The following is a 55,367-nucleotide window of genomic DNA, read 5'->3' as shown; positions in this document are numbered from 1 at the left end:
GGTCGGCAAGGACTCCCCCTACAAGACCATCGGTGACCTGGTGAAGGCTTGGAAGGCCAACCCCGGGTCGATCAGCGTAGGCGGCGGCTCCTCCCCCGGCGGCCCCGACCACCTTCTGCCCATGCAGCTCGCGGGAGCCGTCGGCATTGACGCCACGAAGGTCAACTTCGTCTCTTACGACGGCGGCGGCGATCTCCTTCCGGCGATCCTCGGAAACAAGCTGGGCTTCGCCGCCTCGGGCGCCGGCGAATACCTGAAGCAGATCGAATCCGGAGAGGTCCGCGTGCTGGCAACCAGCGGCGACAAGCGCCTCGAAGGCGTCGACGCCCCCACGCTGAAGGAATCCGGCATCGACCTGGTCTTCAGCAACTGGCGCGGTGTGGTTGCCCCTCCCGGCATCAGCGACGCAGACAAGGCTTCCCTGATCGCCGCCCTGGAGAAGATGCACGGCTCGGCCTCCTGGCAGGAAGCCCTCAAGCTGCACAGCTGGACTGATGCCTTCCTCACCGGTGACGAATTCAAGTCCTTCCTCACCGAGCAGGACAAGCGGGTGGCAGACGTTCTGACCAAGCTTGGGCTGGCGTGACGTCTCTGGCTTCCAGGCTCAAAGGCCGCTCCGAGCTGGGGGTCGCCCTCCTGCTCGGGGCGGTTGGCGTGCTGGTCCTGTGGGACGCCGTCGGCCTGGTGACCCCCTACTCCAAATCGGACCCCGTCGGGCCGAAAACGGTCCCCTACATCGTGGCCGGCCTCCTGATCGTCTGCGCAGTGATGCTGGCCATCAACGTGATGCGCGGCGGACACGGCGAGATTGAAGGCGGCGAAGACGTCGACCTGTCCTATCCTGCCGACTGGAAGACCGTGCTCCCCCTCGCCGGCGCTTTCGTTGTCAACATCCTGCTCATCGACTGGGCCGGCTGGGTCATCTCCGGAACCATCCTCTTTTGGGGCAGCGTCTGGGCGCTTGGCAGCCGGCACTATGTCCGAGACGGCCTCGTCGCCGTCGCGCTGTCACTGCTGACCTTCTACGGTTTCTACCTCGGCCTGGGAATTTCGCTCCCCGCCGGGCTGCTGGAAGGGATCCTCTAAATGGACGTCTTTAGCTCCCTCATGGACGGCTTTGCCACCGCCCTGACCCCCATGAATTTCCTCTACGCCGTGATCGGCGTGATCCTGGGCACCGCCGTCGGCGTCCTGCCGGGACTGGGCCCGGCGATGACCGTGGCACTCCTGCTGCCCGTAACCTCCGTGCTGGAGCCCACGAGCGCTTTCATCATGTTCGCCGGCATCTACTATGGCGGCATGTACGGCGGGTCCACCACTTCCATTCTGCTCAACACCCCGGGTGAATCTTCTTCGGTGGTCACGGCCATCGAAGGCCACAAGATGGCAAAGGCCGGCAGGGCCGCCCAGGCACTGGCGACGGCAGCCATCGGCTCGTTCATTGCCGGCACCATCGGCACCACACTGCTCGCCGTCTGTGCACCTGTGGTGGTCAAATTCGCTGTCAGCCTGGGTTCTCCCAGCTACTTCGCCATCATGGTCCTTTCACTCCTTGCCGTCACCGCCGTGCTGGGCTCCTCCCGGCTCCGCGGCTTTGCCTCACTGGGCCTGGGCCTGGCGATCGGCTTGGTCGGCATGGACTCGGTCACAGGGCAGCGGCGGCTCACCTTTGGCCAGCCGCTGCTCACCGACGGCTTGGACATCGTGGTGGTGGCCGTCGCCATCTTCGCCGTCGGTGAAGCCCTCTGGGTGGCCGCCCACCTGCGCCGGACCCCGCTTAACGTCATCCCCGTGGGGCAGCCCTGGATGGGCAAACAGGACTGGAAGCGGTCCTGGAAACCCTGGCTGCGTGGAACCGTGTTCGGGTTCCCGTTCGGTGCGCTCCCCGCCGGCGGCGCCGAGATCCCGACCTTCCTGTCCTACGTGACGGAGAAGCGCCTCAGCAAGCGCCCGGAGGAGTTCGGAAAGGGCGCCATCGAAGGCGTCGCCGGGCCGGAGGCCGCGAACAACGCAGCCGCGGCCGGCACCCTGACCCCGTTGCTGGCGATGGGGCTGCCGACCAACGCCACCGCCGCCGTGATGCTGGCAGCGTTCACCTCGTACGGCATCCAGCCGGGACCCCAGCTGTTCGAGAGTGAGGGACCGCTGGTGTGGGCGCTGATTGCCAGCCTCTTCATCGGCAACTTCCTGCTCCTGGTCATCAACCTGCCGCTGGCACCCCTGTGGGCCAAACTCCTGCAGCTGCCGCGTCCGTACCTTTATGCGGGCATCCTGTTCTTCGCGACGCTGGGCGCCTACTCGGTGAACCTGCAGGCGTTCGACCTGGTAATCCTGCTGGTGCTCGGTGCGCTCGGGTTCATGATGCGGCGGTTCGGGCTCCCCGTCCTGCCGCTTATCCTCGGCGTGATTCTGGGCCCGCGGGTCGAAGGCCAGCTGCGCAAGACCCTCCAGCTCTTCGGCGGCGACCCGGCCGGCCTCGTGAGTGAGCCGATCGCCGTCGGCATCTACATCATCGTGGCCATCATCCTGGTCTGGCCGCTGCTGCTGAAGCTTTGGCGCAGGTCGCGCCCGCGGGCGGTACCGGCGCAGGCGGTTGCGGCAGGCGCCGCAGGTCCGCTGCTGCAGGACGTCGAGGCCGAGGCCGGCAGCAGCGCTCGGCTGGCCGAGGCTGACGGCGGCGACGCCGGCGGCGAGATGGCCGAGGCAACAGGAAGCACCAACCAATCCGCCCACGCACGACGGCGACAGGAGGAACCGTGAGCATCATTGTCGGATACGTTCCCAGCTCCGAGGGGGTGGCCGCGCTTGAAACGGCGATCACCGAGGCCCGGAAGAGCCAGAAGCTTCTGGTGGTGGTCAACTCGTCCCGGGGCGATGCCCTCGTCGACCGGCGCTACGTCCAGGGCGACGACATCGCCGCGGTCGAGGACCGGCTCAAGGCGGAAGGCGTTGAGCACCTGATCCTGCAGCCGGTCCGCGGCAACGACGCGGCCAGCGAGGTCCTGCAGGCGGCCGACGAGCACCGGGCCGACCTGATCGTGATCGGCCTGCGGAAACGCACTCCCGTGGGGAAGCTGATCATGGGAAGCACGGCCCAGCAGATCCTGCTCGAAGCGGACTGCCCCATCCTCGCCGTCAAGGCGGCGCCAGGAAACTAGGGGCACAGGAAGCCAGTGGCACAGTGAGCTGGCGCCGGAATACCGGCGGAACAGTGAGCTAGCGGCGCGGGGAACCCCAAGGAACCGCCCGCCGGGAAGGCACTTCGCGGCAATGTTGACGAGACATTGCCGCGAAGTGCCTTTTTCGCGTGCCGGCGGAAGCGCCCTAGGGCATGCTGCTCAAGCAGTCAGCCAAGTGCGCTCATGAGGCTTCTTTTTCGAAGAACAGCGCCATGACGTCGGCCGGCCAGTCCGTCGCGCGACTCGTTTCCTTGTCGACGTAGGCAACGGTCATGACGCAGCGCGACACGTTATTTCCGCCGGAATCGACCATGGCGCACTCGATAAGCGCATCGGGCCCCCGGAACTCGCGCACGAACGACGTGATGGTGATTTCCTGATCGCCCCGAGCGGGCCGCAGAAAGTCGATCTCCATCCTCCGGACCCAGACCATGAACGGCAATGTGCCCAGGGTCTCCAGATCCCAACCGACGTTGTCCCGCAGGCCCTCCATCCGGTGATCCGTGTAATAGGTCGCGTATTTCCCCGTGCTCACGTGGTTATAGGGGTCGAGCTCGGAGAACTTGACCCGGTGCGTGCTCTTGTAAACGATCGGTACCTTCGCCATTCAGCGCTCTTCGCCGCCCTAGCGGCCCGCGCGGCGCAGTGTGGACTCGGCGTGCTTGAGGATTGGACCGTCGATCATCTTGCCTTGGAACTGGAAGACGCCGGTGCCCGCGGCTGCGGCGGCGTCGAGCAGTTCGGCGGCCGCTGTGACGTCGGCCTCGGAGGGTGCATAGGCTTCCCGGACCGCGGCCACCTGGTCCGGGTGGATGCAGGCCTTCGCCGCGAATCCGGATGCCACGGCGTCCCGTGCCTCGGCGGCCAGGCCGTTCAGGTCCGGGATGTTGACGTAGACGGCGTCGATAGCGTCCTTGCCGAAGGCGCCGGCGGCGAGAAGCACGCTGGAGCGGGCGTGGAGGGCCACGGCCCGGTAGTCGCCGCTCTCCGTCCGGCTGGAGGTGCCGCCGAGCGACGCCAGCAGGTCCTCGGCTCCCCACATGAGGGCCACGACGTTGGGTTCGGCGGCAATGGCGGGGGCGTTGAGGACACCCGCGGCCGTCTCGCAGAGGGCGATGACGCTGTAGCCCCCCAGCTCCTTGAGCTGGGCGGCGTTCTCGGCCTTGGCCAGCATGATGTGCCGGTAGGGCGTGTGCTTAAGGCAGTGCAGGTCCTTCTCGAACTCGTCTGTGCCGGCCGGGTTGACCCGGATGATGGTCCGGCTCGGATCCAGCTCCGGGACGTCGCCGGTAGCGCCCATCTGGGCGAGGATGGCGCCGCGGGCCCGCTGTTTGTCCCCGGGGGCCACAGCGTCCTCAAGGTCCACGATCACGGTGTCGGAACGTCCGGCAGCTTTTTGGTACCGCTCGGGGCGGTCGGCGGGGCAGAACAGCATCGCGGGACCCATCAGGAAACTCATGTCTCTATTGTCCCCTTTTGCGCCGCTTCCAGCCCGGTAGCGGCGTGGGCCTCGCGTGTCCACATCAGGCAGCTGCGGGCGGCGAGCGCCACGACGTCGCCGTGTTGGTTCCGGCCGGTGTGCTGCATGGTCACGATGCCCTGGCCGGCCCGGGAGGAGGAGAGCCGCTTCCCGGTGACCACAGTCTCGGTGTACAGGGTGTCCCCGTGGTAGAGCGGGTGCGGAAAGGACACATCCGTCAGGCCCAGCTGGGCGATGATGGTGCCTTGGGTCAGCTGGGGCACGGACTGGCCCACCACGGTGGCAAGGGTGAACATCGAATTCATCAGCCGCTGGCCGAACGGCTGCCCGGCGCTCCAGGCCGCGTCCAGGTGCAGGGCCTGGGTGTTCATGGTCATGGTGGTGAAAAGAACGTTGTCCGTTTCCGTGACGGTCCGGCCGGGCCGGTGGGCGTACACCACGCCCTCTTCGAGCTCGTCGAAATAAAGGCCGCGCTGTTCAATCACGCGGGGGCCGCCCGCACTGGCGCCGGGCGATGTCCGGTCTGTCTCACTCATACGGTCAATTCCTGGTCTTCCTCGAAGAGCTCGGCTCCGGTGGCCGCCACCACGTCTTCCACGGTCACGTCGGGGGCAAGTTCGCGCAGCACCAGCCGGGAGCGGCCGCCCTCGGTCACGACGTCGATCACGGCGAGGTCGGTGATGATCCGGTCCACACAGCCTTTGCCGGTCAGCGGCAGCGTGCAGGCATCCACGATTTTCGGCTTGCCGTTGCGGTCCACGTGCTCCATCATCACGATGACCTTCTTGGCGCCAAAGACGAGGTCCATCGCGCCGCCCATGCCCTTGACCATCTTGCCGGGAATCATCCAGTTGGCGAGGTCCCCGTTCTGCGCCACTTCCATGGCGCCGAGCACGGCCACATCGACGTGGCCGCCCCGGATCATGCCGAAGGAAGCGGCGGAGTCAAAGAACGCGGCGCCATTGTTGACCGTGACGGTTTCCTTGCCGGCGTTGATCAGGTCGGGATCGACCTCGTCCTCGGCCGGGTACGGCCCGACGCCGAGGATCCCGTTTTCCGAATGCAGGACCACCTCGACGCCGGCCGGGATGTAGTTCGGGATCAGCGTCGGCATCCCGATCCCCAGGTTCACGTACTGCCCGTTGTGCAGTTCCTGCGCCACCCGGGCGGCAAGTTCGTTCCGGGTCCAGCCCTTGCCCTGGCTGCCGTCGGGATGCACGACGGCGGAGCGCCGGTACTCGTGGCGCACGGCTTCGGGACGGGGCGGCGCGCTCTGGGCGTTGCTTTTTTCCACGGCACGGTTCGTTTCCACGGTTATGCTCCTGCCTGCGCTGCTGTCTTTGCATCCGGCGCTTCTGAATCCTTCGGCACTGCGGCCGGTGCCTTTGAAGGCGCGGCGGACACCGCAATCGTCCGCTTCTCAATTCGCTTCTCGCCCGGCGGGGCCAGCACCACGCGCTGGACGAAGATCCCCGGAACGTGGACGTGCTCGGGGTCCAGCTCCCCCGGCTCGACCAGTTCCTCGACCTCGGCGATGGTGATCTTCCCGGCCATGGCGCACAACGGGTTGAAGTTCATGGCGGTGGCGTGGAAGACCAGGTTGCCGTGGCGGTCACCCTTCCAGGCGTGCACGAGGCCGAAGTCCGGGGTGAGCGATTCTTCGAGCACGTAGTCGGCGCCGGCAAAACTGCGGACTTCCTTGGCGGCGGAGGCGATCGCAATGTTGCCGTCGGCGTCGTACTTTTGCGGCAGGCCGCCGTCGGATACCTGGGTTCCGACGCCGGCCGGCGTGTAGAAGGCGGGGATGCCGGCGCCGCCGGCGCGCAGTTTTTCGGCCAGGGTGCCCTGCGGGGTGAGGACCACCTCGAGCTCGCCGGCGAGGTATTGCCGGGCGAACTCCTTGTTCTCCCCCACGTAGGAGCTGATGGTGCGGCGGATCCGGCCGTCCTTGAGCAGGATGCCAAGGCCCCAGTCGTCGACTCCGCAGTTGTTGCTGACTGTCTCCAGGTTCGTGGCGCCGCCCTGGTGCAGGGCCTCGATCAGGGCCACCGGGATGCCGCACAGTCCGAAGCCGCCGACGGCGAGCGAGGCGCCGTCGTGGATGTCCGCGACAGCAGCGGCTGCGCTGGCAGCAACTTTGTTGATCATCAGTGATCCTTCCGGCCGGCTACAGTCCCAGTTCGCGGGCGATCAGCATCAGCTGGACCTCCGTGGTGCCCTCCCCGACCTCAAGGATCTTGGAGTCGCGGTAGTGGCGTGCCACGGTGAAGTCGTTGATGAAGCCATAGCCGCCGAACACCTGGGTGGCGTCCCGTGCGTTGTCCATGGCTGCCTCGCCTGCGACCATCTTAGCGATGGCCGCTTCGGTCTTGAATGGCTTGCCGGCGAGCATCCGGGCCGCGGCGTCGTAGTAGGCCAGACGGGCGGTGTGGGCGCGGGCCTGCATGCGGGCGATCTTGAAACTGACGGCCTGGTATTTGCCGATGCTCTGCCCGAAGGCGCTGCGTTCCTTGGCGTATTTCACGGACTGGTCCACGCAGCCCTGCGCGGCGCCCACGGCGAGGGCTGCGATCGCGATCCTGCCCTCGTCAAGGATGGAGAGGAAGTTCGCGTAGCCGCGGCCGCGGGTGCCGAGCAGGTTCTCCTCGGGGACGTGGACGTTGTTCAGCGTCAGCGGGTGGGTGTCCGAGGCGTTCCAGCCGACCTTGTTGTAGGCCTTCTCGGCCTTGAAGCCCGGGGTGTCGGTGGGCACGAGGATGGTGGAAATCTCCTTCTTGGTGCTGCCGTCCGGGCGCTCCTGCTCGCCGGTCACCGCAGTGACGGTCACAAGCCTGGTGATGTCGGTGCCGGAGTTGGTGATGAATTCCTTGTTGCCGTTGATCACCCATTCCCCACCGCCGAGCTTGGCCGTGGTCTTGGTGCCGCCGGCGTCCGAGCCTGCCTCCGGTTCGGTGAGGCCAAAGCCGGCGAGCGCCTTGCCGGAGGCCAGCAGCGGCAGCCATTCCTCCTTTTGCGCGGCGTTACCGAAGCGGTGGACCGGCATGGCGCCGAGGGAGACGCCGGCCTCCAGCGTGATAGCGACGGACTGGTCCACCCGGCCGAGCTGTTCCAGGGCCAGGGCCAGGGCGAAGTAGTCCCCGCCCATGCCGCCGAACTCTTCGGGGAAGGGCAGGCCGAACAGGCCCATGTCCGCCATCTGGGAGACGATCTCGTAGGGGAAGCTGTGTTCCTCGTCGTGTTTCGTGGAGACCGGGGCGACCACTTCGTCGGCGAATTCGCGGACGGTGTCGCTGAGTTCCTGGTATTCGTCGCTGAGTTCAAAACTTGCCATGGGGGTGACTCCTGTGTCTGGGTAGAGCGATGATCTGGCGATGTGCGGTGCGGGTTGCGCTGGGAAGGGGCGGGTCAGTGAGGCGTGCTTAGATAAGGGGCGGTCATTCGGCCGCGCCCATCGCGATGACAGCCTCCTCGATCGTGTCCTCGGCTGCGTCCCCGGCAGTGGAGGGTTCCGGCGCGTGGACGGCGGGGTGGATCGTCGCCAGCACCTGGTCCCCTTTGACGAGGTCCCCGGATCCGACGCTGATGTGGACCGTGCCGTCGAGGGGTGCCACGAGCTGGTGCTCCATCTTCATGGCCTCCACCGAGAGCAGCACCTGGCCGGCCTCCACGGTGTCGCCGTTGTGAACGGACACGGACACTACGGTGCCGGGCATCGGCGAGCGCACCGCCGGGTCAGCGGCGCCTTCCTCACGTTCGATCGCCCCCAGCACCCGGGCGAGCCGGGCTTCGCGGTCCAGGACCTCGAGCCGGCAGGACCAGCCCTCGTTGCCGAGGAACATTTCCGTGGGCGCCACGGGCCTGGGTCCCCCGCTCGGCGCAACGGGGCCGCAGTGGACCGGCGCCATCGCATACTCATGGGCTTCGCCGTCGAGGGTCAGCCCTGCGTGGTTGCGTCTCGTGAGGCGCAGGGACGCGGCGCGCCGCGGACCGCCGTCGATGCGCACCGCCACCCCGCCGAGCGCCACGCTGCCGGACACCTCGACTGTGGCGACCCCGCCGTCCGGCGTCCCGAGGCTGATCCGCCGCGGTGCACGGTCACCGAGCCGCCACCCGTCGCGGCGGTTCCACGGCCCCGCTACCGGAGCTTGCGGGCCAGGCTCTTCCGACGCCGCTGCGTACAGGGCCGCGACCACCAGTTCAGCGCCGCCCGGGCGGCGGAACGAGAACTCGGGCATCTTGCGTTCGATCAGGCCGGTGTCGAGACGCCCGGCGCGGACGTCGGCGTCGTTGATCAGCAGCCGCAGGTATTCGACGTTGGTGTCGATGCCCAGTGCGGTGTAGCCGGCGAGCGCCCGGTCCAGGGTGTCGAGTGCCTCGGTGCGGTCCTCGCCCCACGCGATGACCTTGGAAATCATCGGGTCGTAGCTGCTGGAGATTTGGAGGCCCTCCAGCAGGGCCGAGTCGACACGGACCTTGCCTTCTGCGTCTCCGGGCAGTTCGTTCAGCAGCACGACCCGTCCGATGGAGGGCAGGAAGTTCTTCTCCGGTACCTCGGCGTAGACGCGGGCCTCCACCGAGTGTCCGGTGAGCACGACGTCGTCCTGGCGGAGGCTTAGTTCCTCGCCGGCGGCGATCCGGACCTGCCATTCGACGAGGTCGATGCCGGTGACCATCTCGGTGACGGGGTGCTCGACCTGCAGTCGGGTGTTCATTTCCATGAAGAAGAACTCGCCGGGGGCGTTGTCCGAGACCAGGAATTCCACGGTGCCGGCGCCGGAGTAGTGGACGCTGCGGGCGGCGTTGCAGGCTGCCTCGCCAAGGCGCGCGCGGATGGCTGCGCCGTCGGACAGTGATTCCAGCAGCGGGGACGGGGCTTCCTCGATGACCTTCTGGTGCCTGCGCTGCAGCGAACACTCGCGTTCACCCAGGTGGATGACGTTGCCGTGGTTGTCAGCCAGGACTTGGACCTCGATGTGGCGAGGGGTGGTGACGAGCCGTTCCAGGAAAAGTGTGTCGTCGCCGAAGGCGCTTGCCGCGACCCGGCGTGCGGTGGCCAGGGTGGCCGCCAGGTCCTCGGGGCGTTCGACAACGTGCATGCCCTTCCCGCCGCCGCCGGCGGAGGGCTTGATCAGCAGGGGGAAGCCGACGCCGGAGGCGGCCTCGATGAGCTGTGCGTCACTCATCCCGGGTTCGGCGATCCCCGGGACCACCGGGACGCCGTGGCCGGTGACGTGGTTCTTGGAGCGGATCTTGTCGCCCATGACATCGAGGGCTTCGACGCCGGGGCCGATGAACGTGATCCCGGCCGCCGCGAGGGCCCGCGCGAAGTCGGCATTCTCGCTCAGGAAGCCGTAGCCGGGGTGCACGGCCTCGGCGCCGGTGTCGCGGCAGGCCTGGAGGATGGCCTCGATTTTCAGGTAGCTCTCGGTCGCGGCGGCCGGGCCGATCCGGACTGCGACGTCGGCTTCCCGCACGTGCCGGGCGTCGGCGTCGGCGTCGGAATAGACGGCGACCGAGCGGATCCCCAAGGCGCGCAAGGTCCGGATGACGCGGCAGGCGATCTCGCCGCGGTTGGCGACCAACACGGTGCCGAACAAGGGCTTCTGGTGTGTCGAAGGTTCAGTCGACAAAGAAATGGTCACAGCTGACTCACATCCGGAACAGGCCGAAGGAGGTCTCCGGCAGCGGGGTGCGGGAGACGACGTCGAGCGCGAGTCCCAGGACAGTGCGGGTGTCCGCGGGGTCGATCACGCCGTCGTCCCAGAGGCGGGCGGTGGAGTAGTAGGGGCTGCCCTGGTCCTCGTACTGGGCCTTGATCGGGGCTTTGAAGGCTTCCTCGTCCGCGGCGGACCATTCCTCGCCGCGGGCCTCGTACTGGTCCCGTTTCACGGTGGCGAGCACGCTGGAGGCCTGGTTGCCGCCCATCACGGAGATCCGGGACGCCGGCCACATCCACAGGAAGCGCGGCGAGTAGGCCCGCCCGCACATCGAGTAGTTGCCGGCGCCAAAGGATCCGCCGATCACCACCGTGAGCTTGGGGACCCGGGCGGTCGCGACGGCGGTGACCATCTTGGCGCCGTTCTTGGCGATGCCGCCCTGCTCGTAGTCCTTGCCGACCATGAAGCCGGACAGGTTCTGCAGGAAGATCAGCGGGATGCCGCGCTGGTCGCAGAGTTCGATGAAGTGCGCGCCCTTGAGCGAGGACTCGCTGAACAGCACGCCGTTATTTGCCACGATGCCCACCGGGTGGCCGTGCAGCTTCGCGAAGCCCGTGACCAGGGTGGTGCCGTAGTTCTTCTTGAACTCGTGGAACTTGCTGCCGTCAACCAGCCGGGCGATGACCTCGCGGACGTCGTACTGGGCGTTGACGTCCGTGGGAACGGCGCCGTAGAGCTCGTCCGGGTCGGCAACGGGTTCGACGACGGCGTCGACGTCCCAGGCCGGGGCGGCCGGCTTCGGCAGGGTGGCGACGATGTCCCGGACGAGTTGGAGGGCGTGCTCGTCGTTCTCGGCCAGGTGGTCCGTGACTCCGGAGATCTTCGAGTGCACGTCGCCGCCGCCGAGTTCCTCCGCTGTGACGATCTCGCCGATTGCGGCCTTCACGAGCGGCGGGCCGCCGAGGAAGATGGTGCCTTGGTTGCGGACAATGACAGTTTCATCGCTCATCGCCGGGACGTAAGCGCCGCCGGCCGTGCAGGAGCCCATTACCGAGGCGATCTGGGGGATCTTGGCGGCAGACATCTTTGCCTGGTTGAAAAAGATCCTGCCGAAATGCTCCCTGTCCGGGAAGACCTCGTCCTGTTTGGGCAGGAACGCCCCGCCCGAGTCCACGAGGTAGATGCAGGGCAACCGGTTCTCCAGGGCGATTTCCTGCGCCCGGAGGTGCTTTTTCACCGTCATTGGATAGTAGGTGCCGCCCTTGACTGTCGCGTCGTTGGAAATGACCAGGACCTGGCGTCCGTGGACCAGGCCGATCCCGGCAATCAGCCCCGCGCCCGGAGAGTCATCGTCGTACATGCCGTTGGCGGCCAGGGGCGCGATCTCCAGGAAGGGGCTGCCGTCGTCGAGCAGCTGGTCGATGCGCTCCCGCGGGAGCAGCTTGCCGCGGGCCACGTGGCGTTCCCGGGATTTTTCCGGCCCGCCCAGAGCGGCGGCGGCAAGCCGTTCCCGCAGCTCGCAGGCGAGTCCACGCTGGGCCTCGCGGTTCGCGGCATAGGCGGCGCTGGTCGCGTCCACCCGGCTGGCGATTGTCTCCATTGACTGTTTCCGTCCCCTGACCTGCACCGGACCGGCCCATTCCGCCGCCCGGCAATTTCGGTTAGTACCGCATAACTGAGATTTAGGTTAGTCTCTATTAACTGTGATGTCCAACACAGGGACCATCTGCAACGAGGGGATGCGCCGGTGACCGAGCCCAGCCTGACCACCCAGACACCGCCAACCCCGGCCCCCGCCGCGCCGGCCCCCGCCGCCCCGGCCCCCGCCACCCAGCGGAGCCGGGCCAAGGCAAACCGCCGGCAGGCCCTCTTGTCCGCCGCCGCCACGCTGTTCGCGCTCCAAGGCTTCAACCGTGTCTCACTGGAGGATCTGGGGGCCGCGGCCGGAGTCAGCGGGCCCGCCGTCTACCGCCACTTCGCCGGCAAACAGGCGGTCCTGGGTGCCCTGCTGCTCAGCGTCAGCCAGGACCTGCTCGACGGCGGCCGGCGGGTTGTGGCCGATTCCGACGGCGCCCTGGCGGCACTGGCCGGCCTCGTGACGTTCCATGTGGACTTTGCCTTGAGCAACCCGGATGTCATCCGGGTTCAGGACCAGGATTTCAGCAACCTTGCCGACGAGGACCAGGACGAGGTCCGCACACTCCAGCGCAGCTACGTTGAACTGTGGGTGGAGGTGCTGGCCGGGCTGCACGAGGGCACCGAGGCCGCCGAGCTGCGGATGCGGGCACATGCCACCTTCGGCCTGATTAACTCCACTCCGCATTCGGTGCGCAGCCACGGCCGCCGGATCGGCGTCCGGCGCGCCCGGCCGCTGCTGGAGAGCATGGCAATGGCCGCGCTCCTGGCGCCGGCTGCCTCCGAGCACTGACGCCGCCGTCGTCACTCCGAACCCGAGGCACCCCGCACACCGCACCCCACCGCCCGGCGCCCCGCACCCTCTCCCCGCTGCCCCTCCTCCGCCATCCGGGGCGACTTTGGCGCCGACACGCCGCCAAATCAGGCCGCCGACGTCGAAATCCCCCTCAAAGTGCCCCCGGACGGAAAACCCGGAGAGAACAAAGCAGCCGACCGCTCCCCTTTCGAGGAACGGCCGGCAGCACAGAGCCCGGGTTAGACCATTGCGAGGACCATGCCCGGGTCGGCCAGCATGGTGCCGAGGTCCTGGAGGAACCGCGATCCCTGTTCGCCGTCCACCAGGCGGTGGTCGAAGGAGAGGCTGAGGGTCATGACCTGGCGCAGCGCGACCTCGTCCTGGTACTCCCACGGCATCTTCCGGACCGCGCCGAGGGCCAGGATGGCAGCCTCACCAGGATTCAGGATGGGCGTGCCGGCATCAATGCCGAAGACACCGATGTTCGTGATGGAGATCGTGCCGCCGGAGAGGGACTCCGGGCTCGTCTTGCCCGCCCGGGCGGTGTCCGTCAGTTCCGTTAGCGCGGAGGACAGCTCCCGAAGCGACAGCCGGTCCGCGTCCTTGATGTTAGGAACCGTCAGGCCCCGCGGGGTTGCCGCCGCGATGCCCAGGTTGACGTAGTTGAACTGGACGATCTCCTGGCTGGCCTCGTCCCAGCGGGCGTTGAGGGTCGGGTGATTGCGCAGGGCGATCAGCACGGCCTTGGACACCAACGTCAGCGGCGTGAGCTTGTACCCGGCAAATGCCCGGCTGTCCTTCAGCCGGCCCAGCAGCTCCATCGTGGGCGTGACGTCAATGGTCAGGAACTCCGTCACGTGCGGCGCGGTGAAGGCGCTCGCCACCATGGCGGCGGCCGTAAACTTGCGCACCCCCTTGATCGGAATGCGGGTCTCCCGCGCACCCTGGGCCGGCCCGGCCGGCTGAGTCTCCGGGCCACCAAGTGCCTGCGCACCGGCGAGCTCCTGCGCCGCGGCAGGCAGGTCCCCGCCGCCGACGAAGTTCCGGACGTCGTCGCGGGTGATGAGCCCGCTCACCCCCGAGCCGGTGACCGCCTCAAGGTCGACGCCGAGATCCTTGGCGAGCTTGCGCACCGGCGGCGTGGACCGCGGACGCTCCGCGGGAGGCGCGGCGGCCGCAACCGGGGCAGCCGGTTCGGCCGCAACCACCGGGGCAGCCGGTTCGGCCGCAACCACCGGGGCAGCCGGTTCGGCCGCAACCGGGGCGGCCGCAGCCGCACTGGAAGCGAAGGTGCGGGCGCGGCGCGCGGGCCGGCCGGAGGCTTCGAGCACTGCCCCGTAGCCCACCAGGTTCGGCTCGCGCTTGGCGGTTTCTGCAGCGGGGGCCGAACCGCCGGCGCCGTCGTCGCCCTCAATTTCAAAGGAGACGATCGGCTTTCCGACCTCAACCACGGTCCCGGGCTGTTCGTGCAAGGCCGCCACCACGCCGGCAAACGGCGAGGGCAGCTCGACGACGGCCTTGGCGGTCTCCACCTCGGCAATGATCTGGTTGAGGGTCACGGTGTCACCCACCGCGACCTTCCAGGCCACGATTTCCGACTCGGTCAGTCCTTCACCGAGGTCCGGAAGTCTGAATTCCTTGATCATGGTGGCGCTCATCCTTCCAGCCCGCTGAGGGAGTTGGGGCGTCCCAGGGCACGGTCTACGCCGTCGAGGATCCGGTCAAGCCCCGGAAGGTGGTGCATTTCCAGCTTCGAGTACGGGTATGGAACGTCGAAGCCGGTCACCCGGACCGGGGCGGCCTCGAGGTGGTAAAAGCAGCGCTCGGTGATGCTCGCGGCGATTTCGGCGCCGAGGCCGCCGGACTGAGAGGCTTCGTGCGTGATGACCAGCCTGCCGGTCTTGCGGACCGAGGCCTCCAGGGCGTCGAAGTCCAGCGGGGCCAGCGAGCGCAGGTCGATCACCTCGACCGAGACGCCTTCATCGGCGGCGGCGAGGGCGGCGTCGCGGGCAGTCTTGACCAGCGGGCCGTACGCCACGAGGGTCACGTCCCTGCCCTCGGTGACCACGCGGGCCTTTTCCATGGAGAGGGCACTGTTAAGGTCGAGGGACTCGTCCACCTCGCCCTTGTCGTGGTAGCGCCGCTTGGGTTCGAAGTACAGCACGGGATCATCGGACGCGATGGCCTGCTGGATCATGGTGTAGGCGTCCTGGGGGTTGGAGACACTGACGACGCGCAGCCCCGAGGTGTGGGTGAAGTAGGCCTCCGGCGACTCGGAGTGGTGTTCCGGGGAGCCGATGCCGCCGCCGAACGGGACGCGGATGGTGATGGGCATCTTGACGGCGCCCCGCGTGCGGTAGTGCATCTTGGCGACCTGGCTGACGATCTGGTCGAACGCCGGATAAATGAACCCGTCGAACTGGATCTCCACCACGGGCCGGTACCCGCGGTAGGCCAAACCGACGGCGGTCCCCATGATGCCGGATTCCGCCAGCGGCGTGTCCACGACGCGGTGCTTCCCGAAGTCCTTCTGCAGGCCGTCGGTAACGCGGAAAACGCCACCCAGGGCACCGATGTCCTCCCCCATCAGCACTACCTTGGGATCGTTTTCGAGGGACTTGCGCAGGCCCGAATTGATGGCTCGGGCAAAGGTCATCTGCGTCATCAGCGTGCACCTTCTTCAGAAGCGGCTTCTGCGGGATCGCCGAAGGAAGCCAGGTAGCGGGAGTAGTGGTCCTGCTGGCGGTCAAGCCAGGAGTTGGGCGTGCTGTAGACGTGCTTGAAGATATCCAGCGGCTCCGGGTCGGGCATGTTGATGGTGCCGGCGCGCAGTTCCGCAGCCACCACGTCAGCCTTCGCGGCGACGGCGGCCTCAAGGTCCGCCGTGAGCAGCCCCTTGCGCTCCAGGAGGGATTTCAGCCGGGCGATTGGGTCCTTGGCGGCCCAGTCCTCGAGCTCGTTGGCGTCCCGGTAGCGGGTGGGGTCATCCGCCGTCGTATGCGGGCCCATCCGGTAGGTCACTGCCTCGATGAACGTGGGACCGCCGCCCCGCCTCGCGCGGTCCAGGGCGATGCGCGTGGCCGCCATGACGGCGAGGACATCGTTTCCGTCCACCCGCATGCTGGGAATGCCGAAGCCCACGGCGCGGTCCGCCAGCTGGATGTGGGACTGCACGCGGACGGGCTCGGAGATGGCCCAGTGGTTGTTCTGGCAGAAAAAGACGACCGGTACCTGGAAGCTCGCGGCAAAGACCATGGCTTCATTGACGTCGCCTTCGCTCGTTGCGCCGTCGCCGAAGTAGGCCACGGCGACGCAGTCGGCGCCGTCGTTCTGGATGCCCATCGCATATCCGGTGGCATGCAGGGACTGCGCGCCGATGATGATCTGCTGGGTGGCCACATTGACGGTGTAAGGGTCCCAGCCGGACGATGCGCTGCCGCGCCAGGCCCGGACCAGGTCCTCGACCTTGACCCCGCGGCAATAGCCGACGCCGTTGTCCCGGTAACTGGGGAAAACGAAGTCGTCCTCGCGCAGCGCGCGGGCCGAGCCGATCTGGGATGCTTCCTGGCCCAGCAGCGGCGGCCAGAGTGCGAGCTCGCCCTGTCGCTGGAGAGCGGTAGCCTCGGCGTCGATCCGGCGGATGACCACCATGTCCTCATAGAGCGAGCCAAGCTGCTCATCACTGACATCCTGGAGCCATGGATCAAACTCCGGATGGCTGATTCGCTCACCCGCCGGGGTGATGAGCTGGACGAGATCGCCGCCCGCACGCCGCGTTGAATCTTCACTGTTTCGGGGGCTCCCGGCGACAATTCCGCCCTTGCCCGCGTCGTCGGTTAACACAGTTTGTCCGCACCTTCTGACGTCGTCTGACCGGAGCTCGCAGGACTCGTGATCCCGCGGCGCGCCAGCCGCCCGGGCGCCGTTGCCCCGGATAATTGTGACCCTACTCACAATGCTCATTGGGTACAACCGCCCGTAATAATATTGAGCATTGTGCACGCCGTAGACAGTCACGGCCGTGCTAATCTTGCGCATTATGCAAGCTTTGGATGGCACCGACACCCGCCTGCTTTCGGCGATGGCCCGGGATCCCCGGGGGACTGTGGTTGCCCTCGCCCAAAAGCTGGGACTATCGCGAAACACGGTGCAGGCCAGGATGGCCCAACTGGAGAAGAAGCACGTCTTCCTCTCCTTTGAGCGACGCATCAACCCCGCGGCCCTCGGCTACCCGCTGATGGCGTTCATCTCCGTCCACGTGCAGCAACAAAAGCTTGGCACTCTGGCCGCCGCCCTTGCCGGTATTCCGGAAATCCTTGAGGGCTACGGTCTGACGGGCTCTGCCGACCTGCTCCTGCGGGTGGTGGCGCTCGATGCCGAGGATCTGTTCCGGATCAACGGCAAGATTCTGGCCTGCGACGGCGTAGACCGCACCGACACGGCCCTTGCGATGGGTGAGCTGATCCCGTTCCGGATACAGCCTCTGCTGGAGCGCGGGTCCGGCGACGCCTGATCTGCGCATCCGGTCCCCTGGCTCCACGCTGATCTGCAGCTTTGGTGGTTCTGGTGATCTGTCCGGTCGCCGACGGCGGCGCTAGGCTGTGTCCGTTGGGTGTCCTTGAGTCCTTGGGTCCGCAGGCGGCCCTGCATAAAAAGGGCAGTGGCTGTCTGGACTGCCGGAAAGGCTTGAACCGTGAGCAGTCCTCAGGAACAGCACCGCCCGGTCCCGCCCCAGCCAGGTTCTGAGCCCGCAGCCGGGCATCCGGCGCCCGGGGAGCCGCCCATTCCCTACTATGCGGCCCGGCCCGGCCCGCCCGACGACGACGTGGCCCCCTCTGCCGGCTCCGCACCCTACGCTCCACCGAACGGCGCCCCACCGTATGGGCCGACCTCCTCCAACGGGGTTCCGCCGTCTGGGCCGCCTCCAAGCGGCGCTTCGCCCAACTACGCCCCGCCCGCCAACTACGCCCCGCCCTATGGCCCACCGTCCTACGGGCCGCTGCCCGGGCCGCCAGGGCCACCGTCCTACGTGGGCCCGGGCCAGCCGCCGCCAAAGACGAGCCGCAAGGCGTTGTGGATCGTCTTGGGGATTGTCGGCGGTGTCCTCCTGCTGGCCGCCGCCGGTGCCGGCGCCGCGATCCTGGTCAGCTTGGTGGGCGGTGCCACCAACCAGGCCCGGGCCTTGTCGGACGAGTTCACCAAGCTGATCATCGCCGGCGACGTCAACAATGCCTACGAGAATTACCTGGACCCGGCGCTCATGCAGAAGTTGTCCCGGGAGGAGTTTGCCGCCGGGGTACAGAGCCTGGGGCTGGACGGAACCTGCAAACCGACCTACTCCAGCGTTAAGGTCAACTCGAGCAACGGTGCCAACGCCGCCGACATCGCCGGATTCATCGAGTGTGCCACCAAGCGGGTGGTGCTGGTCTATCGCTTCGAGGGCCGCGATGAGCTGAAGATGGTGACTATCCGCCTTCGGCCGGAGGGCTGACTTTGGAAAAGTTCCCGGACCGCGCCCATCCACAAGGGCGAATAGTCCGAATCGCCTACAGAGAGTCCCGTCCGGGGGCTCCCACCCCGGCCGATCAGCACGTCGGCCCGTAGAAAGGATTCGGACCATGCGCACATCACCGAACCGTTTAACCGCCACCGTCTTCGGAGCCGTCTACCTGCTTGTGGGCCTCCTTGGATTTGTGGTCACCTCCGGCGTCGGCTTCGCCGCCACAGAAGGCTCCAACCTCATCATCTTCGAGGTGAACCCTCTGCACAACGTCATCCACCTCGCCATCGGCGCCGCCTTGCTCTACGCCGGCCTCAAGGGCGTGGCCGCGGCGAAGGCCGTCAACACCGCCGTCGGGGCCGTGTACTTGCTCGTGGGCATCATCGGGCTTTTCCTGCTCAGCTCACCGCTGAACATCATCGCCCTGAACGGTCCGGACAACGTCCTGCACCTTGCCAGTGCCGTGCTGCTGCTGGGCGTCGGACTCTCCATGGACAAGGCAGTCGCTCCTGCCCGCGCCCACGCGTAGGACCGTTCTGTTAACCAGCGGGGGTTCTGTTCAGCAGTTAGCTCTGTTCAGCAGTTAGCTCTGTTCAGCAGTCAGCTCACGGCGCCTAGCAGCGTCACTAGTGAAGGCAAAGGGATGGTCGAGATGCAGTCAGTTCCGCGGCACAAACTCTGTCGCGCGACGGCGGACAGCGGTACTGCTTCCAGCGGTACGGCTTCCAGCGGTACTAGGGCTGCGGCCGTCGGGCTCCTTGCCGGCTTCGCCGGATTCGGCGCCGGCGCGGTAAATTTGGCGATCTCAGCGAGCCTGCTCCTGCCACCGGCCGCAGGAGCAGGCGCCCCGCCGGCTGGCGGCGTCGCGGCGGCGGGCGCCGTCGCCGGGATCTGGGGTTTAGCCATCCTTGCGTGGACGGTCCTGACCCTGCGCCGGGGACAGCTGCTGTGGACCGGTCCGGCCACGGCACTACTGGTGGGAGCGGCGCTCGTGCATGCTCTCGCGGCGGCCGGAGGGCAGCCGCTGAGCAGCGGGTCGCTCGCGGTGAGCCACCTGGCCGCCCTGCTCCTGACCCTCATGATCCTGGCGGCCGCGGGCTGGCTCCGCCGGCGGAACTCCGGCGCGGCCATGGCTGCCGCAGGCGCGGCCACGGCGGCCGCAGGCGCGGACACAGCCGGTCTTCGGCCCGGACGGCTCCTGCTGGCCGCATTTGGCTGTGCAGTTCTGGTGGCTGCAGTGGCCACACCGGGCCTGGCAGCCTCCACGGCCGGCCAACTCGCGGTGCCCCATGGCAGCCACGGGACCCCTGCCTCGGGCCACCACGGCGGATAGGCGCAGCCCGCCGCCCGCACGGGCGGGCAGAACTAGTCGATTGCCGCCATGAGCTCGACGGCGCGCTCCAGGAACGCGTCGACCTGGCTTTCCTCATAGCCGTCCGGGCCCACCGCGGGGCGGAAGACGGCGCGCCGGACGTTGTCCACGCTCAGCGGCTGGTCCTCTTCGAGGTAGCCGATCAGCTCGCGGCAGAGGTCGTCAACGTCAGCGGTGTTGTAGCTGCGCACCTTGGCCTTGGACGGGCGCCGGAAGCGCTGACCGTCCGGGCGGTGCAGACGCCCGCGCAGGACGCCCGCGAGCCGGCCGATTTCGCGCAGCCATGCCTCCTCGCCACGTTCGGCAACCAACTCATCGCGCTCCCGGCGGGCAAGGGCGTCTTCCAGCCGGTCCAGCGCAGCGTCCACGCCGGCTGCGGCGTAGCCGCCCTTGACGGGGTCGAAGGAGACAGCCCGGACGTCCGCGCTCTTGATGGCCCGCCCGGTCGAACTCGGAGATTCGAATGACACCCGTGCGCGTTGCAGGAAATCGTCGACCTGCCTGGCGTTGTAGCCATACTGGTTCCGCTGCACGCGGTCAAAAGACGCCGGGATTTGCCGTTGAATGTCCACTGTAACTTTGTTCCTTCGATGCCGTTCGGCTGGTTTGCTCGGCTCCATTCTAGGCGCCGGAAAATCTAATCCGGGATGCGCCTAGACACCGGCCACAGCGGAGAACAGGATGAACGCCGTCGGTGCGGCGAAAACGATCGAGTCCAGGCGGTCCATCACGCCCCCGTGCCCGGGGAGGATGCTGCTCATGTCCTTGATGCCTAGCTCCCGCTTGACCATGGACTCGGCAAGGTCCCCCGCCGTGGCGGCCGCCACCATGCCGACGGCAAGGACGACGCCGACCCACCATGGAATGCCCAGCACGAAGACCGTGGCGAGGACGCCGACAATCACGGCGCCGGCGATTGAGCCCGCGAAGCCTTCCCACGTCTTCTTGGGACTGATCTTGGGGGCCATCGGATGCTTGCCGAGGGAGGCGCCCACCAGGTAGCCGAAGGTGTCATTGGCCACCACCAGCAGCAGAAGCGTCGCGATCTGCCAGGCGCCCGGCGGAATCACGCCGTCGGGCCAGAGTCCGATGGGAGTCTCGCCCTCGGGCGTATGCAACAGCAACCCGGCAAAGCTGATCAGGAACGGCACCCAGGACAGGGTGAAGACCCCGGCAAAAATGCTGCGCGCCGATCCGGCGGCGCCTTCAATGGTTCGCCACAACAACACGGCCACGCTGCTCACAAGCATGGCAAAGAGCAGGCTTTCGAGGCCGCCAAAATAGGCGGCGAGCGGCATCGCCAACGTGCCGACCATTACCGGGACGATGGGCAGGCGTGTGCCTGCGGCCTCCAGCGCACGGAAGATCTCCCAGACGCCGAAGACCGCGAAGGCCGTGGTGACCAGAATGAAGCCGAGCGGGAGGAACAGCAGTCCGCCGAGGACCGCCACGAGCATGCCAAGCCCAACCCCAGTGGCGGCTGGCAGGTTCCGGCCCGCTTTCGGCGTCGGGTTTTCTCGTTGCGTCCCCCGCCTCCGGGCGCGCGGCCCGGAGGCTTCGTGTGCCTGATTCATCAGACCTCGAGCAGCTCAGCTTCCTTGCGCTTGAGCAGCTCGTCGATTCCGTCCACGTGGGCCTTGGTGATGGCGTCCAATTCCTTCTCACCGCGCGCGCCCTCATCTTCACCGGCTTCGCCGTCCTTGACGAGCTTGTCCAGGGTTTCCTTCGCCTTGCGTCGGATGTTGCGGATGGACACCTTCGCGTCCTCGCCCTTGGACTTGACGATCTTGACGTATTCCTTGCGACGTTCGCTGGTCAGCTCGGGAATCGTGATCCGGATGACGTTGCCGTCGTTTGAGGGGTTGGCACCCACCTCGGAGTCGCTCAGGGCGCGCTCAATGTCCCGCAGGGCCGTCTTGTCGTACGGGGTGACAAGAATGGTGCGGGCATCCGGGACCGCGAAGGAGGCCAGCTGCTGCAGCGGCGTCGGCGTGCCGTAGTACTCAACAATGACTTTGTTGTACAGGCCAGGCGTCGCACGGCCGGTCCGGATCGAGGCGAAGTCTTCCTTGGCTACCTCAACTGCCTTGTCCATCTTGTCCCCGGCTTCGAGCAAGGTTTCTTCGATCACGGTCTCTCCTCCAAAATTTGTGCACCCCGGCGGCCGGGGCGCGGCACGATCTTGTGCGCCTGTGTCTTCCGCCTGGCGGCGGAAAGGTCCTGAAAACATCCTAGCCGTAGCCAGGGGATGACAGCGCTAGGGGGTAACTACGGTGCCCAGGTCTTCACCGCGAATGGCGCGGGTGACGTTGCCCTCGCCTTCCATGCCGAAGACCACCATGGTGAGGTTGTTGTCCTTGCACATGGTCATCGCGGTCTGGTCCATCACCCGGATATCGCGGCGGAGGGCGTCGTCGTAGCTGAGGCGGTGCAGCTTTTCCGCCGTCGGGTCCTTCTTGGGGTCGGCGGTGTAGACGCCGTCGACGCCGCTCTTGGCCATCAGGACGACGTCGGCGTGGACCTCCATGGCGCGCTGCGCCGCTACCGTGTCGGTCGAGAAGTAGGGCAGCCCGGCGCCGGCACCGAAGATGACAACCCGGCCCTTTTCCATGTGGCGGATGGCACGGCGGGGAATGTACGCCTCGGCCACCTGGCCCATAGTGATGGCGCTCTGCACGCGGGTTTCGACCCCGGCCTGTTCCAGGAAGTCCTGCAGCGCGAGGCAGTTCATGACGGTTCCGAGCATGCCCATGTAGTCGGCCCGGGACCGGTCCATGCCGCTCTGGGACAGTTCGGCGCCGCGGAAGAAATTGCCTCCGCCGACGACGATTGCGACTTCGACGTCGGGTACTGCGGCCGCGATCTGCTTGGCCACGCCACGGACGGTATCGGGGTCAACGCCCAGCTTCCCGCCGCCGAAGACCTCGCCGGAGAGCTTCAAGAGGACGCGGCGCCTGTTCTTCTTTGGCTGGGCTGAAGTGGTGACGGTTTCCATGGTGCCTTCCCGTTGGTGAACTCTGAGTTAGGTTATCGTGCTGGGGCACGGGGCGACATTTCGGCCGTAACCGGGTCGCCTCGTGCGTGCACGCAAAAGGGGTGGCCACCGTGGTGACCACCCCCTCAGCGTGTCTGACTATTGTCTGACCGGTGTCTGACTAGTGCCTGACTAGGAACCGACGCGGAAACGCGCGAACGCGGTTCCCTTGACGCCGGCCTCTTCGAGGACCTGCGCCACAGACTTCTTGGCATCCTTGGCGAATGCCTGGTCAACCAGGACCTCGCCCTTGTAGAAGCCGGTGACCCGGCCTTCCACGATCTTGGTCATCGCGGCTTCGGGCTTGCCCTCGGCCTTTGCGGTTTCCTCGGCGATGCGGCGCTCGGACTCGACGAGCTCGGCCGGAACGTCCTCACGGGAGAGGTAGTTCGGAGCCATGGCGGCGACGTGAACGGCGACATCGTGGGCGGCGGTGGCGGCTGCTTCGCCTTCACCGTCGACAGCGAACAGGACGCCGACCTGGGCCGGAAGGTCCTTGGAGGTCTTGTGCAGGTAAGCGTCGACCGTAGCGCCCTCGATGCGGGAGATCCGGCGGACAACAACCTTTTCGCCCAGAACGGCGCCCTCTTCGACGACGACCTCGGACAGCGGCTTGCCGTCGACTTCGGTCGCCAGCAGGGCCTCGAGGTCGGCAGCACCGGACTCGACGGCCACGGCCAGAACCTTGTCGGCCAGCTGGATGAACTTGTCAGCCTTGGCAACGAAGTCGGTCTCGCAGTTGACTTCGATCATCACGCCGACGCCGTTGGCGACCTTGGCAGCAACCAGGCCTTCGGCGGTGGAACGGCCTTCGCGCTTGGTGGCGCCCTTCAGGCCCTTGATGCGGATGATCTCGATGGCCTTCTCGGCGTCACCGTTGGCTTCGTCAAGAGCCTTCTTGACATCCATCATGCCGGCGCCGGTGCGCTCGCGCAGAGCCTTGATATCAGCGGCAGTGTAGTTCGCCATGTGAACCCCTCTGTCTAGAAATTTATGTGGTGTACGGACCGACAGGACGGCTGCTCACCGAGTGAGCGGCCATCCTGTCGGTACCCCCTGCGCCGCAGGCAGCCGCATGCAGCATGGGGGAGATCCAGATTTACTTGTCTGACTACTTGGCTTCGTCGGAAGCCGGTGCTTCTTCAGCAGCCGGAGCAGCCTCAGCGGCGGGAGCTTCTTCGGCGGCCGGGGCAGCCTCAGCGGCGGGAGCTGCAGCAGCTTCGGCCTTGTTGCCTTCGAGGAGCTCGCGCTCCCACTCAGCCAGCGGCTCTTCCGGAGCTTCCGTGGTCCCGGTGGCGCGCTGGTTACGGGCGATGAGGCCCTCAGCAACGGCGTCGGCGACAACGCGGGTCAGCAGGTTGACGGAGCGGATGGCGTCGTCGTTACCCGGGATCGGGAAGTCGACTTCGTCGGGATCGCAGTTGGTGTCCAGGATGGCCACAACCGGGATGTTCAGCTTCTTGGCTTCGTCGACAGCAAGGTGTTCCTTCTTGGTGTCCACGATCCACAGTGCCGACGGCGCCTTGGTCAGGTTGCGGATACCACCGAGGTTGGTTTCCAGCTTGGTGAGTTCGCGGCGAAGGAGCAGCAGTTCCTTCTTGGTGTAAGCGGAACCGGCGACGTCGTCGAAGTCGATCTCTTCCAGTTCCTTCATGCGCTGGATGCGCTTGGAGACGGTCTGGAAGTTGGTCAGCATACCGCCGAGCCAACGCTGGTTGACGTACGGCTGGCCAACGCGGGTGGCCTGCTCGGCGATAGCTTCCTGCGCCTGCTTCTTGGTGCCGACGAAGAGAACGGTGCCGCCGTGTGCAACGGTGGCCTTCACGAACTCGTAAGCACGGTCGATGTAGGACAGCGACTGCTGCAGGTCGATGATGTAGATCCCGTTGCGCTCCGTGAAGATGAAGCGCTTCATCTTCGGGTTCCAACGGCGGGTCTGGTGTCCAAAGTGGACGCCGCTGTCAAGCAGCTGGCGCATAGTTACGACGGGCATGCCGACGCTCCTTCCGGCAGGTCATTCATGAGAGAGCCCATGGCGCTCTTACCCTGCCAATAGTTGACGGTTATTTAGCAATCACCCGGGGCGGGCGCTGCTCCTGGCATCCACTGCACTTCCCATCCACGCCATATGGCGCGGACCGCAGGAGGCGCAGTCCTCCGCGCCGAAGTTTCGAGGCTTCTGATGAGGAGGGCTGGATACGCGTAGTCAGCTGCTGCTCCCCCGCACCCCTGAATGAGGCGTGCCGGCTTGGCAATCACGAGAATGAACATGCAAGCACCGTGATGAACAAGCGTGAGGGCACAGCAAACTGCTCCACCAAGTGTACTACAGCGACCCCGCCCCGAAGGACCGGTTTCAACGGGCCGGGGAGCCGGAAACGGGGACCGGTTCGCCGGCCGCGGGGCAAGAAACCGGGAGCGGTTTCACCGGCCGCGGGGCAAGAAACCGGGGAGCGGTTTCCCCGGCGGTGGGGCAAGAAATCGGGAGCGGTTTCACCGGCCGAGGGGACGAAAATCCGAGACTCCTTCGGCTGATTCGGTTCCTCCCCCGAGGCCGGGAGCTGCCACGGAGGCTTATCCACATAGCCTTCATGAGCGGTTCCGGCCGGCGCGGGGCCGCGGCAGGCTGGAGCCATGAAGATTCCGATCTCCCTGGCGGCACTGCTCCTGACCCTATCTCTCGTCACCCCCGCTTCCGGGCCCTCATCTGGACCGGCTGCCAGGGCAGGGCCCCTCGCAGGGCCCGCGCCAGTTATCGGGGCGGGGCCGGCTGTCGGGGCGGGACCAGTGCCGGCACCCGCTTGGAGGTGGCCGCTCAACCCCCGTCCGGCCGTCCTACGCGCGTTCGATCCCCCGGCCAAGCCGTGGCTCAGCGGGCACCGCGGCGTCGACCTGGAAGCAGCCAACGACGGCGCCGCGCTCTTTGCGCCGGCGGCCGGAAGGGTGAGCTTCGTCGGTGTCGTGGTGGACCGGCCAGTTCTCACGATCGATCACGGCAACGGATTGCGCAGCAGTTTCGAGCCGGTGGCCAGCACTTTGGCAGTGGGCACAACGGTGGCGGAGGGCGACGTCGTGGGGCAGGTGCAGCCCGGCCACTGCGGCCGCGCGCCTCCCTGTCTTCACTGGGGCGTGCGCCGCGGGGACGAATACGTGAACCCGCTGGCGTTCGTAATGGATCTGCGACCGTCGGTCCTGCTGCCTCCACTAGCGACGGGTGCCGAGTGAGAAACGGCGGACCGCAAAAACGCTGCCCGATCACGGCCTCCATGCCACGCCTAGGTCACGGCGTCCACGCGGCACGTGCGTGAGGCGCCCGCACTGCCCGTAGTTACCGCAGTGCCGTGATTAGAGGACAACGGATTCGACGGGCACCTGAGGGGTGAATTAGACGATCGCGGAAACTCCCGTGATGGCCCGGCCCGTCACGAGGGTGTTGATTTCATGGGTGCCCTCGTAGGAGTAGATGGCTTCGGCATCGGCAAACACCTTGGCCATCTCGAAGTCCGTGACGATGCCGTTGCCGCCGAGAATGCTCCGGCCGAGGGCCACGCTTTCGCGCATCCGCGCAGTGGTAAACGCCTTGGCCAGGGCTGACTGCTCGTCCTTCGCCTGGCCGGCATCCTCCAACTGGGAAAGCCGCACCATCATGCCCATGGAGCTGACCGCGTTCCCGAGAATCTGCACGAGCTGGCTTTGGACCATTTGGAAGGAGGCAATCGGGCGGCCGAACTGGCTGCGCTCAACGGCGTAGCGCCGGGCGACGTCGAAGGCCGCGAGCTGCTGGCCCACCGCCTGCCATGCCACGGCGAGGCGGGTGACCTTGAGAACCTTGTTGGTGTCGCGGAAGCTGTTGGCGTTGGCGAGCTTGAAGAAGTCCGGCACCACCACGTTCTCGAGCTTAATGTCGGCATTCTGGACAGTCCGCAGCGAGATCTTGTTCTCGATCTTCTGGGCACTGTAGCCCTCGCTCGCGGTATCGACGAGGAATCCCTTGACCTGGTTGTCGTCGACGTCCCGGGCGTAGATGACCACCCAGTCGGAGAACGTGGCGTTGCCGATCCAGCGCTTGGCACCGTTGATGATCCAGTTTCCGCCGTCGCGGCGTGCCGTGGTGCGCGTGCCGCCGGCAACGTCCGAGCCGCCGAGGGGTTCGGTCAGGCCGAAGGCGCCGATCTTTTTGAGCGAGTAGATGTCCGGGAGCCACGCGTCCTGCTGCTCCTGAGAGGCCAGGGCTTCGATGGACCCAGTGAAGAGCCCGTCGTGGACGCCCATGAATGTTGCGATTGACGTATCCGCCCTGGTGGCTTCGGCATGCAGGATGCCGGCGAAGAGGTTCGAGTACCCCTGCCTCCTGACCGGGCTGACCAGGTCGATGTCGGCGAGCTTCGGGAGCAGATCCATCGGGAACTCGGCGCGGTTCCAGCAGTCGACGGCGATGGGCCTGACTTCGCGGGCAAGGAACTCGCGGACTTCGGCCAGCCTGTCCTGTTCCTTGGTACTGAGAAGCTGTTCGAACGCGAAGAAGTCGCCGTCGGCGTAAGGCAGGTTCTGGACGTCGATTGCGGCTCTGGACATAGTGTTCCTCCACTCGATCAGCGGCGACCAAAGGACGAGGGCTTCGCGCCACGATATGTTACTACTGAGTAACATATCGCAGGCTAAGTGGCCCTGCAAGCACCGGCACCCAAGAAGAAGGCGCCCTCACGAAAGGAGCCGCAGCCGACGTCGTTCGTCAGCCACGGCTCCCGTGGGTGCGGACCCCCAAGAGAAGGATCGCCAAGAAATGTAGGGCTACTCGGACTTGAACCGAGGACCTTAGGATTATGAGTCCCGCGCTCTAACCAGCTGAGCTATAGCCCCCTGCGCGCGGAGCCAGGCCCGGCCCGCAGGGGGCCGGACTGGTTCCGGGCAAAAACACTCTAGCAATAGTAGACGCATCCCGCGTGCAGGCCGCTCCGGCGGCCCGAATGTCAGGGGGCCGGCGCCGGCCAGTACGGCCTCCACCTGTACGGCCCCGGCCTTGTACAGTTCCCCTTGTGCAGCACCGGCCTGCTCGTGACCCGCATGCACAGCAGCGGCGAGGCTCAGGGCGGGCCGCCAGGCAGGCGGGCTAGACGACGAGGTCGTCGTAGCTGGCGCCGCGGTAAATGTCCTCAAAGGTCTGCAGCGTACGCTTGATGCTGTGGATCTCGACCATTTCGCGGCTCGTCTTCCCCATCGCCTCGCGTTCGTCGACGGGCAGCGAGAACACCTGTGACAGCTTCGCCGCGAGGTCATCGCTGTCGTTGGGCTTGAAGAGATAGCCGTTCTCCCCGTCACGCACTAGGTGGGGCAGCGCCATGGCATCGGCCAGCAGCACCGGCGTCGAGGCGGACATCGCCTCCAGGGTCACGAGTGACTGGAGTTCTGCCGTGCCGGGCATGCAGAACACGTCCGCCGCGATGTAGGCCTTGCGGAGCTCGGCGTCGCTGGCCAGACCGAGGAAACGGACTCTGTCCGTCAATCCGAGCCGGGCGACCTGGGCGTCGAGGGCCGGGCGGACTTCCCCGCCGCCGACGATTTCCAGGTGGATGTCGAGGTCCTTGGGCGTCTTGGCGACGGCGTCGATCAGCACGTCCACGTGCTTTTCCTCGGCCAACCGGCCTGCGAAGAGGACAGTCGGGCTGTCGTGGGGTTCCACGGTCTCGTTGGGACGCAACTCGTAGGCGGCGGCGTCGATGCCATTGGAGAGGGGCAGCACCTTACGCAGGAAGGCGTGCTGGTGCATGGCCTTGGCGGCCAGCGGCGTCGGAGTAGTCACGACGTCGGCCTGGCCCATGACCTTGCCCATGTCCTTCCACGAGATCCGGCCGATGATGTCTTTGAACCACTGGGGGAACGGAAGGAAGGGGTTCAGGTTTTCCGGCATGAAGTGGTTTGTGGCCACCACCCGGATGCCCCGCTTCACGGCCTCGTACAGGACGTGCTCGCCGATCATGTAGTGGCTCTGGATGTGCACAACGTCGGGTTGGACGCGGTCAAACAACAGCCCGATTTCTTTTTTGATCTCCCAGGGGAAGGTGACCCGGAAGTACTCGTGGGTGGGCACGGAATGGGAGCGCAGGCGGTGCACGGTGGCCTCGTCGCTGAACTCGCTGAAGCTGGGGCCTTTGCCCGGACGGCACGCCGCAACGTGCACGTTGTGCCCGCGGGCAGTCATCCCCTTCGCCAGGCGGTAGCCGAACTGGGCGGCCCCGTTGACGTGGGGCGGGTAGGTATCAGCGGCAATCAGGATGGTCAGCGGGGGCTGGTTGTCGGACATGGTCACGTGAAGAGCTCCTGGTGGTCACTGTGAGAACAGCTGGATCGTAGGCGGCACACCCTCGGCGCAGGCGCGCCGGGCCGTTAGCGGAAGTCTGGACTGACGCCCTAGGACCTGCCCGCGGCCTTGCGCGCATCCTTCTTGCGCTTGGTGACTTCCGGGTGGTGCCTGGAAAGGGCTATCACTCCCACGATAGCAAGGGTTGCGGCCGTCCCCATGGCGATGGCTTGGACAGCTTGGACATCCGGACGCAGTTCTCCCAGAATTACGATGCCGATCGCGATGCCCACAATGGGATCGATCACGGTCAATCCGGCGATCACCAGGTCAGGCGGTCCGCTGGAGTAGGCGTTCTGCACGAACCACGATCCCAGGGCGCCCGCCGCCGCGATCGCGACCACGCTGTACCACGGCACGTTCAACAGGAACAGCCCGTTCGAGTCCAGGAGGTGCCGGCCGATGATGCGGGTCAGGACAGCCACAAAGCCGAAGAGGACCCCGGCGCCCAGGATGTAGACGAAGGCGCTCATGCGGTGCCGGAACAGGAGGGCGAGCGTGCCGAAGAGCCCCACCGCCAAAGCCAGGAGAAGGACGATCGTCAGCTCGTCGGAGGCACTGACGTTATGGTTTTCCTGCGTCACATTGACGGCCAGCACCACGAACAGAGCCGAGCCGGTCACGCATGCCGAGATGGCCACCACCGTCGCCCGGTTCATGCTCAGGCCTTGGTCCTTGGTGTTGACCACCGTGGTGATGACCAGGGCAATCGCGCCGATCGGCTGCACCACCGTCAGGGGGGCCATGACTAGGGCGGCGGCGTTCATCCCCATCCCGACGCAGAGCAGCAGGAGCCCGAAGACCCAGCGCGGATTACGCGCCAGCCGCAGCAGTCCGTGCGTGCTCAGGGCCAGCCCGCCCGTATCGGCTTTGACCGCACTTCCCTGGCGCTGCGCACCAAAGGCCAGGCAGAAGGCCCCAAGTACCGCCAGCAAGACGGCAAGCCAGACCATTAGCGGGAGCCGCCGTCGTGCGCCCGACGCTGCCTGCCCTTGCCGATGATGGCCCAGACGTAGTTGTAAGCCGCAATCCAGTGCCCCACCAGTCCCAGGCCCAGGCAGATCCAGGCCAGGGTGAGGTAAACGTCCGCGGCGGGCACCGGAAGTTTGGACAGCACCAGCAGCGGCGTGCCCACCAGCAGCAGCCCTGTCCGGACCTTTCCGATGCGGCTCACCGGCAGGTCCGGGTGTCCGTGGAAGTAGAACAATGACAGCCCCAGCAGGACGGCGTCCGGGACCAGCAGCGCGACGAGATACCACCACTGCACGACGCCGGCGATCACCAGGGTCACGGCCACGGCGATCAGGGAAAGCCTGTCGGCAATGGGGTCCATTAAGCGACCCAATTTGGACATCTGGTTGAAGCGGCGGGCAATGTAGCCGTCCACCCAGTCGGTGCCGGCCATGATGGCGAGCACGAGGGCAGCAGCTCCGTACTTGCGCTCCGCAAGGACAAGCCAGATGAACAGGGGAACGCCGAGGAAGCGCACCACGGTCAGGACATTCGGTACCGTGAAGACCGCGTCGCGGTGGACCAGGGGCTGTCCGGGGCGGGCACCAGCACCGATGAACTTCATCGATTGCCCCTTTCCGCGGACAGCAACGGTTTGGTGTTTGGGTTCAGGGGTCTGCCTAGCCCTTGAGGAGCTTGCGCAGGAGAACCGCGAGGGCGGCCCCCGACGCTGCGAGCGCCGCAAGGGGCTTCCAGCGCTCCTTGGCCTGGCCGGCCAGGCCCCGCCCGTCGACGCTTGGCAACTGCGAGGAGCGGGCCGCGACGGCAGACCGGAAGCCCGCAGCCTTCTCCTTAAGCCGCTCCACGGCTCCGTTGAGCTGCTCGACAGCCTCCTGCAGCCGTGCCTGGAGGACGGCCAGCAGGGCCATGGCCTGGGTCTTGACATCGAGTTCGCGGCCGAGGTCGTCACGCGCGCCGGTAAGATTCGTGCGCCGCTGACCGAGCCGATGCAAGAGTTCCGCCTCTGTGGGGGGCGGGCCGAAGTCTGGCTGGGCGGCAGCCTTGGCTTCTTTTTCCGCCTTCGCCTTGGCGGCTGCGGCTTCCTTGGCGGCCTTCGCAGCCTTGTACTGTTCGGAGTTCGGGTCCAGGACGGCCGGGTCGAATGCGGAGCCTTCCTTGGCGATGCCGAGATCGTATTTGAGTCCCCGGATCGTCTGCTCGGGGATCAGCGGCATAACCTTCATGAGCTTGTTCCGCCCAATGAGAGCGCCGATAGCGGCGATGATCAGGCACACGCCGCAGACCAGCAATGCGGCGAGCCATGCCGGCATGATGGTGGCCAGCCCCATGATCGCGGCCACGACCAGCCCGATCACCAGGAACAAGATGAAAACCAGTGCGACGCCGAAGAAGGCGCCCGCGACGCCGACCTGGGTCCCCTTGCGCTTGATCTCGGCCTTAGCCAGGGCAATCTCGTCATTGAGCTGCCGGGGCGCCAGTTTGGAGATCATCTTCAGGGTTTTGGGCAGCGCCGAAATACGCAACCTGCTGCCTGTCCCGCCGCTGTGACGTCCGCTCATCGGTCCCGCCTAACTGGTGCCATCTGTCGTTCCGCTTCCGCGGGCTTGCCGGGTCTGGACAGCTTCGCACAGACCCCGGTGTCAAAACTATCATTTCGGCTGTTGGGAGCACTTTTCGGGCACGGTGTGGCGCGCCCGCGCCACCGCCCTCCGACGCCCCGGCGGGCCCTAGGATGGACCTCTGTGACTACACCCCCCAATCCCGGTGATTCCCTGAGCCGCCGTCGTAAATTCCTCTACATCTTGACGCTCGGCGCTTTGACTGCCCTTGGGCCGTTCACGGTGGACCTCTACCTCCCCGCGTTCCCGTCGCTGGAAGAAAGCCTGGGCGTTTTCGAGGCCGCAGTCCAGCTGACGTTGACCGGGACCACCGTGGGGTTCGCGCTGGGACAGCTGGTGGTGGGACCGCTGAGCGATAAGTTCGGACGGCGGCTGCCCCTGATCCTGGCCACGGCGGTCCACATCACAGCGTCCCTGGGCGCCGCCCAGTCCACCGATATCGCCGCGCTGGGCTTCTTCCGTGTCCTCATGGGCATCGGCGCCGCGGGTGGCGGCGTTGTGGCCATGGCCATGGTCCGCGACCTCTTCAGCGGCTACGCGATGGTGCGCATGTATTCGCGCATGGCCCTGGTCAACGGCCTGGCCCCGATCCTGGCCCCCGTCATCGGCTCCCAACTGCTGCTGCTGGTGCCGTGGCCCGGCATCTTCTTGTTCCTGGCCGCGTACGGGACGTGCGTCATCATCGCAGCCCTGTTCGTCATCAGGGAAACGCTGCCCCGGGAGCTGCGCGGAAAGACCGGACTGACCGCCCGGCAGCGCTACAAGGTGCTGTTCTCCGACCGGATCTTCGTGGGCCTGCTGCTGGTGGGCGGCATGAACTTCGCGGGCCTCTTCACCTATCTCTCCGCGTCACCCTTCCTGTTCCAGAACGTCTACGGCTTCACACCCCAGCAGTACGGCCTGCTGTTCGGCATCAACTCCCTCGGCATCGTTGCCGGCGTCCAGACCAGTGCTCGGCTCGTCAAGCGGGTGCCGCCGCAATGGATCCTGGCCTGCTCCACCGCCTGGATGTTCCTCATGGCCGTCCTGATTGTCGTCTTTGACCAGCTGGGATTGGGGCTCTGGGGTGTCCTGGTGCCACTCTGGTTCTACATCCTCGGTGCGGGCTTCACCTTCCCCACGGTCCAGGTGCTGGCGCTGGCCAAACACGGTGCCCAGGCCGGAACAGCCGCATCCCTGCTCGGTGCCGCGACGTTCCTCATGGCGGGCCTGATCTCCCCGGTGGTCGGCTGGCTCGGCGTGGAATCCGCAACTCCCATGGGCGCGGTCCAGGCCGCCTGCATCCTGATGGCAGCCGCCGCGCTCTGGCTCGTTGTCCGGCCCAGGACGGTCCCGCCGATCCAGTAGGTGCTGGCTCGTCCCGGCGGGACATGTCCATTCGTCGCGCCCGTCATGTCCGGACATGTCCAGCCCTCCCCCATTCCGGGCGGAACATGCCCATTCCTCGCGCCCACCCCGGTCGGGCATGTCCATTCCTCGCGTCCGGGATTGGGCACAAGGGCACTATGTCCATCGGTAAAGTCCGGCAGGGGGCATGTCCCGCTGGGCGCCGCACGACCGCCTCCGCCGTTCACGCCGCACCCCTTGCCGCTGCGGACCCTGTTGGACGTCCGCGGCGGGAGATAAAGTTGTTTCATGCCCCACCGGCAGGAACCTCAGCCCCTACCCGCCACGTGGCAGCGGTGCGACACCGGAATCCTGCCCCTGTGGTGGGACCGCTTGTGCAGCCAGACCAGCCCGCAGTCGGCGGCCATGTACGCCGCTGGCCTGTTCACTGAGGACCGGCGCCGGCCGATTGCCCAGTGGTACAACCCGGGCGCCGACTCCGCCCTGCTCGTGGCGCCGGAGACTTCCCCGGAGTGGCCCGTGCAGCGGTTCGGCATCTTCTACGCACCCCCGGGCGCCGGGTTCACCCAGGTGCATTCGGCGCCGCATGAATGGCATCCGCGCGAGCCGCGGAAATCCCCCACTGAACAGGAGGCCTTCGAGGCCGCCGTCGCCGAGGCCCAACGCTTCCTGCAGGTGGAAATGTACTTCGTTTGAGGCCCGGTCAGCTGAACCGCTCGAGCGACCCGACAGGACCCACTAAAAGGACTCAATAAAAAAGGTCCCGCGGCTGGTTTTCACCGGCCGCGGGACCTGTCCGCTCCTCCTGCTGGACTTGAACCAGCAACCCTTCGATTAACAGTCGAATGCTCTGCCAATTGAGCTAAGGAGGAATGAAGCAGGTATGACATTAGCAAAGGTTTTGCCGGTAGGGAAATTGGCCGCGGGGCAAGGGCCCGCACCGCGGCGGATACCCCCTCCGGGTATAAAAAAGTCCCCGTCCCGGAAGCCCGGAACGGGGACTGCGCGCTCCTCCTGCTGGACTTGAACCAGCAACCCTTCGATTAACAGTCGAATGCTCTGCCAATTGAGCTAAGGAGGAATGAAGCGGCTATAAGCCTAGCAAACAACCGCCCGGGAAACGAAATCGGCGGCTCAGGCGTCCGACCGCAGGGACCGCCGCTGCATCTCCAGCTGCATGAGTTCGCGGTTCAGCCGCTGGAACTCCTCGGGATCGGCCGAGGCATCCAGGCGCTGCAGCTGGCCCATCTTCTCGGCCTTCACCCGGGTGATCTGGAGCTCGAACAGGCGGGCGAGGATGTCCCTGCAGTAGCGCTGGGCACCCTCGGGCGTGCTGGCGGGCAGCGGCACCACGGCGAGTTCGGACACGAGCGGCCGCAGCGGCTCCGGGACCTCCTGCAGCAGCTGCTCCACCCAGCGCACCGGGTCCCCGGTGGACGCGAGCCCGGTGGCGCGGATGGCCTCGTGGATGGCCAGGTAGGCGGGCGTGGAGAACCGCGCGTCAGAGAAACGCTGCCACGTCTCGCCCTCCAGCATGCCGGGTTCCTGCAGCACCACCTCGAGGGCCTGGCGCTCCATCGCCGCAACGGGGTCGCGCGGGTCGGGCCGGTTATAGGACGGAAGAACGGCCGACGGCGGCAGGGGTGCGACGCCGGGCCCGGGTCCGACGTAGCCGCGCCCGGACCCGGCGCCTTGACCATGACTTTGGCCGCTCCCCTGTCCACGGCCGGTCCCGGCGCCCTGGACGTGCCCTTGGCCACCGCCCGGACCGGCCGATGCAGCCTGCGCGGCACGCTTCGTAGCCGCCCCGACAGCCCTGCTGACTTCCTCTACCGGCATTCCCAGCCAGCCGGCCAGTTCGCGGGCGTAGGCCGGCCGGATGCCGGCGTCGCGGATCTGCGCCACCACCGGCGCCGACTCGCGCAGGGCCGCGATCCGGCCCTCGACGGTGTCCAGGTTGTGCCGCTTAAGCGTGGCGCGGATGGCGAACTCGAACAGCGGACGGCGGCTGGAGATCAGGTCCCGGACCGCGGAGTCGCCCTTGGACTGGCGGAGCTCGCAAGGGTCCGCGCCGGTGGGCTCCACGGCCACAAAGGTTTGCGCGACGAACCGCTGGTCCTCTTCGAAGGCCCGCAGCGCCGCCTTCTGGCCGGCGGCGTCGCCGTCGAAGGTGAAGATGACCTCTCCCCCGGTGCCGTCGTCGGACAACAGCCGGCGCGCGATCTTGATGTGATCGGTGGCGAAGGCTGTGCCGCATGTGGCTACCGCCGTCGGGACCCCGGCCAGATGGCACGCCATGACGTCGGTGTAGCCCTCCACCACCACCAGCTGGCGGTCCTTGGCGATGTTGCGCTTGGCGAGATCGATCCCGTAGAGGACCTGGGACTTCTTGTACAGCGCGGTCTCGGGGGTGTTCAGGTACTTCGGGCCTTGGTCGTCCTCGTACAGCTTGCGGGCGCCGAAGCCGATGGTGTCGCCGGCAATATCGCGGATGGGCCAGATCAGCCGGCCGCGGAACCGGTCGTAGATCCCCCGGCCGCCTTCGGAAAACATGCCCGTGAGCTTGAGCTCCGCGTCGGTGTAGCCGCGGCCACGCAGGTGCTTCAGCAACGCGTCCCAGCCCTGCGGGGCATACCCGACCCCGAACTGTTCCGCGGCCGCCCGGTCAAAACCCCGGCCGTAGAGAAAATTGCGGCCCTCAGCCGCGCCCGGAGTCAGGAGCTGGGCGCGGAAGAACTCATCGGCCACCTTGTGTGCGTCCAGCAGCCGCTGCCGCCGCCCGATGTCCTCCCGGTTGGGTCCGGAACCGCCGTCCTCGTAGTGGAGCTCGAAGCCGATCCGATGCGCCAGCTTTTCCACTGCCTCGTGGAAGGAAATGTGGTCCAGCTTTTGAACGAAGGAGATGACGTCGCCGTCCTCGCCGCAGCCGAAGCAGTGGTACCGGCCAACCTGGGGACGCACGGTGAAGGAAGGTGAGCGCTCGTCGTGGAAGGGGCACAGGCCTTTGTAGGACCCGAGCCCGGCTCCCTTGAGCGTCACGTAGCCGTCGACGACTTCCTTGATGTCGGTGCGCTGGCGTACTTCGTCGATGTCTTCGCGTTTGATCAGGCCGGCCACAGTGCCATCCTAAGCCCCGGGTACGACGCCGACCGGACGGCTATGCTGCCCGTCACCACAGCGACGGCAGGCTGCCCACGAGCCGCTCGTACATGGCCAGTGCCGAGCCGTCGGTCAGCGACGCGACCTGATCGATCACGACCCGCAGCCGCGCGGCGTCGTCTGCCGCGCCGAGCCAGTCGGCGGCGAACATCGGCTCCAGGTGGCGGTCCCCCGAAGCGCTCAGCGCCGTGACGAGGGCGTGCAGGACCTCCCGCTGGCGCTCGTAGACGGGCTGGCGGTGCTCGGTGGTCATGACGAACGTGGTGGCGAGGCCCTTCATCACGGCGATTTCCATGACCGTCTCATCCGGGACGATCAGCTCGGCATGGTAGCGGGTGAGCTTTGCCGGACCGTAGACGGCGCGGGTGGCCTCCAGTGCACTCTGGCAGAACCTGCCGATGAGCTGGCTGGTCATGTCCTTGAGCGCCGCCATGGCCTTGCGGCTGCCGTCAGCCTCCCGCACCCAGACGCTGGTAGCCTCCAGCCGGGCCAGGGCGGCGTCGATTTCGGCGGGGTCTTTGTGCGGCAGGTACCACTGTTTGGCGTAGCCGACGACGCGGGCGCGGTGGTCCGGGTTGTCCATCCAGCGCAACTGGAAATGGCCCGCAACGATCGCGTCCTCGACGTCGTGGACCGAGTAGGAGATGTCGTCCGCGAGGTCCATGACCTGCGCTTCCAGGCAGGACCGGCGCTCCGGGGCACCCTCGCGGATCCACTCGAAGATGGGCAGGTCGTCTTCGTAGGCGCCGAACTTGCTGGTCCGCTCCCCGTGGATGACGGGCGCGTTCACGGCGGACCAGGGGTACTTGGCGGCGGCGTCGAGACTCGCGCGGGTCAGGTTCAGCCCGGCCGGCCGGCCGTCGGAGGCCAGGACCTTGGGCTCCAACCGGGTCAGCAACCGGAGCGTCTGGGCGTTGCCTTCGAAGCCGCCGATCCCATGGGACACCTCGTTGAGGGCCGCTTCGCCGTTGTGGCCGAAGGGCGGGTGGCCGAGGTCGTGGCTGAGGCAGGCGGTGTCCACGACGTCGGGGTCGCAGCCGAGCATCCGGCCGAGTTCGCGGCCCACCTGCGCCACCTCGAGGCTGTGCGTGAGCCGGGTCCGGACGAAGTCGTCAGTATCGGGGGCGACCACCTGGGTCTTGGCGCCGAGCCTGCGCAGTGCCGAGGAATGCAGGACCCTCGCACGGTCCCGCTCGAAGTCCGAGCGGTAGGTGCTCTTGGCCGGCTCTTCGACCCAACGGGCGGAGTCCCGGAACGTGTAGCCGCCCAGGACGGGGGCGGTGGTCCGGGCCTCAGCCACCGGAGACGTCCAGCTCGGCGAAGGAGATGTCGCGCGTCTGCTCGTCATCCAGGGTGCGGTTCAGCAGCCAGTCCTTGGGCAGCGCCGGCTTTTTGGGCGAGCCGGCACGGCCGCGCGGGCCCTCGGCATCGACCCCGGGGTAGGGCGAGTCGAGGTCCAGCTGGTCAAGGGTTCCGCGCAGCACTTCCAGGCTGGTGACGAGGGCCAGCTGGTGGCGCAGCTCGCTTCCCACCACGTAGCCCTTGAAATACCAGGCCATGTGCTTGCGGATTTCGCGCAGGGCCTTGCCCTCATCCCCGAAGGTCTCGACCATCAGCTCGGCGTGCCGGTACACGCTTTCGGCCACCTGGCGCAGATCCGGCCGGTACCGCTGCTCACTGCCCTCAAACGCGGCCATGAGGTCCCCGAAGAGCCACGGCCGGCCCTGGCAGCCGCGCCCGACGACGACGCCGTCCACGCCCGTTTCGCGCACCATCCGGACCGCGTCTTCGGCGGACCAGATGTCACCGTTGCCGAGGACGGGGATGTCCGGAAGCGCCTCCCTCAGCCGGGCGATGGCGGACCAGTCGGCCTGGCCGGAATAGAACTGTGCCGCCGTGCGGCCGTGGAGGGCGACGGCGGCGACCCCGGAATCGCGCGCGATCCGGCCCGCGTCGAGGTACGTCAAATGGTCCTCGTCGATGCCCTTGCGCATCTTGATGGTCAGTGGAATGTTGCCCTTGGAGGCTTCCTTGACGGCAGTCTGGACGATCGAGGTAAAGAGGTCGATCTTCCACGGCAGGGCCGAGCCGCCGCCGCGCCGGGTGACTTTGGGCACGGGGCAGCCGAAGTTGAGGTCGATGTGGTCCGCGTGGTCTTCCTCGACCAGCATCCGGACGGCCTGGCCGACGGTCACCGGGTCCACGCCGTAGAGCTGGACGGAACGAACTTTCTCGTCGTCGTCGTGCGAAATAATGCGCAGCGACTCGGGCGTGCGTTCCACGAGCGCGCGCGAAGTGACCATCTCCGCGACGTACAGGCCGCCGCCGTATTCACGGCACAGCCTGCGGAAGGCGGAGTTGGTGATTCCCGCCATGGGAGCCAGGATCACGGGGGTGTCCACGGTGATCGGGCCCAGCTTCAGGGGCGGGAGTTCCAGCTTGGGTGCGGGAGGCGTTGCTACGACAGTCACCCGACCATTGTCTCAAAGACGGGCAAATCGTTCCGATCCCGCCCGGGCCATGTGGAAAGGTGCGGTGGTGTGGAACGTTCCGGCTCCTGCCGGATGGGGCCTCAGCCCCGCAGCGCGGCCCGCCGCCCGCGCCGGGTGGCGGGCTCTGCACCGGCGCCGTCCGGCCCGGTCCAGGTCGCGTCATCCGCCGTCGGCGCCACGGCACCGGGTACCACGGCACCGGCTACCGCGGCGCGGCCCTCGGTCCCGGCGGCCTTGACCCCGGTGGCTTTGACCACGAGCACGGCGACGAGGGTTGTAACGGGAACGGCGAGGACGAGCCCCACGGAACCGACGAGCGTCCGGATCACCTCTTCGGAGAGTTCGGCGCTGGTCAGGGCGTCACCGAGCGGCCGCTCGTAGAGCATGACCAGGATCAGGACGGGCAGGGCGGCGCCGGCGTAGGCAAACGCGATGGTGTAGACAGTGGAGGCGATGTGGTCCCGGCCGATCCGCATCGCGGACGCGAAGAGCTGCCGGGCGCTGGTCTCGGGGGCGAGTTCCCACAGTTCCCAGACCGCCGACGACTGCGTGATCGTGACGTCGTTCAGCACCCCCAGCCCGGAAATGATCAGTCCGCACAGGATGATGCCGGAGATCGAGATGTGGTCCGAAATGTTGGCAAGCGTGGCTGCGTCGTGGCTGCCCACCCCGGCGAGGTTTGCCGCGTCGGTGGCCCAGGCCGCCAGTAACGCTGTGATGGCGAGGCCGAACATCGTCCCCAGCAGCGCCGTCGAGGTCCGGGCCGAGAAGCCGTGGGCAAAGTAGAGCACCCCGATCATGATCACTGTGGACCCCACGAGCGCCAGGAGCAGGGGCGGTTTTCCTTCGACGAGCCCGGGCAGCATGAACGAGACCAACACGACATAGGCCCCGATCAGTCCGATCAGGGCACGCAGGCCGCGCCAGCGCGCCACCGCGATCACCACGACGGCGTAGAGCACAGCCAGGAAGATAATGGGCAGCGTCCGGACAAAATCGACGAAGACGTACGCCGGCGCGCCCCGGGCGGCCGACGCGCCTTGGGCCTTGGAGAGGTTCAGATAGCGGATGTTGTCCCCGGGCTTCACCCCATGGGACTTCGCGACGTCAGGGTTGATGACCACCTTCACCGGGTTGCCGCCCTGGTCCGGTTCGGTGTAGGCGAGGGTGCATTGCGAGCCGTCCTGTGCGGGCTGCGCGGCGCCGGGGGCGCCGGGCTGCGCGGTGTCGCCGCTCGCCGAGGCATCCGAGCAGCTGCCGACGACGACCCGCTGGATCTTTCCGGTGTCGAACGTCACGCCCGGGGCCGCCGCGTAGGGGCTGGCCAGTGTCAGGCCCTCCTTGCTTCCCGACGGCCACAGGAAGGCCATGGCCGCCAGGGTCAGCAGCGTCAGCGGGATGAGGACGGCGGCCAGGATCCAGTTGGCCTTCCTCCGCGCCGCGAGCATCCGCGGTGACGGCTCCGGATTTTCCGTATGCGAATGCGAGTGTCCGGCGCCCATCAGCAGTTCAACCTCATGCGGAAAACTCTACGGTGCGGGCGGGGCCGCTCTGGACGGATGACGGGACACGCCGTCCGCAGGCCCGCACCCATCCCCCGGGGTCCCGGTTCCGAATCCACACTGGGCAGCACCTGCCTTGACGTGCAGGGGCCCCGACCTAGTGTTGGTGATAGACAGACGATGGACAGGAACACGGGTGGCCATGCGCAAACCAGACGACCGCGAACCCGAACACGGCCGTTCAGGACCAGCCGCCAAGGCCGTGCTCACCATAGCCAAAGCATCAGGGCCCACCCGCGGCGTCGTCCTTGTCCTGCACGGCGGACGGGCGGACAGCTACGATCCTGTCCGCGGCCGGCACCTGAGCCCCGCCCGGATGCTGCCCTTTGCCCAGTCGCTGAAAACCCGCGGCGGCCGGCACGGCCTGGCCGTCTGGACCCTGCGGAACAGATACCGGGGGTGGAACGGGAAGGACCAGTCCCCCGTTCAGGACGCCCGCTGGGCGCTCGCCCATATCCGCCGTGATCATCCCGGGGTGCCCGTGTACCTGCTGGGCCACTCGATGGGCGGCCTGACGGCAGTCTCCGTCGCCGACGATCCCCAGGTTGACGCCGTCGTCGCCCTTGCTCCCTGGCTCAGCGCCGGGACGCCGGTGAGACCCGTCGCGGGCCGCCGGCTCCTGATCGTCCACGGTTCAGACGACCGCTGGACCAGTCCGCACAACTCGCTCGGGTACGCCCGCCGCGCCGCGGGCGTCGCCGCCTCCGTGGACTACGTTTCCCTCAAGGGTGCCGGTCACTTCATGATCCGCCGGGTGCAGCTGTGGAATGTGCTGACCACGGGGTTCATCCTGGACGCCTTCGGCGAGGCCACGGGCGCCGACGTCGCCGGTGCCACGAAGACCCTGCACCGCATCCTGCCAGTGGCGGGAACGCGCCTGCCGGTGGTGTTGTGATGCCGCCGTTCCCTCTGGATGCCTTCCTCGCCAGCCTGCCTTGGGTTGTTGCGGGCATTGTGGCGCTGCTGGCGCTGACTTTCGCGGCAGCCGTGCGGCAGCACCGGCACTCGGTCATGGACACGGTCTGGGGGCCCGGCTTCGTGGTGGTCGCCGCCGTCTCGTGGGTGCTTTCGGCCGGATACGGCGACGCCGGCCGCCGGCTGCTGCTGTTGGTCCTCGTCGCGGTGTGGGGCGTGCGCCTCGCGGTCCACATCGGGCTCCGTGCACGCGGCGGGCCCGAGGATCCGCGGTATGTGGACCTGCTCGCGAAGGCACCCGGATCACGCAACGCCTACGCCCTGCGCCGGGTGTACCTGCCCCAGGGCATGGTGCTGTTCTTCGTCTCGCTCACCATCCAGGTCGGCATGTTCGCCATCGGAAACCTGGGCTGGCTCGCGTTCCTCGGCGTCCTGCTGTGGGTCCTGGGGTTTGTGTTCGAGACGGTCGGGGACCGGCAACTCACGCAGTTCAAGGCCGATCCTGCCAGACGAGGCACTGTCCTCAACACCGGGCTGTGGCGCTACACCCGCCACCCGAACTATTTCGGTGACGCCGCTGTCTGGGCTGGTCTCTACCTCGTGGCCGCGGATTCCTGGCCCGGCGTCCTGACCGTCCTGTCCCCCGCCGTCATGATCTGGACGCTCGCCGGCAAGACGGGGAAGCCGTTGACGGAAAAGGCCATGTCCGGACGGCCCGGGTACCAGGAATACATTGACTCCACCTCCGGCTTCCTGCCCTTGCCGCCGCGGCGCGCCGGGGCCAAGCCCCGATAAACCCGGCTTACGCAATCATCTTGACTAAACTCCATCGGGTACAAATCGCACTCAATGGAGAGGACACCTGTGTCAAGCACAGTCGTGACCAAGGACGGAATCGAAGAACGGGGTCTCGCACGCATAGCCCAGCGCATGGCGGCCTGGACCGAGAAGTGGTTCCCTGACGCCTATATCTTCGCCCTCGCCGGCGTCGTCATCATCGCCGTGGCAGCACTTGCCATCGGCGCCTCGCCGCAGGCGATCGCCGATTCCTTCGGCAACGGCTTCTGGGACCTGACAGCCTTCACCCTGCAGATGGCCATGGTGGTCCTGACCGGCTACGTCGTGGCCACGTCACCGCCGGTGGCGAGACTCATCAACAGGCTTGCCCTCGTGCCGTCGACCGCACGGACCGCGGTGAGCTTCGTGGCCATGCTTTCGATGTCGGTGTCCTTCCTCAACTGGGGACTCAGCCTGATCTTCGGCGGGCTTCTGGCCCGGGCCATCGCCCGGCGCAAGGACCTGACAGTGGACTACCGGGCCCTCGGCGCGGCGGCGTTCATGGGCCTCGGCGCCGTCTGGGCGCTGGGACTGTCCTCCTCTGCCGCGCAGCTGCAGGCCACGGCGGCGTCGCTGCCTCCGGCCCTGCTGAAGATCACCGGCGTCCTGGACTTCGGCACCACCATCTTCACCTGGCAGTCGCTGCTGACACTGGTCATCCTCATGGCCCTCACCACCGTGATCGCGCACTTCTCCGCGCCCCAGGGCGGCTCCATCCGCACCGCGGAGGATCTGGGCGTGGACCTGGACGATGAACCGAGCGAGCCCGCGCCGCGGTCCCGGCCCGGTGAATGGCTCGAATACAGCAAGATCCTGCCGATCCTGGCGGGCGTCCTCACGCTCGGCTGGCTCGTCTCGCAGTTCCTCACCAAGCCGTTCCTCAGCGTGGTCAGCAGCCTCAACGGCTACCTGCTGGTCTTCCTCATCCTGGGCCTGGTCCTGCACGGGACGCCGCGGAACTTCCTGCAGGCCGTCACGAAGGCCGTTCCGGCCACCGCAGGCATCCTCGTGCAGTTCCCGCTTTACGCCGCGATGGCCGCCATCCTGACCAAGGCCACGGGAAGCGGGGGCATGACGCTCTCCACCCACCTGGCCGCGTTCTTCTCGGACATCGGCAGCGGCGGCGGATTCGCCGTCGTCATTGCCCTCTACACGGCGGTCCTGGGCATCCTGGTGCCCTCCGGGGGCGGCAAATGGCTGGTGGAGGCACCCTACGTAATGCAGTCGGCCACGGACGTTCAGATGAACCTTGGCTGGACCGTGCAGATCTACAACATCGCCGAGGCGCTGCCGAACCTGGTCAACCCGTTCTTCATGCTGCCGCTGCTGGCCGTGCTGAGGCTGCGTGCCCGGGACCTGGTGGGCTTCACGTTCCTGCAGTTCGTTTTTCACCTGCCCGTGGTCCTGCTGCTCGTGTGGCTGTTGGGCATGACCTTCGGCTTCGTGCCGCCGGTGATCCCTAAGTAAACCCAAAAACTGACCCGCGGCTGTGGCCGTTATGAGGCGTCATAACGGCCACAGCCGCGGGTCAGTTGGGTTAGTGGCCTAGGCCGGGTCGGAAACGACGAGCGTTTCGGAGCCCTGGACATGGGCCCTGCCCGTTTCGAGCAGCGGTTCGACGACGGCGCGCAGCGCGGTCATCGCGTCGTCCAGTTCCAGCATCACCGGGTGCTGGTAGGCGATCAGGGCCAGCAGATCGCGCACGGCAGCCCGGGCCTCACCCTCGCCAAGCTTCGGCTCGTGCCCGAGGAAGACTTCGCTGGGCACTGCGGCGCCGCCATCGGCGCCCGGGGCCGGGGCACCCTCGGCATAGCTGATGGCGAACCCCTCCAGCCGGCCCTTCCGGCTGGCCGCGATGCCGTGCCCGAAGGCACTGGCCTTCGGTGCCCGCAGCACGATGGCGCCGTGCGCGCCGCTGAGGTCGTCCAGGAACAAGCGCTGCACCATGGCCACGCTCAACTCCCCCGGGCTGTCCCAGTGGTGCACGGCAGTGTAGTAGCGGCCGACGACGTCGCTGAGCTCCACCGATCCCGTGGCCAGGTCCTCGACCTGGTCGGTGGCTGCCGACTCGGAACCGTCGCCGAACACCGGCAGCTTGAGCGGCGCCGGGTCCACGACGACGAGGCGGGAGCGCTGGATCGGGGCCAGGCCCGCGGCTTCGGCAAACGCGGCGCCCGGGGTGCCGGGCTCCACCTTGCAGCGGAGCTTGGACACCCCCGACGGCGCCCGGGCGGCCTCATGCCGGAGCATGGTCAGCAGCGTGGACCCGACGCCGGCGCGGCGGTGGTCCCGGGCCACTTCGATATACGCCCAGAGCCGCTCGGGGTGCAGCGAGGCCTCGTGGACCACGGCGGCCGCCACCGGAATGGCGACACCGTCCACGATGTCCTCGGCCACGATGCAGCGTCGCCAGGGAGCATTGCCCGAGGGGGCCAGCGTGCCGCGGAACTGCCCGGCCTGGACGGTCTCAGGGCCGCCCCAGATTTCCAGCAGCGCGAGGTCGTCGCCCTCCCGCCATTCCCGGTATTCGATGGCCATGATCAGGCGCCGATCAGCCGCGCGGCCAGGTAGCCCTCCACCTTGTCCAGGGAGACGCGGTCCTGGCTCATGGTGTCGCGTTCGCGAATGGTGACGGCCTGGTCCTCAAGCGTGTCGAAGTCCACGGTGATGCAGAACGGGGTGCCGATCTCGTCCTGGCGGCGGTAGCGGCGGCCGATGGCGCCGGCGTCGTCGAAGTCGATGTTCCAGTTCTTGCGCAGCTGGGCGGCGAGGTCCTTGGCCTTCGGGGACAGGTCCTCGTTGCGGCTCAGCGGCAAGACGGCGGCCTTCACCGGCGCCAGGCGCGGATCGAGCTTGAGCACGGTACGGACGTCGACGCCGCCCTTGGCGTTGGGTGCCTCGTCCTCAGTGTAGGCATCGATCATGAAGGCCATGAACGAACGGGTGAGGCCGGCGGCGGGCTCGATCACGTACGGGGTGTAGCGCTCGTTGGTGGCCTGGTTGAAGTAGCTCAGGTCCGCGCCGGAGGCCTTGGCGTGGGTGGAGAGGTCAAAGTCGGTGCGGTTGGCGATGCCTTCGAGCTCGCCCCACTCCGAGCCCTGGAAGCCGAAGCGGTATTCGATGTCCGTGGTGCCCTTGGAGTAGTGGCTGAGCTTGTCCAGCGGGTGCTCGAAGAAGCGCAGGTTTTCTTCCCGGATGCCCAGGCCCGTGTACCAGGACATGCGTTCCTTCATCCAGTACTCGTGCCACTGCTCGTCGGTGCCGGGCTCGACGAAGAATTCCATCTCCATCTGCTCGAACTCGCGGGTGCGGAAGATGAAGTTGCCCGGCGTGATCTCGTTGCGGAACGACTTGCCGATCTGGCCGATGCCGAACGGCGGCTTCTTCCGCGAGGTGGTCAGCACGTTGGAAAAGTTCACGAAGATGCCCTGGGCCGTCTCGGGCCGCAGGTAGTGCAGGCCTTCGTCGCTGGCGACGGGGCCAAGGTAGGTCTTGAGCAGGCCGGAAAATTCCTGCGGCTCGGTCCACTGGCCGCGGGTGCCGCAGTTGGCGCACACGATGTCCTTGAGGCCGTTCTCGGCCGGACGGCCTTTCTTCTCCTCGTACTCTTCCTCGAGGTGGTCCGCGCGGTAGCGCTTGTGGCAGGACAGGCACTCCACCAGCGGGTCGGAGAAGACCTCGACGTGGCCGGAGGCCTCCCACACCTGGCGGGGCAGGATGACGGACGAGTCGAGGCCCACGACGTCTTCGCGGCCGCGGACGACGGACTGCCACCACTGGCGCTTGATGTTTTCCTTGAGTTCGGCGCCGAGGGGCCCGTAGTCCCAGGCAGAACGGGAGCCACCATAGATTTCACCGGCCTGGAAAACGAATCCCCGGCGCTTGGCGAGGGAGATGATCTGGTCGAGGACGGATTTTGCTGCCATGGGAACTCCAATTTCTACAGGGCCGCTGGGTGCGGTCCGCGGTGTCAGCCCCGGGTCACCGGATGGTTGCCGGACGGGGGGATGCGAACAATGCTGTACAAACACAGTGCTACAAAGACAGTCCTGTACAAAGAGTGCTGTGCGATGCAATCTCCAAGCCTACCGGCACGCTACCGCTTCAGCGCGCCCCGCGGCCATGGCAGGGTGGCCAGGATGATGGCACCGAGCGTCAGCAGGGTGCCCAGGACTGTGGGAAGTGCGACGACGGTGCCGGGGACCGGCAGGATCAGGTCCAGTCCGAGGGACCCCAGCAGCTGCCCGGCGATCATCCCGAGGCCGGTGACCAGCACCCCCAGGCTGCGGACCAGGAGGGCGCCGACGCCGATGAAGATGCAGCCGAGCGGCCCGCCGAGGTAATACCACCACTGGGCCGGAAGGGGGTTCCCGGCGCCGGCCACGGCCAGCTTCACCAGCCAGGCCGCCCACAGCAGGGTGCCGCCGGCAACGAAGTTCACGGCCGTTGCGGCGATCGGGGACCCGTAGTGAACGGTGGCTGTGCCGTTCATGGCCTGCTGGAAACTCATCAGGAAGCCGGCCAGGACCGGCAGCAGCAGGGGCACAAGCAGCTGCGGCCCGGATTCTCCGGCGCTGAACTTGGGTGACACGGCCCACGCGACGGCGGCAACGGTCAGTACACTGCCCACCACCCGGATGCCGGTGATGGGCCTCTTCCCCGCCGGTCCGATGCCGATCCGGTCCACCAGCAGTCCGCTGAGCGTCTGCCCCGTCACGGCGGCCACGGTAAAGAGCGCAACGCCGAGAATCCCGACGGTGAAGGACTGCGCGAAGACGAACAAGGCCCCGATGCAGCCGGCCAGGACATAATAGGGCGGAAACTGCCGTTCGCGCAGGGCCGGCAAAATCCGGGCCACCCCGGCCCGGCCCTTCGGCAGCACTCCGGAAATGATGGCCATCACCACCAGTCCGGTGCTGAAGCTGACGACGGCGGCGGCGATTCCGTCGTCGAGCGCCGCCCCCAGGGCACCGTTGATGCGGCCCTGGAGCGGTATGAACAACCCCGCCGCGACGGCCATGGGCAGCCCCGCGATGAGCGGGAGCCGGGGTGTGTGGGTCATGCGTGCCACCTTTGGTCGGGCATCATTGCGTATATGAGCAATTCGGAATGGGAAGACATCATCATCCGCGACGACATGATCCGGCTGGGCCAGCTGCTGAAGCTCGCGAACCTGGTGGAGGACGGTGTGGAGGCCGCGGAACTGATCAAAAACGGGCTTGTCAAGGTCAACGGCGAAATCGAGGAGCGCCGGGGCCGCCAGCTGCACGACGGCGACACCGTCACCGCGAACGGCCGCACCGTGCGGATCAGCGCGCGGGCGGCCTCGTAACGGCCGGCACCGCTGCGTCCGAGCCGGCGAGGTCCCGGCCGCTAGTTCCTGGAGTTGAGGACCTCGTGCGTGAGGAACTCGGACACGTGACCGATTTCCTGCTGGTTAATGCCGTGCCACATGCCCGTATAGAGGACCTTGGTGAGCTTCACGTGCTTGCGGACCCAGCCCATGGTGTACTCGATCTTGTCCTCGGTGATCACGGGATCCTGCTGGTCCCGGCCCCAGAACAGCGGCACTGTTCCGTCCAGGTCTCCGTCGCGGAAAATGGGGTCCGCGCCGGCGTCGACGACGAACCCCGACAGGCCGACGACGGCGGCGAAGTCCGCCGGACGCTGCCGCAGCATGGTGGTGGCCATCGCCATTCCCATGGAGAACCCGAGCAGCGTCACCGACGCGTGGTCTGCCTTGACGCCGTCGAGCCAGTCCAGGACGTAGCGGGCGGCGTCCTTGACGGCGTCGAGCGAATAGTCGATGGACGCCGTGAGCGGGAACCACGTGAACCCCGGGCCCATCGCAATGGGGGCGCGGACGGAGGCGACCGCGAAGTCCTGCGGGAGCATGTCCGCCAGGCCGAGCAGATCCTGTTCATTGGCGCCGTAGCCGTGCAACAGGACCAGCAGCGGCTTGCCCGCACGCTCCTGTTCCGGCCGGGACCATTCGACGACAGGGGCGGGGAAGGCAGCAGCGGAAGTCATGGCACCATTCTTACAGTTGCGGCGCCCTGGCCTGCACCGCCTGAAGCTGCGGGGCCTAAACTGAAGGAACACTCCCCCGGTCCGGCAGATGAAAGGCCCCCAACCGTGAGCAGCATGTTCTTCTGGATCATCGTGTTGTCGTTCGTGATTCCGACGGCAGTACGCCTTTACCGGAGGTCCGTCCGGGGCCGCAACCAGGGCACGCCGGGCCAGTTCGGCCAGTTCCCCGGCAACCAGGGCAATCCCGGAAGCCAGAACAAGCAGCCGCGGGACGGCTACACGCAGCAGGACTACTTTGGCGGCTTCGGCCAGCTGGGCGCCCCGCAGCAGCCAGGGCCCCGGTTCCCCAACCAGCCGTTCCCGAACCAGCCGTATCCGGGCCAGCAGTACCCGGGCCCGGCAGGCTACCAGTCCCCTGTCCCGTACGAGGACAGCCCCGAGTACCTGAACAGCCAGCAGCCGCAGCAGCCCGGAACGGGGCGGGAAACAGGGCAGGGAACGGCGCAGCCTTCGGCGCCGCAGGACCCGGCGGCCCCGAAGGGTTACCGGGCGCGCCGGCTGGCTGAACTAGACCAGCAATACAGCGACGGGAAAATGTCCATGGAGGACTACATGGCCCGGCGCGCGGAGATCATGAAGGGCTAGCGAAGTCGACGTCGGCCGCGTTGACCGTTCCCGCCGTCCGTCCGGGAGCCTTGTGGTACTGCCAGTACAGGTTGGTGTGGGCCACGACGAGTTCGGGCGGCGGCGCGCCCCATTCCGTCAGGTCCTCGGTGGTGTGGGCATCCGCGACCAGCGTGACATCGTAGCCCCGGGTTATCCCGCCGTGGAGGGTGGAGCGGATGCACTCGTCGGTCTGCGCGCCGGCCAGGAAAAACCGGCCGATGCCGCGTCCGGCGAGCACGGCCTCCAGGTCGGTGCCCTCGAAAGCGTCGCTGTACTCCTTGGGCACCAGCGGCTCGGCGTCGCGGCGTGCGAGCTCGGGCACATACCGCCAGCCGTCGCTGCCCCGCGGGAGTTCCTCGCCCTGGTGCTGCACCCAGACGACGTCGACACCGGCGCCCCGGGCTTTTTCCACGAGTGCGGCGACGGTCGCGACGACGTCGTTCCGGCGGTAGGCCTGGGCAACGACATCGACCTGCATATCGACGACGAGCAGCGCGGTGTTGGGGCGGTTGGCGAGCGTGGTCACGATTCCTCCCGGGTCCTGGGCGTCCCTGTCTGCCCACTCTAGTCCCCCGGCGGCGTGTGCCGGTCAGTCCACCTGGGGGAAGCCGAGGTCGATCACCGAGGTGGCGGGGTCCGGCCAGCGGGTGGTGACAACCTTGCCGCGGGTGTAGAAGCGGATGCTTTCCGGGCCGTACATGTGGGTGTCGCCGAAGAGCGAGCTCTTCCAGCCGCCGAAGGAGAAGGTGCCCACCGGCACCGGAATCGGCACGTTGACGCCCATCATGCCGGCCTCGACGTCGAACTCGAACTGCCGGGCGGCGCCGCCGTCGCGGGTGAAGATGGCCACCCCGTTCCCGAACTCGTTGTCGTTGACGAGCTTGACGGCGTCGGCGTAGGTCTCGACCCGAACCACCGAAAGCACGGGGCCGAAGATCTCGTCGTCGTAGACCTTCATGCCCGGCTTGACGTGGTCGATCAGGCTGACGCCGAGGAAGAAGCCGTTCGAGTCGAATTCCTGGTCGCGGCCGTCGACCACCACGGTGGCGCCCTCGTCCGCGGCGCCGGCCACGTAGGAGGCAACTTTGTCGCGGTGGTCGGCCGTGATGAGCGGGCCCATCTGCGACGAGGGATCCGTGCCGGGGCCGATCTTGAGCGTGGCCATGCGGGTGGTGATGGCGTCCACGAGCTCGTCGGCGATGTTGCCGACGGCGACCAGGACACTGACGGCCATGCAGCGCTCCCCCGCGGAGCCGTAGGCGGCGGAGACTGCGGCGTCGGCGGCCATGTTCAGGTCCGCGTCCGGCAGGACCACCATGTGGTTCTTGGCGCCGCCGAGGGCCTGGACGCGCTTGCCGTGGTCGGCGGCGCGCTTGTAGATGGACTGCGCGATCGGGGTGGAACCGACGAAGCTGACGGCCTTCACGTCCGGGTGTTCCAGGAGCACGTCGACGGCTTCCTTGTCGCCGTGGACCACATTGAGGACGCCCGGCGGCAGGCCTGCCTCGGCGAACACCTGGGCAATGAAGACCGCGGAGGACGGGTCCTTTTCGCTCGGCTTCAGGAGGACAGTGTTGCCGCAGGCCAGGGCGCTGCCGATCATCCAGAGGGGCACCATGGCCGGAAAGTTGAAGGGCGTGATGCAGGCGACGACCCCGACCGGCTGGCGGACCGAGTGGACGTCGACGCCGCCGGAGACCTGCTCGGAGCGCTCACCCTTGAGCATGTGGGACAGCCCGGTGGCGAACTCGATGTTTTCCAGGCCGCGCGTGATTTCGCCTTCGGCGTCGGAGAGCACCTTGCCGTGCTCGCTGGTCAGGAGCGCTGCCAGTTCCGGCCGGCGCTGCATGAGCAGTTCACGGACCTTGAAGAAGATGCCGGTGCGCTTGGCCAGGCTGGTTGCCCGCCAGCCCGGCAGGGCGGCGCGGGCGGCCGCGATGGCCTCCTCGACGCGGGCGGCGGAGGCCAGGGCGACCTCCTTCTCCTGCTCGCCGGTGGCCGGGTTGAAGACGGGTCCGAAGCGCTCGGCGTCGGAAATCAGGGCGCCGTTGATGACGTGCGGGATGCGTTCCATGGTGGGTCTCTTTCGTGTGGTGCAGGCAGTGGGGGCGGCTAGTTGGCGGACTCGAGCGAGCCGTCGACGAGCTTGATGATCATTGAGCAGTCCTTGCCGGACTCGCCCGAGTCGATGAGGCGCTGGAACAGCTGCTGGACGTGCTCGCCGATTTCCAGGGGCGTGCCGGTGTCGCGCGCCGCGCTGATGGCCAGCCCGATGTCCTTGTTCGCCAGCTCGGTGGTGAACGTCGGGGCGAAGTCGTTGTTGGAGGCCGCGGTCGGGACGACGCCGGCGACCGGATACCAGGTGCGCAGTGCCCAGCTGTCGCCGGAGGAGACGGAGGCGATGTCCCAGAAGACCTGCTTGTCCAGCCCGAGGCGGTCGGCCAGGACGGCTCCCTCGGCCGTCGAGGCCAGGTTGATGAAGAGCATGAGGTTGTTGCAGATCTTGGCGGCCTGGCCGGTGGTGGGCCCGCCGGTCGGGATGATGTTCGCGGCCATCGGACGGATGTACTCCGTGGCCTCCGCGACGGCGCCGGCCTCGCCGCCGATCATGAAGGTCAGCGTTGCTGCCTTCGCGCCGCTCATGCCGCCCGAGACGGGGGCGTCGACGAAGCGGAAGCCGGCGGCAGCTGCGGCGTCGTGCAGGGCCTGGGCGGAGGCGATGTCGATCGTGGAGGAATCCACCAGCAGCGTCCGGGTGTCGGCGTGGGCCAGGACGCCGTCCTCGCCGAGGTACACGGTGCGGGCGTGCTCGCCCTTGGGCAGCATGGTGAAGACGACGTCCGCGCCGGCCACGGCCTCGGCGATGCTGCCTGCGGGCTTGACGCCCCCGGCCGCGGCGGCGGCGACAGCCTCCGGGCTGAGGTCAAAGCCGCGGACCTCATGTCCGGCCCCTGCGAGGTTGACCGACATGGATCCGCCCATGTTCCCCAGTCCGATCCAGGCGATTACTGCCATGGCTTAAGCTCCTTTGCTTCGTTTGCGCATGTGCCGGCCCCGCGGCCGGCTTCCGTGACTACGATCACACACTGGTACAGTGCAATCAAGGCAAAAAACTAAAGACGCCATGTGCACAGATGCACATGGCGGGGCGGAGGAGTTCCAGTGGACCTGCGGCGGCTTCCAAGCCCGGATGACCTGCTGATCCTGCTGACCGTGGCGAGGCTGGGCCGGTTCAATGCGGTGGCGGAGACGCTGGGGACCACACACACGACCATTTCCCGCCGGATCCTCGCCCTGGACAAACAGCTGGGCGGCCGGACCCTGGAGAGGAGCCCGCACGGCTGGGAGCTCACCGAGCTCGGCAGCCAGGCGGTGGCAGCGGCAGAGGTCATCGAGGGGACCCTGGGCGCCCTCTCGGGCACCATTGCCCGGAACGGCGATGCGCTCTCCGGCCTGGTCCGGATCAGCACACCGGACGGGTTTGGTGCCGAGTTCCTCGCGCCGGCCCTGGTGCGGCTCCAGCGCGAGAGCCCCCTGCTCAACGTGGAGCTGCTCAGCGCCACCCGCAAGGCCAGCCAGAACCGCTCCGGGGTGGACCTTGAGGTGGTGGTCGGCAACCTGGAGGTCGCCCACGCGGAGGCCATCTTCCTCAGCAATTACTTCCTGAGGCTGTACGCAAGCCCGGAGTATGCCCGGGAGCGCGGGCTTCCGGCAACGCTCGACGACGTCCGGCAGCACGGCTTTGTGACCTACGTGGAGTCGGCCCTGCAGGTGGCAGAACTCGGGCATCGCTCCACCCGGCTGCCCGTGCCGCGGTCCAGCTTCCAGGCCACGAGTATCTTCGCCCAGCTCGAGGCCGTCCGCCGCGGTGCCGGGATCGGGTTGCTGCCCAATTTCATGGTTGCCGGGAAGCCCGGTTTCGTTGCCGTCCTGCCGGACGATTTCCAGCGCCAGCTCCCGATCTGGGCAGTGGCCCGCGCTGAGTCGCTGCGCTCCGCGCCGGTACAGGCGGTACTCCGCGCGATCCGCACGGAGATCGAGGAACGGCAGGACGTCCTGGCGGGATAGGCACCCTGTCTGCGCAACCTAAGCCGCGTGCGGACGCGGAACAGCCCCCGTCCGGCGGTGCGGGCGGGGGCTGTTCGGGGCCTGACTCAGGGTGACTACCGGCTGGTCACTTCTTGTTGCTGGCGAGCAGTTCGGCGGTGCCCCTGGCGTCGGCGGCGTCGACGTCGCGGAGCGAGATGCCGCGGGTTTCCTTCAGGAAGAACACGGCCACGGCAGTGATGGCGCAGGCGATGAGCAGGTAGATGGCCACCGGCACGGAGGACTTGTACTGGCTCAACAGCGCCGTCGCGATGATCGGCGCCAGCGAGCCGGCCACGATCGAGGTCACCTGGTAGCCCAGGGAGACGCCCGAGTACCGCATCCGGGTCGGGAACATTTCCGCCATGATCGCCGGCTGGCCGGCGTACATCAGCGCGTGGAACAGCAGGCCGATGGTGATTGCGGCGAGGATGGTGAGGTCGTTCTTGGTGTCCATCATCGGGAAGGCGAAAAAGCCCCACGTCGCGCCGAGGACAGCGCCGGCCATGTAGACAGGCTTGCGGCCCAGGGAGTCCGAGAGCCGGCCCACGAGCGGGACCACGCAGAAGTGGACGAGGTGTGCCACCAGCAGGAGCAGCAGGATGCGGGTGGTGTCGGTCTGGACGACGACCTTCAGGTAGGTGATGGAGAAGGTCACAACCAGGTAGTAGAGGATGTTCTCGGCGAAGCGCAGGCCCATGGCGGTGAAGACGCCGCGCGGGTAGCGGCGGAAGACCTCGGCGACGCCGTAGCCCTTGTTCTCCACGACAACTTCCTTGCGGGCTTCGAGGAAGATCGGCGCGTCCTGGACCTTGGTGCGGATGTAGTAACCGATGATCACGATCACCGCGGAGAGCCAGAACGCCACGCGCCAGCCCCAGCTCAGGAAGTCCGCCGACGACAGCACCGAGGACAGGATGAACAGCACCGCGGTGGCGAGCAGGTTGCCCATCGGGACAGCGGACTGCGGCCAGCTGGCCCAGAAGCCGCGGGACTTGTTCGGGCTGTGCTCGGCGACAAGGAGGACGGCGCCGCCCCATTCACCGCCGACGGCGAAGCCCTGCACGAAGCGCAGGAAGACCAGCGCGGCCGGGGCCCAGTAGCCGATCTGCTGGAAGGTCGGGAGGCAGCCCATCGCGAAAGTGGCAACGCCGACCAGGATGATGCTCAGCTGCAGCAGCTGCTTCCGGCCGAACTTGTCGCCGAAGTGCCCGAAGACGATGCCGCCGATGGGGCGGGCAACGAAGCCCACCGCGTAGGTGACGAATGCGGCAATGATGCCGTCAAGTTCCGACCCCGTATTCGGGAAGAACATCTTGCCAAAGACAAGGGTGGCGGCGGAGGCGTAGAGGAAAAACTCATACCACTCCACCACGGTCCCGGCCATTGAGGCGGCCACTACCTTCTTCAGGCCGGACGCTTTAACGTCGACCGTTTCTTCGCCCCTTGCGGCGGCGTTTTCCGTACTCATCGTGACTCCTTCGGTGTCGTCGTCGACACCCTGTGGACCATTGGGCTCAGCACGCGTGTGATGTGTGGCACACGGCGCCATTACCCACGAGTATGGTCGTTGCCGCGCGGAGTCTCAACGGCCATTAGCGCAGAGCGCGTCTGCAAAAATGCACACGTGCCGCACTGCTGCCTAGCCGAAGAAGCATTCCCGCAGCTGGCCGCTGAGCTGGCCGATTTCGGTCAGGAAGCCGTCGTGGCCGATCGGCGCCTCGATCATGTGCAGATCCGGGCAGCCGGGAAGCGCCTCGGCGAGCGCCCGGGACTGGGCGGGAAAGTACAGGCGGTCCGAGTCAACGGCCGCCACCAGGAACTCGGCGGTGGCCCCCGCCAGGGACTCCTGCAGGCTTCCACGCCCGCGGCAGACGTCGTGGCTCATGAGCGCTTCGGTAATGGCGATGTAGCTGTTGGCATCGAAACGCCGGGCGAGTTTGCTGCCCTGGTGATCCAGGTAGCTTTCCACCTGATAACGGCCGCGGCCGCCCAGTGGTCCGGCAGCCAGCGGTGCCTCGGACCCCTGGGCGTTCCGGCCGAACCGGCCATCGAGCTCTGCCGCGGAGCGGTAGGTGATGTGTGCGATGCGGCGGGCGAGCGCGAGTCCGGCCTCGGGCTCCGGACCGCCGTAGTAGTCCCCTCCGTTGTAGTGGGGGTCCTGGCGGATGGCCAGGGTCTGGGCCTGCGCGAAGGCAATCTGTTCGGCGGTGCTGCTCGCGCCGACGGAAATCACGGCGCAGCGCCGGACCCGTTCGGGGTACGTGACCGCCCACTCCAGGGCGCGGGCACCGCCCAGCGAGCCGCCGAGCACGGCAAACCAGCAGTCGATGCCCAGGGCGTCAGCCGCCCGCGCCTCAGCCGCGGTGGTGTCCCGCAGCGTGACGAGGGGGAACCTCGATCCCCACGGCCGGCCGTCGGGGGCGGGCGAGGAGGGGCCCGTGGAACCCGAGCAGCCGCCCAGGATGTTGATCGACACGACGAAATACTTGTCGGTGTCCACGGGGGCGCCGGGACCTGCCAGCTGTTCCCACCAGCCGGGTTCCTCGCTGGCACCGCGGGTGACGTGGGTGTCGCCCGTCAGCGCATGTTCAATCAGGACGGCATTGGAGGCGTCGGCGTTCAGGGTCCCCCACGTCTCGAAGGCCAGGACCGCGTCCGGCAGGGTGAC

At 67.2% G+C, this 55,367-nt stretch carries 53 protein-coding genes and 3 tRNA genes (2 of these 56 cut by a window edge); 18 read left to right on the top strand and 38 right to left on the bottom strand.

Annotation, left to right across the window (positions count from 1 at the left end):
* The 4 genes in view from ACFVVK_RS16935 to ACFVVK_RS16920 are tightly spaced (each overlapping or abutting the next) and all read left to right on the top strand, a layout consistent with a single transcriptional unit that may run on beyond the window.
* A protein-coding gene (locus ACFVVK_RS16935) for a Bug family tripartite tricarboxylate transporter substrate binding protein (protein WP_390269411.1) crosses the window boundary here: on the top strand, positions 1–586 show its 3' portion. 425 nt of this gene lie to the left of the window's left edge; 586 of the gene's 1,011 nt are visible here — the last part of the coding sequence; its start codon lies beyond the left edge, outside the window; the stop codon is at positions 584–586.
* Complete coding sequence (locus ACFVVK_RS16930; RefSeq protein ID WP_390269408.1) at positions 583–1,086, top strand: tripartite tricarboxylate transporter TctB family protein; 504 nt, start codon at positions 583–585, stop codon at positions 1,084–1,086. Before ACFVVK_RS16935 ends, ACFVVK_RS16930 begins: the two co-directional genes overlap by 4 nt.
* Positions 1,087–2,760: a tripartite tricarboxylate transporter permease gene (locus ACFVVK_RS16925; protein ID WP_390269406.1), complete on the top strand. Its 1,674-nt coding sequence runs from the start codon at positions 1,087–1,089 to the stop codon at positions 2,758–2,760. It abuts the gene before it with no gap.
* Positions 2,757–3,158, top strand: a complete 402-nt coding sequence (locus ACFVVK_RS16920; RefSeq protein WP_390269403.1) for a universal stress protein — start codon at positions 2,757–2,759, stop codon at positions 3,156–3,158. The genes ACFVVK_RS16925 and ACFVVK_RS16920 overlap by 4 nt, the downstream gene beginning before the upstream one ends.
* 202 nt (positions 3,159–3,360) lie before the next feature.
* Here ACFVVK_RS16920 and ACFVVK_RS16915 read toward each other — a convergent pair whose 3' ends face one another.
* The 8 genes from ACFVVK_RS16915 to ACFVVK_RS16880 form a co-directional block, all read right to left on the bottom strand.
* Positions 3,361–3,786, bottom strand: a complete 426-nt coding sequence (locus ACFVVK_RS16915; RefSeq protein ID WP_390269400.1) for an acyl-CoA thioesterase — start codon at positions 3,784–3,786, stop codon at positions 3,361–3,363.
* An 18-nt stretch (positions 3,787–3,804) separates the two neighbouring features.
* On the bottom strand, positions 3,805–4,638 hold the full coding sequence (locus ACFVVK_RS16910) for an HpcH/HpaI aldolase/citrate lyase family protein (protein ID WP_390269397.1): 834 nt from the start codon (positions 4,636–4,638) through the stop codon (positions 3,805–3,807).
* On the bottom strand, positions 4,635–5,195 hold the full coding sequence (locus tag ACFVVK_RS16905) for a MaoC family dehydratase (RefSeq protein WP_390269394.1): 561 nt from the start codon (positions 5,193–5,195) through the stop codon (positions 4,635–4,637). Before ACFVVK_RS16905 ends, ACFVVK_RS16910 begins: the two co-directional genes overlap by 4 nt.
* A complete protein-coding gene (locus ACFVVK_RS16900; RefSeq protein WP_390269392.1) occupies positions 5,192–5,971 on the bottom strand; it encodes a CoA transferase subunit B in 780 nt (259 codons plus the stop codon). Before ACFVVK_RS16900 ends, ACFVVK_RS16905 begins: the two co-directional genes overlap by 4 nt.
* 2 nt (positions 5,972–5,973) lie before the next feature.
* Positions 5,974–6,807: a CoA transferase subunit A gene (locus tag ACFVVK_RS16895; RefSeq protein ID WP_390269389.1), complete on the bottom strand. Its 834-nt coding sequence runs from the start codon at positions 6,805–6,807 to the stop codon at positions 5,974–5,976.
* A 19-nt stretch (positions 6,808–6,826) separates the two neighbouring features.
* Positions 6,827–7,990 (bottom strand): acyl-CoA dehydrogenase family protein, encoded by a 1,164-nt coding sequence (locus ACFVVK_RS16890; RefSeq protein ID WP_390269387.1) that lies wholly within the window; start codon positions 7,988–7,990, stop codon positions 6,827–6,829.
* Positions 7,991–8,093: 103 nt separating this feature from the next.
* Positions 8,094–10,301, bottom strand: a complete 2,208-nt coding sequence (locus ACFVVK_RS16885; RefSeq protein WP_390269384.1) for a biotin carboxylase N-terminal domain-containing protein — start codon at positions 10,299–10,301, stop codon at positions 8,094–8,096.
* 7 nt (positions 10,302–10,308) lie between these two features.
* Positions 10,309–11,916 (bottom strand): carboxyl transferase domain-containing protein, encoded by a 1,608-nt coding sequence (locus ACFVVK_RS16880; RefSeq protein WP_390269381.1) that lies wholly within the window; start codon positions 11,914–11,916, stop codon positions 10,309–10,311.
* Positions 11,917–12,063: 147 nt separating this feature from the next.
* Here ACFVVK_RS16880 and ACFVVK_RS16875 point away from each other — a divergent pair, with 147 nt between their 5' ends.
* The gene (locus ACFVVK_RS16875; protein ID WP_390269378.1) at positions 12,064–12,744 is read left to right on the top strand and encodes a TetR/AcrR family transcriptional regulator; all 681 of its coding nucleotides are present in this window, start codon (positions 12,064–12,066) and stop codon (positions 12,742–12,744) included.
* Between the two features lie 242 nt (positions 12,745–12,986).
* On the opposite strand, the gene ACFVVK_RS16870 is transcribed toward ACFVVK_RS16875, so the two are convergent.
* From ACFVVK_RS16870 to pdhA, 3 genes are read right to left on the bottom strand one after another with little or no spacing between them, the layout of a single operon-like run.
* The gene (locus ACFVVK_RS16870) at positions 12,987–14,405 is read right to left on the bottom strand and encodes a dihydrolipoamide acetyltransferase family protein (protein ID WP_390269375.1); all 1,419 of its coding nucleotides are present in this window, start codon (positions 14,403–14,405) and stop codon (positions 12,987–12,989) included.
* Positions 14,402–15,412 (bottom strand): alpha-ketoacid dehydrogenase subunit beta, encoded by a 1,011-nt coding sequence (locus tag ACFVVK_RS16865; RefSeq protein WP_390269372.1) that lies wholly within the window; start codon positions 15,410–15,412, stop codon positions 14,402–14,404. The genes ACFVVK_RS16870 and ACFVVK_RS16865 overlap by 4 nt, the downstream gene beginning before the upstream one ends.
* Complete coding sequence (gene pdhA, locus ACFVVK_RS16860; RefSeq protein WP_390269369.1) at positions 15,412–16,590, bottom strand: pyruvate dehydrogenase (acetyl-transferring) E1 component subunit alpha; 1,179 nt, start codon at positions 16,588–16,590, stop codon at positions 15,412–15,414. The genes ACFVVK_RS16865 and pdhA overlap by 1 nt, the downstream gene beginning before the upstream one ends.
* A 196-nt stretch (positions 16,591–16,786) precedes the next feature.
* Between pdhA and ACFVVK_RS16855 the strand changes: the two genes are divergently transcribed.
* The 4 genes from ACFVVK_RS16855 to ACFVVK_RS16840 all read left to right on the top strand — a co-directional run bounded on the left by ACFVVK_RS16855 (position 16,787) and on the right by ACFVVK_RS16840 (position 19,580).
* Complete coding sequence (locus ACFVVK_RS16855; RefSeq protein ID WP_390269366.1) at positions 16,787–17,260, top strand: Lrp/AsnC family transcriptional regulator; 474 nt, start codon at positions 16,787–16,789, stop codon at positions 17,258–17,260.
* Between the two features lie 180 nt (positions 17,261–17,440).
* Positions 17,441–18,238: a hypothetical protein gene (locus ACFVVK_RS16850; RefSeq protein ID WP_390269363.1), complete on the top strand. Its 798-nt coding sequence runs from the start codon at positions 17,441–17,443 to the stop codon at positions 18,236–18,238.
* A gap of 127 nt (positions 18,239–18,365) precedes the next feature.
* The gene (locus tag ACFVVK_RS16845) at positions 18,366–18,776 is read left to right on the top strand and encodes a DUF4383 domain-containing protein (protein WP_390269360.1); all 411 of its coding nucleotides are present in this window, start codon (positions 18,366–18,368) and stop codon (positions 18,774–18,776) included.
* A gap of 123 nt (positions 18,777–18,899) precedes the next feature.
* On the top strand, positions 18,900–19,580 hold the full coding sequence (locus tag ACFVVK_RS16840; RefSeq protein ID WP_390269357.1) for a hypothetical protein: 681 nt from the start codon (positions 18,900–18,902) through the stop codon (positions 19,578–19,580).
* Between the two features lie 32 nt (positions 19,581–19,612).
* Here ACFVVK_RS16840 and ACFVVK_RS16835 read toward each other — a convergent pair whose 3' ends face one another.
* From ACFVVK_RS16835 to rpsB, 6 genes are all read right to left on the bottom strand, one after another.
* On the bottom strand, positions 19,613–20,239 hold the full coding sequence (locus tag ACFVVK_RS16835; RefSeq protein ID WP_390269354.1) for a DivIVA domain-containing protein: 627 nt from the start codon (positions 20,237–20,239) through the stop codon (positions 19,613–19,615).
* Positions 20,240–20,272: 33 nt separating this feature from the next.
* Positions 20,273–21,193: a phosphatidate cytidylyltransferase gene (locus ACFVVK_RS16830; RefSeq protein ID WP_390269351.1), complete on the bottom strand. Its 921-nt coding sequence runs from the start codon at positions 21,191–21,193 to the stop codon at positions 20,273–20,275.
* A complete protein-coding gene (frr, locus tag ACFVVK_RS16825; RefSeq protein ID WP_390269348.1) occupies positions 21,193–21,750 on the bottom strand; it encodes a ribosome recycling factor in 558 nt (185 codons plus the stop codon). The genes ACFVVK_RS16830 and frr overlap by 1 nt, the downstream gene beginning before the upstream one ends.
* A gap of 126 nt (positions 21,751–21,876) precedes the next feature.
* Positions 21,877–22,614 (bottom strand): UMP kinase, encoded by a 738-nt coding sequence (gene pyrH / locus ACFVVK_RS16820; protein ID WP_018774549.1) that lies wholly within the window; start codon positions 22,612–22,614, stop codon positions 21,877–21,879.
* A 171-nt stretch (positions 22,615–22,785) separates the two neighbouring features.
* A complete protein-coding gene (tsf, locus tag ACFVVK_RS16815) occupies positions 22,786–23,622 on the bottom strand; it encodes a translation elongation factor Ts (RefSeq protein WP_390269344.1) in 837 nt (278 codons plus the stop codon).
* Between the two features lie 142 nt (positions 23,623–23,764).
* Positions 23,765–24,646, bottom strand: coding sequence for a 30S ribosomal protein S2 (gene rpsB / locus ACFVVK_RS16810; protein WP_390269341.1), 882 nt, complete (start codon positions 24,644–24,646; stop codon positions 23,765–23,767).
* Positions 24,647–25,287: 641 nt separating this feature from the next.
* Here rpsB and ACFVVK_RS16805 point away from each other — a divergent pair.
* Entirely contained in the window at positions 25,288–25,878 is a 591-nt protein-coding gene (locus ACFVVK_RS16805) for a M23 family metallopeptidase (protein ID WP_390269338.1), read from the top strand.
* Between the two features lie 159 nt (positions 25,879–26,037).
* On the opposite strand, the gene ACFVVK_RS16800 is transcribed toward ACFVVK_RS16805, so the two are convergent.
* The 6 genes from ACFVVK_RS16800 to ACFVVK_RS16775 form a co-directional block, all read right to left on the bottom strand.
* Positions 26,038–27,228 carry an acyl-CoA dehydrogenase family protein gene (locus ACFVVK_RS16800; protein WP_390269335.1) on the bottom strand — a complete coding sequence of 397 codons (1,191 nt, stop codon included), beginning with the start codon at positions 27,226–27,228 and terminating at the stop codon, positions 26,038–26,040.
* A 211-nt stretch (positions 27,229–27,439) separates the two neighbouring features.
* Positions 27,440–27,513, bottom strand: a tRNA-Ile gene (locus ACFVVK_RS16795).
* Between the two features lie 250 nt (positions 27,514–27,763).
* Complete coding sequence (locus tag ACFVVK_RS16790) at positions 27,764–28,954, bottom strand: glycosyltransferase (protein ID WP_390269473.1); 1,191 nt, start codon at positions 28,952–28,954, stop codon at positions 27,764–27,766.
* A 107-nt stretch (positions 28,955–29,061) separates the two neighbouring features.
* Positions 29,062–29,964 carry a DMT family transporter gene (locus ACFVVK_RS16785; protein WP_390269332.1) on the bottom strand — a complete coding sequence of 301 codons (903 nt, stop codon included), beginning with the start codon at positions 29,962–29,964 and terminating at the stop codon, positions 29,062–29,064.
* Positions 29,964–30,587 carry a CDP-alcohol phosphatidyltransferase family protein gene (locus ACFVVK_RS16780; RefSeq protein ID WP_390269329.1) on the bottom strand — a complete coding sequence of 208 codons (624 nt, stop codon included), beginning with the start codon at positions 30,585–30,587 and terminating at the stop codon, positions 29,964–29,966. The genes ACFVVK_RS16785 and ACFVVK_RS16780 overlap by 1 nt, the downstream gene beginning before the upstream one ends.
* 55 nt (positions 30,588–30,642) lie before the next feature.
* Entirely contained in the window at positions 30,643–31,542 is a 900-nt protein-coding gene (locus ACFVVK_RS16775) for a phage holin family protein (protein ID WP_390269326.1), read from the bottom strand.
* Positions 31,543–31,725: 183 nt separating this feature from the next.
* On the opposite strand from ACFVVK_RS16775, the gene ACFVVK_RS16770 reads away from it, so the two are divergent.
* Both ACFVVK_RS16770 and ACFVVK_RS16765 read left to right on the top strand, forming a co-directional pair.
* Positions 31,726–32,949, top strand: coding sequence for a multidrug effflux MFS transporter (locus ACFVVK_RS16770; RefSeq protein WP_390269323.1), 1,224 nt, complete (start codon positions 31,726–31,728; stop codon positions 32,947–32,949).
* A 288-nt stretch (positions 32,950–33,237) separates the two neighbouring features.
* Entirely contained in the window at positions 33,238–33,645 is a 408-nt protein-coding gene (locus tag ACFVVK_RS16765) for a hypothetical protein (protein WP_390269321.1), read from the top strand.
* A gap of 103 nt (positions 33,646–33,748) precedes the next feature.
* Here the strand turns inward: ACFVVK_RS16765 and ACFVVK_RS16760 are convergent.
* From ACFVVK_RS16760 to ACFVVK_RS16735, 6 genes are all read right to left on the bottom strand, one after another.
* Positions 33,749–33,821 (bottom strand) — tRNA-Asn (locus ACFVVK_RS16760).
* Between the two features lie 136 nt (positions 33,822–33,957).
* Positions 33,958–34,030, bottom strand: a tRNA-Asn gene (locus ACFVVK_RS16755).
* Positions 34,031–34,083: 53 nt separating this feature from the next.
* Positions 34,084–36,066: a DNA primase gene (gene dnaG / locus ACFVVK_RS16750; protein ID WP_390269318.1), complete on the bottom strand. Its 1,983-nt coding sequence runs from the start codon at positions 36,064–36,066 to the stop codon at positions 34,084–34,086.
* 52 nt (positions 36,067–36,118) lie between these two features.
* On the bottom strand, positions 36,119–37,408 hold the full coding sequence (locus ACFVVK_RS16745; protein WP_390269315.1) for a deoxyguanosinetriphosphate triphosphohydrolase: 1,290 nt from the start codon (positions 37,406–37,408) through the stop codon (positions 36,119–36,121).
* The gene (gene dusB, locus ACFVVK_RS16740; protein ID WP_390269312.1) at positions 37,401–38,579 is read right to left on the bottom strand and encodes a tRNA dihydrouridine synthase DusB; all 1,179 of its coding nucleotides are present in this window, start codon (positions 38,577–38,579) and stop codon (positions 37,401–37,403) included. Before dusB ends, ACFVVK_RS16745 begins: the two co-directional genes overlap by 8 nt.
* Before the next feature lie 101 nt (positions 38,580–38,680).
* Positions 38,681–40,102: a YibE/F family protein gene (locus tag ACFVVK_RS16735; protein WP_390269309.1), complete on the bottom strand. Its 1,422-nt coding sequence runs from the start codon at positions 40,100–40,102 to the stop codon at positions 38,681–38,683.
* 202 nt (positions 40,103–40,304) lie between these two features.
* Between ACFVVK_RS16735 and ACFVVK_RS16730 the strand changes: the two genes are divergently transcribed.
* The 3 genes from ACFVVK_RS16730 to ACFVVK_RS16720 all read left to right on the top strand — a co-directional run bounded on the left by ACFVVK_RS16730 (position 40,305) and on the right by ACFVVK_RS16720 (position 43,381).
* Complete coding sequence (locus ACFVVK_RS16730) at positions 40,305–41,057, top strand: alpha/beta hydrolase (RefSeq protein WP_390269306.1); 753 nt, start codon at positions 40,305–40,307, stop codon at positions 41,055–41,057.
* Positions 41,057–41,872 carry a DUF1295 domain-containing protein gene (locus ACFVVK_RS16725; protein WP_390269303.1) on the top strand — a complete coding sequence of 272 codons (816 nt, stop codon included), beginning with the start codon at positions 41,057–41,059 and terminating at the stop codon, positions 41,870–41,872. The genes ACFVVK_RS16730 and ACFVVK_RS16725 overlap by 1 nt, the downstream gene beginning before the upstream one ends.
* A gap of 69 nt (positions 41,873–41,941) precedes the next feature.
* On the top strand, positions 41,942–43,381 hold the full coding sequence (locus ACFVVK_RS16720; RefSeq protein ID WP_390269300.1) for a short-chain fatty acid transporter: 1,440 nt from the start codon (positions 41,942–41,944) through the stop codon (positions 43,379–43,381).
* A gap of 78 nt (positions 43,382–43,459) precedes the next feature.
* Here ACFVVK_RS16720 and ACFVVK_RS16715 read toward each other — a convergent pair whose 3' ends face one another.
* The 3 genes from ACFVVK_RS16715 to ACFVVK_RS16705 form a co-directional block, all read right to left on the bottom strand.
* Positions 43,460–44,452: a GNAT family N-acetyltransferase gene (locus tag ACFVVK_RS16715; RefSeq protein ID WP_390269297.1), complete on the bottom strand. Its 993-nt coding sequence runs from the start codon at positions 44,450–44,452 to the stop codon at positions 43,460–43,462.
* 2 nt (positions 44,453–44,454) lie between these two features.
* The gene (locus ACFVVK_RS16710; protein WP_390269294.1) at positions 44,455–45,840 is read right to left on the bottom strand and encodes a glycine--tRNA ligase; all 1,386 of its coding nucleotides are present in this window, start codon (positions 45,838–45,840) and stop codon (positions 44,455–44,457) included.
* Between the two features lie 170 nt (positions 45,841–46,010).
* The gene (locus ACFVVK_RS16705; protein WP_390269291.1) at positions 46,011–46,976 is read right to left on the bottom strand and encodes a DMT family transporter; all 966 of its coding nucleotides are present in this window, start codon (positions 46,974–46,976) and stop codon (positions 46,011–46,013) included.
* Positions 46,977–47,009: 33 nt separating this feature from the next.
* Between ACFVVK_RS16705 and ACFVVK_RS16700 the strand changes: the two genes are divergently transcribed.
* On the top strand, positions 47,010–47,246 hold the full coding sequence (locus ACFVVK_RS16700; protein WP_390269288.1) for an RNA-binding S4 domain-containing protein: 237 nt from the start codon (positions 47,010–47,012) through the stop codon (positions 47,244–47,246).
* Between the two features lie 41 nt (positions 47,247–47,287).
* Here the strand turns inward: ACFVVK_RS16700 and ACFVVK_RS16695 are convergent, their stop codons facing one another.
* A complete protein-coding gene (locus ACFVVK_RS16695; RefSeq protein ID WP_390269285.1) occupies positions 47,288–47,944 on the bottom strand; it encodes an alpha/beta hydrolase in 657 nt (218 codons plus the stop codon).
* 114 nt (positions 47,945–48,058) lie between these two features.
* Here ACFVVK_RS16695 and ACFVVK_RS16690 point away from each other — a divergent pair, with 114 nt between their 5' ends.
* Positions 48,059–48,589, top strand: coding sequence for a hypothetical protein (locus ACFVVK_RS16690; RefSeq protein ID WP_390269470.1), 531 nt, complete (start codon positions 48,059–48,061; stop codon positions 48,587–48,589).
* On the opposite strand, the gene ACFVVK_RS16685 is transcribed toward ACFVVK_RS16690, so the two are convergent.
* The 3 genes from ACFVVK_RS16685 to mmsB all read right to left on the bottom strand — a co-directional run bounded on the left by ACFVVK_RS16685 (position 48,576) and on the right by mmsB (position 51,625).
* Positions 48,576–49,136, bottom strand: coding sequence for an isochorismatase family protein (locus tag ACFVVK_RS16685; RefSeq protein WP_390269282.1), 561 nt, complete (start codon positions 49,134–49,136; stop codon positions 48,576–48,578). The two genes, ACFVVK_RS16690 and ACFVVK_RS16685, sit on opposite strands and share 14 nt — an antisense overlap.
* 63 nt (positions 49,137–49,199) lie before the next feature.
* A complete protein-coding gene (locus ACFVVK_RS16680; RefSeq protein ID WP_390269279.1) occupies positions 49,200–50,684 on the bottom strand; it encodes a CoA-acylating methylmalonate-semialdehyde dehydrogenase in 1,485 nt (494 codons plus the stop codon).
* Between the two features lie 38 nt (positions 50,685–50,722).
* Complete coding sequence (gene mmsB / locus ACFVVK_RS16675; protein WP_390269276.1) at positions 50,723–51,625, bottom strand: 3-hydroxyisobutyrate dehydrogenase; 903 nt, start codon at positions 51,623–51,625, stop codon at positions 50,723–50,725.
* A 153-nt stretch (positions 51,626–51,778) separates the two neighbouring features.
* On the opposite strand from mmsB, the gene ACFVVK_RS16670 reads away from it, so the two are divergent.
* On the top strand, positions 51,779–52,678 hold the full coding sequence (locus ACFVVK_RS16670; RefSeq protein WP_390269467.1) for a LysR family transcriptional regulator: 900 nt from the start codon (positions 51,779–51,781) through the stop codon (positions 52,676–52,678).
* Between the two features lie 106 nt (positions 52,679–52,784).
* Here ACFVVK_RS16670 and ACFVVK_RS16665 read toward each other — a convergent pair whose 3' ends face one another.
* Positions 52,785–54,167 (bottom strand): MFS transporter, encoded by a 1,383-nt coding sequence (locus ACFVVK_RS16665; RefSeq protein ID WP_390269273.1) that lies wholly within the window; start codon positions 54,165–54,167, stop codon positions 52,785–52,787.
* Positions 54,168–54,338: 171 nt separating this feature from the next.
* On the bottom strand, positions 54,339–55,367 hold the 3' portion of the coding sequence (locus tag ACFVVK_RS16660; RefSeq protein ID WP_390269270.1) for a homoserine O-acetyltransferase. 156 nt of this gene lie beyond the right edge of the window; only the last 1,029 of its 1,185 coding nucleotides appear in the window; its start codon lies beyond the right edge, outside the window; its stop codon occupies positions 54,339–54,341.

It is taken from the genome of Arthrobacter sp. NPDC058192, from assembly GCF_042883665.1.
In the GTDB taxonomy this organism is placed as follows: Bacteria; Actinomycetota; Actinomycetes; order Actinomycetales; family Micrococcaceae; genus Arthrobacter.
The sequence above is the reverse complement of the archived record's forward strand: the minus strand, read 5'-3'. Positions and strand labels throughout refer to the sequence as shown.

What these genes read in the sequence shown, in the direction of transcription:
- ACFVVK_RS16775 (WP_390269326.1), bottom strand. Translation starts at nt 31,542, where the DNA reads ATGAGCGGACGTCACAGCGGCGGGACAGGCAGCAGGTTGCGTATTTCG.
- rpsB (WP_390269341.1), bottom strand. Translation starts at nt 24,646, where the DNA reads ATGCCCGTCGTAACTATGCGCCAGCTGCTTGACAGCGGCGTCCACTTT.
- ACFVVK_RS16855 (WP_390269366.1), top strand. Translation starts at nt 16,787, where the DNA reads ATGCAAGCTTTGGATGGCACCGACACCCGCCTGCTTTCGGCGATGGCC.
- ACFVVK_RS16725 (WP_390269303.1), top strand. Translation starts at nt 41,057, where the DNA reads ATGCCGCCGTTCCCTCTGGATGCCTTCCTCGCCAGCCTGCCTTGGGTT.
- mmsB (WP_390269276.1), bottom strand. Translation starts at nt 51,625, where the DNA reads ATGGCAGTAATCGCCTGGATCGGACTGGGGAACATGGGCGGATCCATG.
- ACFVVK_RS16870 (WP_390269375.1), bottom strand. Translation starts at nt 14,405, where the DNA reads ATGAGCGCCACCATGATCAAGGAATTCAGACTTCCGGACCTCGGTGAA.
- ACFVVK_RS16905 (WP_390269394.1), bottom strand. Translation starts at nt 5,195, where the DNA reads ATGAGTGAGACAGACCGGACATCGCCCGGCGCCAGTGCGGGCGGCCCC.
- ACFVVK_RS16835 (WP_390269354.1), bottom strand. Translation starts at nt 20,239, where the DNA reads ATGGAGCCGAGCAAACCAGCCGAACGGCATCGAAGGAACAAAGTTACA.
- pyrH (WP_018774549.1), bottom strand. Translation starts at nt 22,614, where the DNA reads ATGGAAACCGTCACCACTTCAGCCCAGCCAAAGAAGAACAGGCGCCGC.
- ACFVVK_RS16845 (WP_390269360.1), top strand. Translation starts at nt 18,366, where the DNA reads ATGCGCACATCACCGAACCGTTTAACCGCCACCGTCTTCGGAGCCGTC.
- ACFVVK_RS16805 (WP_390269338.1), top strand. Translation starts at nt 25,288, where the DNA reads ATGAAGATTCCGATCTCCCTGGCGGCACTGCTCCTGACCCTATCTCTC.
- ACFVVK_RS16730 (WP_390269306.1), top strand. Translation starts at nt 40,305, where the DNA reads ATGCGCAAACCAGACGACCGCGAACCCGAACACGGCCGTTCAGGACCA.
- ACFVVK_RS16680 (WP_390269279.1), bottom strand. Translation starts at nt 50,684, where the DNA reads ATGGAACGCATCCCGCACGTCATCAACGGCGCCCTGATTTCCGACGCC.
- ACFVVK_RS16830 (WP_390269351.1), bottom strand. Translation starts at nt 21,193, where the DNA reads ATGAATCAGGCACACGAAGCCTCCGGGCCGCGCGCCCGGAGGCGGGGG.
- ACFVVK_RS16695 (WP_390269285.1), bottom strand. Translation starts at nt 47,944, where the DNA reads ATGACTTCCGCTGCTGCCTTCCCCGCCCCTGTCGTCGAATGGTCCCGG.
- ACFVVK_RS16790 (WP_390269473.1), bottom strand. Translation starts at nt 28,954, where the DNA reads ATGTCCGACAACCAGCCCCCGCTGACCATCCTGATTGCCGCTGATACC.
- ACFVVK_RS16780 (WP_390269329.1), bottom strand. Translation starts at nt 30,587, where the DNA reads ATGAAGTTCATCGGTGCTGGTGCCCGCCCCGGACAGCCCCTGGTCCAC.
- ACFVVK_RS16890 (WP_390269387.1), bottom strand. Translation starts at nt 7,990, where the DNA reads ATGGCAAGTTTTGAACTCAGCGACGAATACCAGGAACTCAGCGACACC.
- ACFVVK_RS16895 (WP_390269389.1), bottom strand. Translation starts at nt 6,807, where the DNA reads ATGATCAACAAAGTTGCTGCCAGCGCAGCCGCTGCTGTCGCGGACATC.
- ACFVVK_RS16910 (WP_390269397.1), bottom strand. Translation starts at nt 4,638, where the DNA reads ATGAGTTTCCTGATGGGTCCCGCGATGCTGTTCTGCCCCGCCGACCGC.
- ACFVVK_RS16705 (WP_390269291.1), bottom strand. Translation starts at nt 46,976, where the DNA reads ATGACCCACACACCCCGGCTCCCGCTCATCGCGGGGCTGCCCATGGCC.
- ACFVVK_RS16665 (WP_390269273.1), bottom strand. Translation starts at nt 54,167, where the DNA reads ATGAGTACGGAAAACGCCGCCGCAAGGGGCGAAGAAACGGTCGACGTT.
- ACFVVK_RS16800 (WP_390269335.1), bottom strand. Translation starts at nt 27,228, where the DNA reads ATGTCCAGAGCCGCAATCGACGTCCAGAACCTGCCTTACGCCGACGGC.
- ACFVVK_RS16735 (WP_390269309.1), bottom strand. Translation starts at nt 40,102, where the DNA reads ATGGGCGCCGGACACTCGCATTCGCATACGGAAAATCCGGAGCCGTCA.
- ACFVVK_RS16785 (WP_390269332.1), bottom strand. Translation starts at nt 29,964, where the DNA reads ATGGTCTGGCTTGCCGTCTTGCTGGCGGTACTTGGGGCCTTCTGCCTG.
- ACFVVK_RS16710 (WP_390269294.1), bottom strand. Translation starts at nt 45,840, where the DNA reads ATGGCAGCAAAATCCGTCCTCGACCAGATCATCTCCCTCGCCAAGCGC.
- ACFVVK_RS16840 (WP_390269357.1), top strand. Translation starts at nt 18,900, where the DNA reads ATGCAGTCAGTTCCGCGGCACAAACTCTGTCGCGCGACGGCGGACAGC.
- tsf (WP_390269344.1), bottom strand. Translation starts at nt 23,622, where the DNA reads ATGGCGAACTACACTGCCGCTGATATCAAGGCTCTGCGCGAGCGCACC.
- ACFVVK_RS16765 (WP_390269321.1), top strand. Translation starts at nt 33,238, where the DNA reads ATGCCCCACCGGCAGGAACCTCAGCCCCTACCCGCCACGTGGCAGCGG.
- ACFVVK_RS16700 (WP_390269288.1), top strand. Translation starts at nt 47,010, where the DNA reads ATGAGCAATTCGGAATGGGAAGACATCATCATCCGCGACGACATGATC.
- ACFVVK_RS16915 (WP_390269400.1), bottom strand. Translation starts at nt 3,786, where the DNA reads ATGGCGAAGGTACCGATCGTTTACAAGAGCACGCACCGGGTCAAGTTC.
- ACFVVK_RS16865 (WP_390269372.1), bottom strand. Translation starts at nt 15,412, where the DNA reads ATGACGCAGATGACCTTTGCCCGAGCCATCAATTCGGGCCTGCGCAAG.
- ACFVVK_RS16715 (WP_390269297.1), bottom strand. Translation starts at nt 44,452, where the DNA reads ATGGCCATCGAATACCGGGAATGGCGGGAGGGCGACGACCTCGCGCTG.
- ACFVVK_RS16880 (WP_390269381.1), bottom strand. Translation starts at nt 11,916, where the DNA reads ATGGAGACAATCGCCAGCCGGGTGGACGCGACCAGCGCCGCCTATGCC.
- ACFVVK_RS16925 (WP_390269406.1), top strand. Translation starts at nt 1,087, where the DNA reads ATGGACGTCTTTAGCTCCCTCATGGACGGCTTTGCCACCGCCCTGACC.
- ACFVVK_RS16690 (WP_390269470.1), top strand. Translation starts at nt 48,059, where the DNA reads ATGTTCTTCTGGATCATCGTGTTGTCGTTCGTGATTCCGACGGCAGTA.